Here is a 54,612-nt window from a genome sequence, read left to right as displayed (position 1 = left end):
GCTTCGCGCTCGGGATCGTCGTCATCCTGACGATCCTGTTCCTGCCGATCCCGCCGGTCCTCATCGACATGGGGCTGGCGCTCTCCATCGCGATCTCCGTGCTGATCCTGATGGTCGCGCTGTGGATCCAGAAGCCGCTCGACTTCTCCGCCTTCCCGACCGTGCTGCTGATCGCGACCATGCTGCGCCTGTCGCTCAACATCGCGACGACGCGGACCATCCTGTCGGAGGGCTCCCATGGCGTCACCGCCGCCGGCTACATCATCGGCGGCTTCTCGAGCTTCGTGATGAGCGGCGACTTCGTCATCGGCCTCATCGTCTTCATCATCCTCGTGACGGTGAACTTCGTCGTCATCACCAAGGGCGCGACCCGCATCGCCGAGGTCGGCGCGCGCTTCACGCTCGACGCGATCCCCGGCAAGCAGATGGCGATCGACGCCGACCTTTCCGCCGGTCTCATCGACGAAAAGCAGGCGCAGAACCGGCGGCGCGAGCTGGAGGAGGAGAGCGCGTTCTTCGGCGCCATGGACGGCGCGTCGAAATTCGTCCGCGGCGACGCCATCGCCGGCCTCATCATCACGGCGGTGAACATCTTCGGCGGCATCCTGATCGGCGTCACGCGCCACGGCATGCCGCTCGGCCAGGCCGCCGACGTCTTCACGAAGCTGTCGGTGGGCGACGGGCTCGTCACGCAGATCCCGGCGCTCATCGTCTCGCTGGCCGCCGGCCTCCTCGTCTCCAAGGGCGGCACGCGCGGCTCGGCCGAGCAGGCGGTGCTCGGCCAGCTCGGCTCCTATCCGCGCGCGCTCTTCGTCGCGGCGCTCCTCATGATCATCCTCGCCGTGCTGCCGGGCCTGCCGTTCCTGCCGTTCGCGTTCCTCGGCTGCCTGATGGCGTCGATCGGCTACATGATCCCGGTCCGGCTGGCGCGGGTGCGGGCCGCCGAGCAGGCGCGGGTGGACGAGGCCGCGGAGGCGGAGCGCCGCGAGGCCGCCGATTCGGTGAAGGAATCCCTGAAGACGCCGGAAATCGAGCTCTGCCTCGGGAAGCAGCTCGCGGTGGCGCTCCTTTCCTCCCACGGCGAGCTTGCCCACCGCGTCGGCCGCATGCGGCGGAAGTTCGCCCAGCAATACGGCTTCGTCGTTCCCGACATAAAGCTCACGGACAGCCTGACGATCGGGCCGAAATCCTACCAGGTCCGAATCCACGGCACGCTGACCGCGAGCCAGGAGGTGCGGCTCGGCGACCTCATGGTCATCATGGGCGAGGGCCGGGCACCTGACCTTCCCGGCGACGAGGTCCGGGAGCCGGCGTTCGGCATGAAGGCGATGTGGATCCCGGAGGCGTTCTCCGGGGAACTCAAGCGCCAGGGCTTCAGCCCGGTCGACAACGTCTCCATCATTCTCACCCATCTCAGCGAGATCATTCGCAACAATCTCCCGCAGCTCCTCTCCTACAAGGACATGCGGATGCTGCTCGACCGGCTGGAGCCCGAGTACAAGCGCCTGCTCGAGGACATCTGCCCGGCCCATCTCTCCTATTCCGGGCTGCAGGCTGTGCTGAAGCTCCTGCTCGCCGAGCGCGTCTCGATCCGCAACATTCACCTGATCCTCGAGGCGATCGCCGAGATCGCGCCGCACGTCCGCCGGTCCGAGCAGGTCGCCGAGCACGTGCGGATGCGGATCGCCCAGCAGATCTGCGGCGACCTCGCCGAGAACGGCGTCCTGAAGGTGCTCCGCCTCGGCAACCGCTGGGACCTCGCCTTCCATCAGAGCGTGAAGCGCGACGCCAAGGGCGAGGTGATCGAGTTCGACATCGACCCGCGCCAGGTCGAGCAGTTCGGGGCGGAGGCGACGAAGGCCATCCGCGAGCGCATGGACGAGGGCGAGAGCTTCGTCCTCGTGACCGCGCCGGAGGCCCGGCCCTACGTTCGCCTCATCATCGAGCGGCTGTTCGCGACGCTCCCCGTCCTCTCGCACCTCGAAATCGCCCGAGGGGTAGAGATCAAGTCGCTCGGGACGATCTCGTGACGTCCTTCGGCTCGGAGGTTGTGCTCGCCACCTTCGTCCTGTTCTGCCGGATCGGCGCCTGCCTGCTGCTGATGCCGGGCCTGTCCAGCCCACGCATCCCCGTCCAGGCGCGGCTCTTCCTGGCGATCGCGATCACGCTCGCGCTCACGCCGGTCCTGCTGCCGGGCGTGGATCCGGACATCGCGGCCGACGCGCCCGTGGCGCTCACGCGGCTGATCGTCTCGGAGCTCCTGACCGGTGCGCTCATCGGGCTCATGGGGCGGATATTCTTCATCGCCCTGGAAACGCTCGCCACCGGCGTCACGATGGCGATCGGCCTCGGCAACATGCCGGGCGCCCCGGTCGAGGAATCCGAGCCGCTGCCGCCGCTCGTCTCGCTGATCATGCTCTCGGCGACGATCCTGATCTTCGCCACCGAGCAGCACTGGGAGATCCTCCGGGCGCTCGTCGCCTCCTACGCAGCGCTCCCGGCGGGCGAGTTCTTCGCGGCGCGGTTCGGCCTCAGCGAGGTTGCGGACCGGCTCGCGGAAACCTTCGTGCTCGCGCTCCGCGTCAGCAGCCCCTTCATCGTCTATGCCGTGATCGTGAACCTCGCCGTCGGGCTCGCCAACCGCCTGACGCCCCAGATCCCCGTCTACTTCATCTCGCTGCCCTTCGTGCTCGCGGGCGGCCTGTTCCTGCTCTACGACCTGATCCGGGATTACCTGCATCTCTTCGTGTCCGGCTTCGCGGCCTGGCTTGCGACCGGTTGAGCCATGGCCGATCGCCTCGAATCGCTGGAACGGATCGTCGGCCTGCAGCGCCAGCTGCACCGGATGGCCGAGTGGCGGCTGGCGGAGCTGGAGCGCCGGCGTGCCGAGAACGACGAGGCGCAGCGCGTCCTGGTCGAAGCGCTCGGCGGCGATGCCGCGCTGCATGGCCTGTTCGTCGCCCCGATGGCCAGTCGCCTGCGCAGTCTTGCGGTGGAGGGGGAGCGGATCGGGCGAGACGTCGACCGCTGCCGGGCCGAGCTTCTCGACGTTTCGCGACGCCTGAAGCAGGCGGAGCGCGTGGCGGCGGCGCTCGCCGTCGAATCGCTCAGGAAGAGCGAGGCCGAGCAGCTTCGGGAGGTCATCGAGCAGTGCCTGTCCGCCGGCCCCGCAAGCCTCCCGTAAGCTTGTGCGGCCAAGCTGGCGCGCAGAGTTCGTGAGCACGCTGCCGTGGCCGTCAACCTGCCGTCCGACCTGATCCTCGACGTGGCACGCGCCGCCGATCCGTCGCGCCTTCGGGCTGCGGCGGAGAGGCTGCACGCGCTGCCGCTGGTCCCGCTCGAGGAGCAGGGCTCGTTCACCGAGGCGCTGGAGGCCCGAAGCGCATCGCTGCGGCCTGGCCCGAGCGATCCGATGGCGACCCTCACAGCGCTCCGGAACGGCTCTGCGCTCCGGGCCGCCGGTGCAGGCGACGAGCGCAGCGTCTACAGGCGCTTCGAAGCCTTCGTCCTGCAGACCTTCGTGGAATCGATTCTGCCCAAGGAGGCGAGCAGCGTGTTCGGCAAAGGCACGAGCGGATCGATCTGGCGCTCCATGCTCGCCGAGCAGATTGCCGGGCAGGTCGCCGAAGCGGGCGGCGTCGGCATCGCCGACAGGCTGGTTGCGGCCCGTTCCGGCCCGGACGCGGCCTTTGCCGCCCGGACGGCGTCCGCCGTTCCGGACTTCGAGCGGGCCGTGCCCCGTGCGCCCGCCGCGCTCCGGCCGGCCGCGGCAGGGGTCTGATCGCGATGGCTTACGATGTCCCGACCGGCCATGCTCCGGCCACCGCTCCCGGCATGGCCGCCTTCTTCAGGGCCGTCGCAAGGGTGGAGGAGGTCGTCGACCAGGAAACCGAGTGCCTGCGCCTGCGGCGCGGCGCCGATCTCGACGACTTCAACCAGCGCAAGAGCCTCGGGATGCTTGAGCTCAGCCGCGCGATGCGGGCGCTCGACCGCTCCGGCCAGGACGAGGTGATTGCCGCGCGCCTGCGGGCGCTGCGGGCCCGGCTGGAGGAGAACCGGGCGGCGCTCGGGGTCCACCTGCGGGCGGCTCAGGAGATCTCGGAGATCATTGCCGGTGCGATCCAGGACGCGCAGTCCGACGGCACCTATTCGGTCGCTATCGGATCGACGGGCCGCGCGCGGTGATCCGGTTCCTTCTCACCGGCGCCTGGGTCTGTGCGGTCACGGTCGCGTCGAGCTATTTCGCGCTCCAGTGGAAGCTCGGGTCCGGGCCGGAGGCGGGGGGCAGCCCGCTCGCCGGCGTCAGCCTCGAGAAGACGCGGGCGATCAGCGTACCGATGATCGCGGATGGCCGGATCCAGGGCTATGTCGTCGCCCAGTTCGCGGTGACCGTGGATTCGGAGAAAGGGGGGCGCCTGCCGGTTCCGACCCAGGCCTTCGTGATCGACGAGGCGTTCCGGGCGATCTATTCCGACCCGACCTTCGATTTCCGGAACCTTGCCCGCTACGATCTCGCCGCCCTCACGCGGTCAATCGCGGCCAAGGTGAATGCGCGCCTGGCCGACGAGGTGGTCCGCGAGATCCTCGTGGAGGAGTTCAACTTCGTGCCGAAGAGCGAGGTCCCGTCGTGAGCGAGCGGACCGGGCGCAGGATCCCCATCATCACCGCGACGTGGATGCCATGCGAATCGGCCGCCTGACCTGGTGCGGCCTGGCCGTCGCCGGGCTCGGCTGGCTGCTTCTGGCCGCCGCCGCGGCGCCGGGCCTCGTCGGGCTCGACCCGGGGGCCGGAACGGGCGCAGTCGCGCCGACCGCACCTTCTCCGGCGATCGCGCAGACCACGGTTCTGAGCGGCTTCGCGCTCGCTTTGCTCGGCGCCCTCTACGACGGCTTCGGTGCGCTCAACGCCTTTTTCGAGGCCGTGCTGAGGCGTTCGGCCGAGCGCGTCCATGCGCCAGCCCCTCCGGCGGAAATCGCCAGCGACGCGGTCGTGGAGCGCGGCTGGGTCAAGGATCGCGGCTATGCGCTCTTCGCCGACGGCAGCGTCGAGGTGGAGACGCTCCTCGGCACCCGCCGCTTCGCCTCCTTCGAGGAGGTCCACGAGTTCATCGGCGCGTGACGGGGCCGCGGCCGACGGCGTAGAAGCGGCCGGCGAGAGAGGCACGTTCCGGGCCGCTGATCCTCGGGCGCTCCCGGCCGAGCTCGAAGCGCACGCCGATTTCCTGTCCGCGCCGCCAGACCACCGTCGCCCCGATGACTTCGGCGCTGTCGTCCTCGAAGAGGTGGATCAAGTCGGGGACGGGCGCGGGCTCGACGAGCCGCAGGCGGGCGCCCAAATCCGAGCGGTCGTGAATCAGGCATTCGATGAGGAAGGCGTTCCGCGTGTCGAGGACCTTGCCCGACCTCAGCCGGGTGCGCCGCCTCGCCTCGGACCGCTTCTCGCCGCCCGATGCGGGCCCGGTCACGGCAAGGGCGCCCGGCGGAGAGAGCCTTCCCGGGGCGACCGGATCAGCCCCTCGGACGTCACCACGACCCAGCGCCCCGACCGCTGCTCGATCGCTTCGACACGGCCGGCGCCCGGCAGGACCGCGCCGGGCTTCACCTGGCGAAGGCCTTCGTCGCTCTCGATCAGCGCCGAGCCGTCCCAGACGCCGAGGAGCCTGTAGCTGTCGGCGCCCAGGGCCGCGGCGGCGCCGGAACGGCTGGAGCCCGCGGGTGCGTCCGGGCCGCCGCCTGCGCTGCGCGAATCGCTCTTCGCCTCCACGCTGCGGGCGAGCGAACCGGTGACGGCCGGGCCGTCGCTCCAGCTCTCGTGCCGCTCGAAGTCGACAACGATCCTGGATCCGCCGGAGGAGGGGGCGGATGCGCTCTCCGTCTGACGGTCCCGGGTGATCATCGTCCCCGCGAAAGTGCCCGAAGCGACGGCGAGGAGGATGCCGGCCAAAGCGAGGCCGTGCTCCAGCGTGAAGCCTCTCCGCTCCCGCAGGGGCGTCGGAGGCGTGGCGGCGAGCGTGGGAAGCGGCCGCGACCAGGCCGCGCGCCGGGTGTGCCCGATATCCGCTTCGAATTTGGCCGATCTCGCCATTCCGGACCGATGCGCGCCTGATGGTGTCGCCAACCATCCTGCCCGGTCATGGTTACCCGAGGCTTAACTCGAAGGCGAAAGGCCGCGGGGACACATGTCCCGTCGATCCCGCCCGGCAGCGATCCCGGTCAGTCGAAATAGGCCATGAGGGGATCGATCGCCTTGGCGCCCCCCGCCGAAGCAGGTCGCTCGGGCGGAATCACGACCTGACCTGCCTTCCGCGCCTTCACGAGGTCCTCGAGCGTATGCTGGTCGAGCACTTCGAGGAATGCGCTGAACGCGTTGTTGAAGATGCGGTTGATCGGCGCGGCCGGGCGGATCAGGCACTTGTCCTGGACCTGGCCGAAGCAATCGGCCTGGAGGTCGGCGTCCTCGGTCAGGCGAACGACGTCGCTGATCCGGATCTCGCCGGGCGGCCGGCCGAGGCGGAGCCCGCCCTTGCGCCCGCGGGTCGTCTTCACGAGCCCGCCATGGACGAGAATCGGGATGATCTTCAGGACGTTGAACTCGGTGATCTGATACGCCCTGGCGATTTCCGCCGCCTTCACCTGCTGATCGGGATGGAGCGCGCAGTGCAGGAGAATGCGCAGCGCATAGCTGGTCTGCTTGGTCAGTCTCATCTGTCCAATCGTCGGTAATCCGCGCCCACTCCGCCGATACACTTAGCACGTCCGGCCCAATCGGGCCAACGCCAGCAGTCCGGCGGATGCAGGGCTCTCCCGATCCCGGCGGGGTGCCGGCCGAGCGAAGAAGCCGGTCGTTCGGCTGTGCGCAGAGGTCGTGCGGAACGCTGTGCGATCGCGCCGGCGGGGCCTGGTTAACGATTTCTAACCGCATCGCGCGCCAGATTGTCCGAATCAGGAACAGGGAGTCCGATGGATGGCAGCGAAGCACGTCGCCGTGCTGATGGGAGGCTGGTCCTCCGAACGGCCGGTGAGCCTCGCCTCTGGCAAGGAATGCGCCGACGGCCTCGAACAGGCCGGGTACCGCGTCACCCGCGTCGACGTAACCCGCGACATCGCGCGCGTACTCTCGGACCTGCGGCCCGACGTGGCCTTCAACGCGCTGCATGGACCCTACGGCGAGGACGGCACGATCCAGGGCGTGCTCGAGATCCTCGCCATTCCGTACACCCATTCGGGCGTGCTGGCGTCGGCGCTGGCCATGAACAAGCACAAGGCGAAATCGGTGGCGCAGGCGGCCGGCATCCCCGTCGTGGAGCATCGGATCGTATCGCGCCTGGAGGCCGCGCGCGCGCACGTCCTGCCGCCGCCCTACGTGGTGAAGCCCGTGGCCGAAGGCTCCTCGTTCGGGGTGATCATCGTGCCGGAAGGGCAGGCGCATCCGCCGCAATCGGTGCTCGGCGCCGAATGGTCGTACGGCGAGGAGGTCATGGTCGAGCGCTACGTGCCGGGGCGCGAGCTCACCTGCGCCGTCATCGGCGGGGAGGCGCTCGGCGTGACGGAGATCGTGCCGGTCGGCCACGGCTTCTACGATTACGATGCGAAGTACGCCGAAGGCGGCTCCAGGCACATCGTTCCGGCGCCGCTTAAACCATTTGTTTACCAAAATCTCCGCAGGCTCTCCCTCGAAGCGCATCAAGCTCTTGGCTGCCGCGGCGTGACCCGATCCGACTTCCGATACGACGAGAATGGAAGCGGCGAGGTGATCTGGCTGGAGGTCAACACGCAGCCCGGAATGACGCGCACGTCGCTGGTCCCGGAACTCGCAGCGCATGCCGGGATGAGCTTCGCGGAACTCGTGAGCTGGATGGTGGAGGACGCTTCGTGCCGGCGTTAGGCGGGGTGACGACAGGGGCCGGTACAGCGGTCGCGCGGCTCGACGCCGCGCTCGGCCGTCTCGGCACGCCGGTTGCCGCCCTGATGCCGCGCCGCCTGCGCCGGATCATGGAGAAGATCGAGACGCAGCGGACGCGGCCGGTCGGGCAGAAGGCGGCCGCCGCCTTCCTCGGCCTCACCGTCGCCTACGGCGTCACGGCAGGCGGCCATGTTCCCGCCCTCGTCAACGCGGCGCTGCTTCTCACCGGTTTCGGGGTGGAGGAGATCCGGATCGCCGGCGCGACCGAGACGCCGGAGCGCGCCGTCCTCGAGGCCCTCGATCTCCGCCGCACCGCGCTGCCGCTGTTCGACGCGGGCGAGGCGCGCGAGCGCCTGGCCGGCCTGCCCTGGGTCTCGCAGGTCACGGTCCGCAAGCTCTACCCGAATGGGGTCGCCGTCGATCTCGTCGAGCGCATCCCCTATGCGCTCTGGCAGGACGAGGGCGAGATCAACATCGTCGACCGCGAGGGCGACGCGATCATGCGCTTCCGCGACCGGCGCTACGCGCGGCTGCCTTTCGTGGTCGGCCCCGGCGCCAATCTCAAGGTGGCGGCGTTCTGGCCGGCCGTGGAAAGCCAGCCGATGATCGCGGAGCGCACGCGCGCGGCCGTGCTGGTCGCGAACCGCCGCTGGGATCTGCACCTGGAGCACGGCCTGGTGCTCAAGCTTCCGGAGCGTGACCCGGCCGCCGCCCTGGCAGGCCTCGTCGCGCTGGAAGAGGCGCACCGGCTGCTCGACCGGGATCTCGTGGAGATCGATCTCCGCGTCCCCGAGCGGATGACGGTCCGCCTTCCCCAGGGCCAGCCGATGCCGGGCGAGAAGAAGGACCCCAAGGGCGGCCGCAAGGTCGCGGGTGCGCGGACATGAGCGGCGGCAACCATCGCACCGTCGCCGGGGTCTCCCGGATCAAGCCGCTCGGCGCCCGCCGCTCCGCGATCGTCAGCGTGCTCGACGTCGGCTCGACGAAGATCAGCTGCCTGATCGCCCGCCTCAAGCCGCGCGACGGCGAGGCGCTGAAGCACCGCACCCACACGATCGAGGTGCTCGGCTTCGGCACGACCCGCTCCCGCGGCGTCAAGTCGGGTTTCGTCATCGACCTCGACGAGGCCGAGGCGGCGATGCGGATTGCCGTCGACCAGGCCGAGCGCATGGCCGAGATGACCGTCGGCAGCGTCATCGTGAATCTCTCCTGCGGCCGGATCAGGAGCGAGGCGTTCTCCGCGAGCGTCGCCGTCCCCGGTTCGACCGTCACCCAATCCGACATCCAGCGCGTGCTCGCCGCCGGCGGCGCGCACTCGGTGAGCGAAGGCCGGATGGTGGTTCACTCGGTGCCGATCGGCTATTCGCTCGAAGGCCAGCACGGGATCGCGGATCCGGCCGGAATGGTCGCCGAGACGCTCGGCATCGACATGCACGTCGTGACCGCGGACGAGAGCCCGCTGCGGAACCTGGAGCTGGCGGTGAACCGCTGCCACCTCGAGGTCGAGACGGTCGTCGCGACGCCCTATGCATCCGGCCTCTCCACGCTCGTCGACGACGAAGCCGAACTCGGCGTGGCCTGCCTCGACCTCGGCGGCGGCACGACCACGCTCGGCGTCTTCCATGCCGGCCAGTTCGTCTATGCCGACGCAGTGCCGATCGGCGGCAACCACATCACGCTCGACATCGCGCGCGGGCTTTCCACCGGCCTCGCCGACGCGGAGCGGCTGAAGGCAAAGTTCGGATCGGCGCTTCCGTCGAGTTCCGACGACAAGGACATCCTGACGATCCCGCCGGTCGGAGAAGACGAGCGCGACCATCCGAACACCGTGCCGCGCTCGGCGCTGACGCGGATCGTGCGGCCGCGCATCGAGGAGACGCTGGAGATGGCCCGGGACATGCTCGTGCGCTCGGGTTTCGCGGAGCAGGTCGGCCGGCGGGTGGTGCTGACCGGCGGGGCCAGCCAGCTGACCGGCCTGACCGAAACCGCGCGCCGCATCCTCGGCCGCAATGTGCGGCTCGGGCGGCCGCTCGGCATTGCCGGGATGCCGGACGCGGCCAAGGGGCCGGCCTTCGCGGCGGCGGTGGGCCTGGTGATCTACCCCCAGGTCGCGAAGATCGAACAGTTCGACGCGCGCAAGCCGAACTGGATGGCGATGACAGGTACCGACGGCTACCTCGCCCGCATGGGCAGGTGGCTGAGGGACAGTTTCTGACGGAACACCGGAAACGGGATGGCGGCCAAGCCGCTGGTGAACAGGCGGAAGAGGACCAAGCGATGACGATCAATCTGAGAATGCCCGACCTGCAGGAATTGAAGCCGCACATCACGGTGTTCGGCGTCGGCGGAGCCGGCTGCAATGCCGTCAACAACATGATCGAGGCCGGGCTGGAGGGTGTCGAGTTCGTCGTCGCCAACACCGACGCCCAGGCGCTCGCCATGACCAAGGCCGAGCGGCTGATCCAGATGGGCGTCGCCGTCACCGAGGGTCTCGGCGCCGGCTCGCAGCCGGAAATCGGCCGCGCGGCCGCCGAGGAGGCGATCGACGAGATCAACGACCACCTGTCCGGCGCGCACATGGTGTTCATCACGGCCGGCATGGGCGGCGGCACCGGCACCGGCGCGGCGCCCGTGGTGGCCCGCGCCGCGCGGGAGGCGGGCATCCTGACCGTCGGCGTGGTGACGAAGCCGTTCCAGTTCGAAGGCCACCGCCGGATGCGCCTCGCCGAGGCCGGTATCGAGGAACTGACGAAGCACGTCGACACGCTGATCGTCATCCCGAACCAGAACCTCTTCCGCATCGCAAACGAGAAGACCACCTTCGCCGACGCCTTCGCGATGGCCGACGAGGTGCTCTATTCGGGCGTCGCCTGCATCACCGACCTGATGGTCAAGGAAGGCCTCATCAACCTCGACTTCGCGGACGTCCGCTCCGTGATGCGGGAGATGGGCAAGGCCATGATGGGCACCGGCCAGGCCTCGGGCGACAAGCGCGCCGTCGAGGCGGCCGAGAAGGCGATTTCCAATCCGCTCCTCGACGACGTCTGCATGAAGGGCGCGCAGGGCCTGCTGATCTCCATCACCGGCGGCCGCGACATGACTCTCTTCGAAGTGGACGAGGCGGCGAGCCGGGTTCGCGAGGAAGTCGACGGCGATGCGAACATCATCTTCGGTGCGACCTTCGACGAGAGCCTCGAGGGCATGATCCGGGTTTCGGTCGTCGCCACCGGCATCGACCAGGCGCAGCGCGCACAGCAGCAGCAGCCCCCGGCGGAAGCCGGCATCGCCGAACTGCAGCGGCGGCTTCGCTCCGTCGCGCAGCCGGCTGCGGCGGCCCAGCCGCGCGAGGCCGCCACCGGCTACGCGCTCGACAGCCTGGAGGAGGAACTCGCCTCCGCCAATCTCCGGGCGCTTCCCACGGCCCCGCAGCCGGCTCGCGCCGCGGTCCCGCAGCGCCAGGCGGATTCCGGCGTGCGGATCGGGCCGTTCCGTCCCGACCCGTCGCTTGCCGGCGCCAGGGCCGCCGAAGTGGAGCACGAGGCGAGCATGGCCGCGGAAACGAGCCAGCACGTCGCCGCGCCGTTCATCCCGCCGGCCGCCGAGCGGCCCGAAGAGGTTCAGCCGCGCATGCCGCGCGTGGAGGACTTCCCGGCGGTCGCCCAGCGTCCGCAGCGTCCGCAGCCCGTCCATGCCGACGAAGAGCGTCGGCCGCGCGGCCTGCTCGCCCGCATCACGCACGGTCTCGCCAAGCGTGACGACGACGGCGATTACGGCCAGCCGGCGGCGCCTGCGCGCCCGAGCCTGGAGATCGACCCGCGTGCGGCCCAGCCGGCTCCGCAGCCGGCTCCCCGTACCGCGCCGTCGGAGTTCGCCAAGCAGGCGCAGCCCCGCCGGATGGGCGATCCGGCGCCTGCCGCCGGCCATCTCGATCCGCGCGGGCGGGTCGCCCAGCCGGAGCCCCGGCGCGAGGACGATCACCTCGACATCCCGGCCTTCCTGCGCCGCCAGTCGAGCTGATCCGGCTCGACCGAATCGCTCGCACGACAATCCCACCGGCCCGCCAAGGCGGGCCGGCATCGTTTGTGACCGGCTGTATGCGAAGCAATGAAAAACTAGGTTTTACAACAGCTTAGTCGGTAACAAAGCGTAAGAAACCTTGATTGGCAGAGGCCGCTCTCGACTTGTAGTTTCCCGGCAACGAATCGGCGAAACGAGGCCGCAGCGGTCACCCCGCAGCGGCAGCCGCAAAGCGGGGATTAACCGGGAATGGGTGCAACCAGCGCCACCATGCAGAAGACGCTCCGCGCCAGGATAGACATCGCCGGGATCGGCGTGCACAGCGGCGAGCCCGTTCGCATGTCCATGCTGCCGGCGGATGCCGACACGGGCGTTGTGTTCGTGCGGAACGGCGCTGACGGGGAGGTCGAGATTCCCGCCCTGAGCAGTTCGGTCGGCGCAACGGAACTGTCCACCGTGCTCGGCTCGCCGAACGGGACGAGCGTGGCGACGGTCGAACATTTGATGGCCGCGCTTTCCGCCCTCGGCGTGGACAACGTCGTCGTCGAGATCGACGCGCCGGAAGTGCCCGTCATGGACGGCAGCGCGCGCGCCTTCGTGGATGCGATCGAGCAGGTCGGGCTCAGGGCGCAGCGCGTCCCGCGCCGCTTTATCCGCGTCCTGAAGCCGGTGCGGGTCCAGATCGGCAGCGGCTGGGCCGAATTCCTGCCCGATGACGGCCGGCGTTTCGAGACGGTGATCGAATACGACACGCCCCTGATCGGGCGGCAGGCCCTGTCCCTGACGCTCACGCCGGCGACATTCCGGTCCCAGATCGCGCCGGCGCGCACCTTCGGCTTCATGCGTGACGTGGAGCGGCTTTGGTCCGCCGGTTTTGCCCTCGGGTCCACGCTCGAGAATTCCGTCGTGATCGGCGAGGATGGCATCGTCAATCCGGAGGGGCTCCGGTTCAGGGACGAGTTCGTCCGGCACAAGATGCTCGACGCGATCGGCGATCTGGCCCTCGCGGGCATGCCCATCCTCGGTCTCTACCGCTCGTATCGGGGCGGGCACCGGATGAACGCCGCGGCCGTTGGGGCGCTTCTCGGCGATCCGGATGCGTGGACGGTGGTCGGCGCCCAGGTCCGGGAAGAGCAGGCCGAGAACCGCGGCCGGGCGTTCCACGGGCTCGCGGGCGCCTACACGCCAGAGGCGGCCTGACCTTCGCGGCCACAGCGCGGCCATCATTGCATGGAACCGCTTGGACAGGCCGGCACAGTCGGCTAACAGGGGCACGCCCGTGCGCCTGCGGGGCAGACCTGATGGACAGACCGTGACCGAGCATTCTTGCCGCCGTTTCTCCCTCCTTCTGAGCGCACTCCTCGTCGCCGGAATTGTTTCGGGCTGCTCCAGCACCGACAAGTTCGCCGATGACCTGATCGAGCCGGAACCGGCCGACCTCACCTACAATCAGGGTCTCGCCCTGATGAATGCCGGCGACGTCAGCGAGGCGCGCAAGAAGTTCGCTTCGGTGAACGAGCAGCATCCCTATTCGGAGTATGCGCGGCGGTCGCTGATCATGTCGGCCTACCTGAACTTCAAGCGCGGCGAGTACCAGGACGCGATCAACGACGGGAGGCGGTACGTCACGCTGTTCCCGGCGAGCAAGGACGCGGCTTACGCGCAGTACATCGTCGGCGAGTCCTATTTCCGCCAGATCCCCGACGTCACGCGCGACCAGGAGCTTTCGGAGAAGGCCATCCTCGCCATGAGCGAGGTGGTCCAGAAGTACCCGAACTCGGAATACGCCGACGACGCCCGGCAGAAGGTACAGATCGCGCGCGACCAGATCGCCGGCAAGGACATGCAGATCGGGCGCTATTACCTGGAGCGCAAGGAGTACCTGGCGGCGGTCAACCGCTTCAAGACGGTGGTGACCGCCTATCAGACGACGCGACACGTCGAGGAGGCGCTGCACCGGCTGACGGAGGCCTATCTCGCGCTCGGCATCGTGCCCGAGGCGCAGACCTCGGCCGCGGTGCTCGGGCACAATTTCCCCGACAGCCAGTGGTACCAGTACAGCTACCAGCTTCTTCAGAAGGGCGGCGTGGAGCCGCGCGAAAATCAGGGCTCCTGGATCTCGCGCGCCTTCCGCGGGATCGCCGGAGCCTGATAGTCTCCGCCGGCCATGCTGGCGAATCTCAGCATCAACGACATCGTCCTGATCGATCGGCTCGGCATCGATTTCGATCCGGGGCTGACCGTGCTCACCGGCGAGACCGGGGCGGGCAAGTCGATCCTGCTCGATGCGCTCGCCCTGGCGCTCGGGGCGCGCGGCGACGCGGCGCTGGTCAGGGCCGGGGCCGAGCGCGGCCAGGTCACCGCCGTCTTCGCGCCGGAGCCCCGCCATCCCGCCTACGGGATGCTTGCCGAGAACGGTATCGAGGCGGGCGACGCGATCATCCTTCGCCGCATGCAGACGTCCGACGGCAAGACGCGCGCCTTCATCAACGACCAGCCGGTGAGCGTGTCGCTGCTGAGGGCGGCCGGCGCGCTGCTCGTGGAGATCCACGGCCAGCACGACGACCGTGCGCTGATCGGCGCGGACGAGCATCGCCGCCTGCTCGATGCCTTCGGCGGCCTGGACGAGGACGTGGCCGAGGTCGGGAGGCTCCATCGCGCGCTGAAGGCGGCGGAAGCGGAGCGCGACGCGCTTCGGGCCGCGATCGCAGCGGCCGAGCGGGAGGCGGACTATCTCCGGGCGGCCGTCGCGGAGCTGGAGCAGCTTTCGCCGGAAGTCGGGGAGGAGGCAGCGCTCGCCGACCGCCGCCAGACGCTGATGCGCAGCGAGAAGGTGGTGGGGGACCTCAACGATGCCTTTGGCGTGCTCGCCGGCAATGCCTCGCCGGTGCCCGAACTCGTCAGCCTGGTTCGCCGGCTCGATCGGAAGGCCGCCGACACGGAGGGCATGGTGGAGTCCGTCGTGGCGGCGCTCGGCCGGGCGCTCGACGAGATCGAGGAGGCGCGGCGCGGGCTGGAGGAGGCGATCCGCGCCTGCGACCACGATCCCGGCGAGCTGGAGCGTGTCGAGGAGCGGCTCTTCGCCATCCGCGCCGCGGCCCGCAAGCACCAGGTTCCGGCCGACGACCTGCCGGCGCTCGCGGTCGATTTCGCGGACCGCCTGCGCGCCGTGGACAACGGGAACGAGCGGCTGGCCGCCCTCGACCGGTTCGCGGCGATGGCGGCGGAGCTCTACCGCAACGCCGCGCACCGCCTGTCCGAGCAGCGCCGGCTCGCGGCGGACGCTTTGTCGGAGGCGGTCGAGGCGGAACTGCCGGCCCTCAGGCTCGACCGCGCCCGCTTCATGGTCTCGGTGACCTCGGATGCCGGGCGCGGCGGGCCGGCCGGCATCGACGACGTGTCGTTCCTCGTCCAGACCAATCCAGGGACGCCTGCCGGGCCGATCATGAAGGTCGCCTCGGGCGGCGAGCTGTCGCGCTTCCTGCTCGCGCTCAAGGTCGCGCTCGCCGACCGCGGTTCCGCGCCGACGCTCGTGTTCGACGAGATCGACACCGGGGTGGGCGGGGCAGTCGCCGAGGCGATCGGCCGGCGGCTCGAGCGGCTGGCGGAGCGCGTCCAGGTCCTGTCGGTTACCCATGCGCCACAGGTGGCGGCACGCGCTGGCTCGCACCTCGTCATCTCCAAGAGCGTGCTGGCGGGCGGCGAGCGCGTCGCGACCGGCGTGGAACCCGTCGCCGGTGCGAAGCGGCGCGAGGAGATCGCGCGCATGCTCGCCGGCGCGACCATTTCGGACGAAGCGCGCGCCGCCGCGCAGCGGCTCATGGCCGGGGAGAGCGCATGACGGCGGGGCGCAAGGCGGCGGTCCCGGTCGACGCGCTTCCCGCCGACGAGGCGGAAGCCGAGCTCGAGCGGCTCGCCGCCGAGATCGCCGAGCACGACCGGCGCTACTACCAGGAGGATGCGCCGGTCGTCTCCGATGCCGAGTACGACCGGCTCAGACAGCGCAACGCCGCCATCGAGGCCCGCTTTCCGGAGCTCGTCCGCGCCGATTCGCCGAGCGGTCGGGTCGGTGCACAGCCGAGCCAGAAGTTCGGCAAGATCCGCCACGCGGTGCCGATGCTCTCGCTCGACAACGCCTTCTCCGACGAGGACGTGGTCGATTTCGTCGGCCGCATCCGGCGCTTCCTCGGCCTGAAGGCCGAGGCGGCCGTCGCGCTCACCGCCGAACCGAAGATCGACGGGCTCTCGGCATCGTTGCGCTACGAGGCGGGACGGCTCGTGGTGGGGGCGACGCGCGGCGACGGCACCGAAGGCGAGGACGTCACCGCGAATATCCGCACCATCGCGGAGATCCCGCAGAGCCTGCCCGCCGGGGCCCCGGAGGTCGTCGAGATCCGCGGCGAGGTCTACATGAGCCATGCGGACTTCCGGGCGCTGAACGAGCGCATGGCGGCGGCCGGCGGCGGCCGCGTCTTCGCCAATCCGCGCAATGCGGCGGCCGGCTCGCTCCGCCAGCTCGACCCGAAGATCACGGCGTCGCGGCCCCTGCGCTTCTTCGCCTATTCCTGGGGAGCGTGGAGCGGCGACCTGCCGTGCGCGACACAGACCGGGATGGTCGCGCTGTTCCGGGAATGGGGCTTTCCCACCAATGACCTGATGGTCCGCTGCGAGACGGTCGAGGCGGCTCTCGCGCATTACCACATGGTCGAGGAGCGCCGCGCCCGGCTTGGCTACGACATAGACGGCGTCGTCTACAAGGTCGATGACCTGGCGCTCCAGCGTCGGCTCGGCTTCGTGTCGCGGGCGCCGCGCTGGGCGATCGCCCACAAGTTCGCCCCCGAGCGGGCGACGACCGTGCTCGAGGCGATCGAGATCCAGGTCGGGCGCACCGGGGCGCTGACGCCGGTGGCCAAGCTGACGCCGGTGACGGTCGGCGGCGTTGTCGTCTCCAACGCCAGCCTCCACAACGAGGACTACATCAAAGGCATCGGCAATGACGGCCAGCCGATCCGCGAGGGCAGGGACATCCGGGTCGGCGACACGGTGGTGGTGCAGCGCGCCGGCGACGTGATCCCGCAGATCGTCGACGTGAACCTCGCCGAGCGCCCCGCTGATTCGGAGCCATACGTCTTCCCGACGACCTGTCCCGTCTGCGGCTCGGACGCCGTGCGGGAACACAACGCCAAGACGGGGCGCGAGGATTCCGTCCGCCGCTGCACCGGCGGGCTCGTCTGCCCGGCGCAGGCGATCGAGCGCCTCCGCCATTTCGTCGCCCGCGACGCCCTCGACATCGAAGGGCTCGGCGAGAAGCAGGTCGAGGCGTTCTACCGCGACGGGCTGATCGCCCACCCGTCGGACATCTTCCGCCTCGACGAGGCGCGCCTGAAGGGCAGGGAGGGCTATGGTCCGACCAGCATCCGCAATCTTCTCGGCGCCATCGCGGCGCGCCGCGAGATCGACCTCAACCGATTCATCCTGGCGCTCGGCATCCGCCATGTCGGCGAGACCAACGCCCGCCTGCTCGCCCGCCATTTCGGCACATTCGCCCGCTTTCGCGAGGTGGCTTCGGCAGCCGGCCGGCAGGACGAGCAGGCCTGGGCCGAACTCGACGGGATCGACGGCATCGGCCCCGTCGTGGGCGAGGCGATCGTCCAGTTCTTTCGCGAGGCGCACAATCAGGAAGAGCTCGACCGTCTCCTCTCCTTCGTCTCGCCGCGGCCGATGGAAGAGCAGGCCACCGGCTCCCCGGTCGCCGGCAAGACCGTCGTCTTCACCGGTTCGCTCGAACGGATGACCCGCGACGAGGCGAAGGCGATGGCGGAGCGCTTCGGCGCGAGGGTGTCGGGATCCGTCTCGGCGAAGACCGACCTCGTCGTGGCCGGCCCGGGCGCCGGGTCGAAGCTGAAGAAGGCGGCCGAGCTCGGCGTGGAAGTCATCGACGAGGACGCCTGGTTCCACCTCGTGGGGGCGTGAAAGGTCCCGCCCCGGCGCGGGCACCGGAGCGGGTTCGATCTAGACGATGTTCGAGAAGTCCATGCCGGCGTCCGACCCCGCGCCCTCGATCACGAGGCCGGTCTCGAAGATGCCGTCGCCGTCGAGGTCGGACACGAGGTAGCCCGTATTCGTCCACCAGTTCCAGGTGAAGAAATGGGCGAATCCCCAGACATGGTCGTTGGCGAAATTGGCGGCCTCCTCGATGGAAAAGGCCCAACTCGGATAGTACCACCAATAGCCTGAGGTCCAGTACGACCAGCCCGGGTGCCACCAGCTTCCGGTCCAGCCCCACCAGGGCGACCACCAGCCTGTCGTCCACCAGCCGGGCGTCCAGGTCCAGAAGCCGTAGATGTAAGTCTCGGTGTAGGTCCAGCTTTCGTAATAGTTCCAGAACGTCGCTGCGATCGGCAGGTCGATCCAGTCGAGCGCCGCGTCCCAATCGAGGATCACGTCGGCGGACGACCAGGTGACACCGCTGTCGCCGAACGCGAAGGCGAAGGTGTCGGCCGCCAGCGCTCCGCCTTCGGCGTCGCCCCGGAGGACATCCTGCCCCGCGCCGCCGACGAGCAGATCGCTCCCGTCCCCGCCGGACAGGTGGTCGTCGCCCGTGCCGCCCTCGAGGATGTCGTCGCCGGCGCCGCCAATCAGCGTGTCGTTGCCCGTGCCGCCAACGAGAACGTCGTCTCCGCCGCGCCCGTCCAGCGTGTCGTCTCCTTGACCGCCGACGAGCATGTTCTCGAGGCCGTTTCCGATCAGGGTGTCGTCGAAGTCAGAGCCGAGAACGTTTTCGATGCTCACGAGGGAGTCGGTGCCGCCGAAGCCGTCCAGGGCGATTCCCGATGCGAGATTGACTGTGACCGCCGCGGGCGAGGCGCGATAATCCGCCGTGTCGGACCCAGCGCCGCCCTTCAGCGTATCGTCGCCTGCCAGCCCGGCGAGGATATCGTCGCCAGCGCCGCCGAGGAGGCTGTTGCTCAGGCTGTTTCCCGTCAGCCTGTCGCCGAAGGCGGAGCCGACCAGGTTCTCGATGGAGGCGAGCGTGTCGATGCCGGCGCCGCCGGTGTCCTGTGCGCCGTTCTTCGCCAGACTCACGGTCACGCCCGCCGTCGATCCGGCGTAGCTCGCCGTGTCCACCCCCGCCCCGCCGTGGATCAGGTCGTCCCCGGAGCCACCCGCGAGCACGTCGTCGCCGGCACCACCGTAGAGGGCATCATCGCCGCCGCCGCCGCGGATCACGTCGTCGCCGGCAGCGCCCCAGATCGCGTTGGCCTGCCCATTGCCGGCGAGGGTGTCGCCGAAGGCGGAGCCGACCAGGTTCTCGATGGAGGCGAGCGTGTCGATGCCGGCGCTGCCGGTGTCCTGCGGGCCGGTCGTCGCCAGAGTCACGGTCACGCCCGCCATTGTTCCGGCGTAGCTCGCCGTGTCGACCCCCGCCCCGCCGTGGATCAGGTCGTTCCCGGCACCACCCGCGAGCACGTCGTCGCCGGCACCGCCGTAGAGAGCATCGTCGCCGCCGCCGCCGCGGATCGTGTCGTCGCCGGCAGCGCCCCAGATCACGTTGGCCTGCCCGTTGCCCGTGAGGGTGTCGCCGAAGGCGGAGCCGAGCAGGTTCTCGATGGAGGCGAGCGTGTCGATGCCGGCGCCGCCGGTATCCTGTGCGCCGGTCGTCGCCAGACTTACGGTCACGCCCGCCGTCGCTCCGGCGTAGCTCGCAGTGTCGAGCCCCGTCCCGCCGTGGAGCAGGTCGTCCCCGGAACCACCGGCGAGAACGTCGTCGCCGGCACCGCCGTAGAGGGCGTCGTCGCCGCCGCCGCCGCGGATCGTGTCGTCGCCGGCACCGCCCCAGATCGCGTTGGCCTGCCCGTTGCCGGCGAGGGTGTCGCCGAAGGCGGAGCCGACCAAGTTCTCGATGGAGGCGAGCGTGTCGATGCCGGCGCCGCCGGTGTCCTGCGGGCCGGTCGTCGCCAGACTCACGGTCACGCCCGCCGTCGATCCTGCGTAGCTCGCAGTGTCGAGCCCCGCCCCGCCGCGGATCACGTCGTCCCCGGAACCACCCGCGAGAACATCGTCGCCGGCACCGCCTTCGAGCGTGTCGTTGCCTGCTCCGCCGCGGATCACGTCGTCGCCGGCGTCTCCGAACAGGATGTCGTCCCCGCCCTTGCCGTCGATGACGTCGGCGCCGGTCGTCGCGCCGGACACGTCGTTATACCCGGCCGGCGGCACGCGGCCGTCGCCTGACCGGTGGATGAAGTCCCGTCCGGCTCCGCCGCTTACGATCGCCATGCTTTCCCCCCGTCGGTTTGTTTCTTGATCCCGCAATCGCGATTCACGCGCTTCTCCGGCGGCGGACCGGGCTCATTCCCGACGCACCTCACGGTCGACCTGGCTCGCGAATTCTTGCAGAGAATTGAACGAAACCGGGTTTCTTAGCAATAGGCGGGACAAACAATTTTACTCGACAAGTAGGCGTATGTTTCTCAGCTCCAAAATGTCGCGCAACTCACGAACGAACCACGAGTTTTTCTTGCTTGAGTATTTCGGCGGAGGACTCGCCGCCACCGGCGCGGCAAGCTTCAATCGCATTGATCGGTCCTTCATTCTTGTGAACGGGACGCGGTCGCCGACCCGGCGTATATGCACGGACGAACAAGCCGATCCGCGGCTCGCCACGATTGAAATCCATGACCCACCAGGCCTTGTCCTTCCGCGCCGGGATGCGCGCCATGGCGCCCATTGCCGTCGCCGCCTCGCCGTTCGGCATGGTGTTCGGCGCGCTCGCCGCCCAGCGCGGCATGCCGTTCGAGGAGATCATGCTCATGAGCATGATCGTCTATGCCGGCGCATCCCAGTTCGTCGCCCTCGAGCTCTGGCGGTTCCCGCTGCCCGTGTGGACGATCATCCTTTCGGTGCTGGCGGTGAACTTCCGGATGGTGCTCTACAGCGCTGCGCTCGGCCGGAAGCTCCGGGAATGGCCGCTTGCCGGCCGGCTCGGCGCATTCGCGTTCCTGACGGACCCGCTCTACGCGCTCGCCGAAATGGCCGGGCCGCGGCTCGGAGCCGCCTACTATTTCGGCATGGCCCTGCTCCTCTATGCGAGCTGGCAGGCGGCCACCGCGCTCGGTGCGCTGTTCGGGTCGCTCATCGAGGACCCTCATGCCGTCGGCCTCGACTTCGTCCTCACCGCCTATTTCACGGCGCTCCTGGTCGGGTTCCGGCACCGGCGCAACGCCGTTCCGGTAGTCGTCGCGAGCGCAGCCGCCGCCGTCGCCGTCCATGCGCTCGTCGGCTCGCCCTGGCACATGGGGGCGGGCGCGCTTGCCGGCATAGCGGTCGCGGCAATCCTCGCAGACCGGCCCCGGAGGGCGGCATGAGCGATCCATGGCAGAGCACGCTGCTCATCCTTCTCCTCGGGGTGGTCACCTACGGCACGCGCGTCGCCGGCGATCTCGTCCTCTCCCGGTTCGAGCGCATCCACCCGCGGGTCGAGGCGGCGCTCGACGCCGTTCCGACCGCCGTGATGACGGCGCTGGTTGCGCCGATGGCACTCTCCACCGGCCCCGCCGAGACGGTCGCCGCGCTGGCCACGGTCCTTGCGGCGTTGAAGCTGCCGGCGAACGCTGCTCTGGCGGTCGGGGTCGCGGCCGTGGCGGGGCTTCGCTACCTCGGCATCTGAGCCACAGATGGGGCGCCGTACGGTCGGGCCGGAGGCCCGGGCCGCCAGGTGGTCGGAGGGCATGCAGCGCGGCGCTTTACCGTCTCTTAACCTCGGCAGGGCACGAGTCGTTCACCTTGAGCAACGCTGGAGTTTTGTCATGGCGTCCTCCGCGCTCGCCCGCTTCTGCACCTTTGCCTCCATTCTTGTCGCCGGCTCGGCGCCCGCCTTCGCCGCCGACGTTGCCGGCTACGGATACGATGCCGGTCCGGCCTCCTATCCGGCGACCTGGTCCGGACCTTACCTCGGCGTCAGCCTCGGCGGCGGCGTCGGCAATCACGACTCGACCTATTCCGTGGGCGGCGCGCCGGTCGCGGGCGTGAGCGGCGTCGGCGGCGAGGGCTTCGTGATCGAGGGCTCCATCGGCTACGACGCCCAGGTCGGCGGCAATCTCGTCGTCGGCGTGCTCGCCGACATCTACTGGTCGAACGTCGGCAGCAGCGCGTTCGCGGTCATGGGCGGCACCCGAGTCGATGCCGATCTCGACGCGCAATGGGGCTTCGATCTGCTGGCCCGCGCCGGCATCACGGTGAATCCGACCACGCTGCTCTATGCGCTCGGCGGCTACAGCTGGGAGAAGCTCGAGGCGAGCTTCGTCGCGACCCCGGGCGGCTTCGCCGGACGGGACACGGAGAGCTTCCACGGCTGGACGGCCGGCGGCGGCATCGAGACCAAGCTGACGGACGCCGTCTCGCTGAAGGCCGAGTACCGGTACACGCGGCTCGGAGATGCGACCTATGCGGTGCCCGGCGGCGGCGCGCTCCGCGTGGAGCCGACGACGCACACCGCCCGCGTCGGCATCAACTACCGCTTCGGCCAATCCGCCGGCTTCTAGCCTCGGCGGCCGCGCCCAGGAGCAGGGCCGCCGAATACCAGAGCGTCAGGTACTCGACCGACAGGCTCGCCAGTTCGACCTTGCGGTCCACCATCCCGCAGACGAGTCCGAACACGAGCAGCGGCAGTGCGATCCGGTCCGGCCCGGATCGCGCCCGCCATGCCGCGAGCAGAAGGGCGGCACAGAGCGCCGCGAGGAGCCCCGCCGCGACCGCGCCGCCTTGAAGGAGCGCGGAGAGAAAGACGTTGTGCGGCATGTGCAGCTGGAGGTCGCCCGGCAGCGAAAACGACAGGCGCGTTCCGGCGCCGTAGCCGAAGAGCGGATGGCTTTCGGCATAGGCGAGCGCCTGCTTCCAGAGTTCCGGCCGGTGGGAAAGGCCTCTTGCGGGGAGATCGTCCAGCCCGACGAAGGCGAGCATCCCCACGCCGACCGCGGCCGCGACGGCGAGCGCCGGCAACCGTGCCCGACGCAGCGAACCGAGCATGATGATCGCCAGGGCCAGCGCGAGGCCGACCAACGGGCCGCGGCTTCCGCTGAGCACGACGGCGGCGATCAGGACGGCGCAGGCCGCCGCGGAGAGGAGAGTTGTGGCGATGCCGGTCCGTTCGCCGATCGCGCGGGCCGCCACGATGACGACGGCCGCACCGAACGAAATGCCGGCGAGGACGCTGTTCCATGCCGCGCCGAAGCCGTGCAGCCGGAACGTGTCGTCGGGGACGAGAAGGAAGCGCACGATGGCGGCGGCGCCGAGTGCTGCGGCGATGGCGGCGAATACCCGCTCGGCCCGGGCCACGAGGCCCGGTCGCTCTGCCCGGAGGAGGGCATAGGCAGCGATGAAGGCGACGATGTTGACGCCCTTCCCGAACTGCTCCAGCACTGCCCCCGGCCGGAGCGGATCCGACCAGAAGTGGCTTGCCCACAACCAGAGCAGGTAGGCCAGGATCAGTCCGGCGGCCGGCCATCGGATCGCCAGAACCGACATGCGCCGGAGGCCGATCAGGGCGAGCAGAACGGTGGGCCCGAGCGCGCCGACCGCCCCGAGCGCCGGACCGGAAAGGAAGAGCGGCGCCGAAAGGGTCACGCCGGCGGCTACCGCGACCATCCAGCCGAGGCGCCGGGCGGCCGCTTCGACCTCCGGCAGCGGCGTGCCGCGTTCCCTCAATAGGTCTCGGTCGGCCACTCGTACGCTTCCGACAGCGGGACCCGCATGGTCTGCTCCACGAGATACTTGGCGACGCGCGCGCCGTCGCACATGGCGTGCGCGCGACGCCAGCCCCGTTCGGCCGTGTCCCGCAACTCCTGGTCGTGCTCGAGGAAGTAGCGGATGCGCTCGACGAGCTCTCCCGCAGAGGAATAGAACAGCGCCTCGTCCTCCCGGAACATACGGTCGAAGCCGCTGCCTCGGTCGATCGTCGTGAGCACGCCGTTGCCGAGCATGTGGCCCATCCGGTCGGACGCGTAGAGGTAGCCGTCGTTGCGGATGTTGAGATTGAGGCCGATGCGGCTGCCGCCGAGGGCTTCGATGTAGTCCATGCCGTAGAGATGCGGGTTCCCCGGAAGGCCGGGCAGGGCGAACCGGCGGCCGGGAAGCGCGGCCTCCAGCTGGCGCGCGATCGCCTCGTTCTCGGTGGGGACGCCGTCCCACATGCGGCGAGCGTGGGGATTCCGGCTGGAGAAGAAGAGGTCGTAGCGCGGCGCCTGCTCGGCGAAGGCGCGGCCGCTCTCGATGCTGGAATCGACCGGATTCGGCATGTAGGCGGCAATCTTGCCGGGTCGCGCGAACTGCCGCAGCTCGTCGCCTGCGGTGGTGACGAAGGTGGCGTCGACGACGTCGAGCTTCCGGCCGATCTTCACGCAATTGGACGGCACGAACAGCGCGTCGTGGTTCCACTGGGCGATCCGCACCTCCGGCAGGATCGCCCGGATTTCAGCGAGGGTGTCGGGGCGGATCACATCGGCATGGCCGAGCAGGACGAGATGCGGACGGATGTTCCGGCAGGCGTTGACGAGCTTGCGGTTGGTCGGACCCACGCCAAACTTGCGGTGCTTCAGGATCCCTTCGGCCCGCGCGATGTCGCGGTCGCTGAAGTCGAACACGGCGTATCCGAGCCGGACGAGGCCGAAGCTCAGCTTCCGCGCCGTATGGTAGGCGAAGGCGAGGTCGTTCTTCGTCTCGAAGTTGGAAACGTGGATGATCCGCATGATTCCGCGTTCGAGACCGGGACTGCCGGGTGGTGCGATGGAGCGCCGGGGATGCCATTGCAGCCGCCCCCGTTCACAGCCCGGCTTACGGCAAATGGCGGTAGCTGTGAAGGCTCGTCGGCCAGCTCGGCGGACCTTCGCGGATCCGATGCGCCGGCTGACCTCTTGCATCTGCGGTGGCGCAACGGCTTCTCTCAATCAGCATTCCTGTGGCTGCGGAGTTCGGATGCGGGTCCTCGTCGCCGTCAACCAGGGAAGCCGGAACGGAAGGGAGCCGCTCGATGCGGCGCTCGCGGTCTTTGCGCGTGCGGGCTGGGCCGTCGCGCTGGAACAGGTCGCCAAGTCCCGTCAGGTCGACGGCCTGGTCCGCGCCCATGACGGCAAAGTGGATCTCGTCGTGCTCGCGGGCGGCGACGGGACGATTCATCACGCCGCCCGGGCGCTGATCGAAACGGCGCTGCCGTTCGGGCTGCTGCCGACCGGGAGCGCGAACGATCTCGCCCGGAACCTCGGGATTCCGCTCGCCCTCGGACCCGCCGCCGAGGTCGTCGTCGACGGCGGACGGCGCGGGATCGACGTCGCCGAGGTCAACGGGGAACTCTACCTCAACGTGGCGCATCTCGGGATCGGTGCGGCGCTGGATTCGAGCGGCTCGAAGGCGCTGAAACGGCGGTTCGGCCGCTTCGGCTACCTGATGGCGGCGCTCGGCTCGGTGGCGCGCATGGCGCCGTTCGATGCGGAGGTCACCATCGACGGCGAAGCGACAAGTGTCAGGGCCGTCCAGATCACGGTCGGGAACGGTCGCTTCTTCGGCGGGATGGGGACCGTGTCCGAGGCGGCGCGCATCGACGACGGGCTGCTTCACGTCTTTTCGGTCGAGCAGAGCAGCCGGCTCCGCCTCCTCCTCATGGTGCCGTCCTTCCTGACCGGGCACCAGGACCGCTGGAACGGCGTCGAGGTCCGTTCCGGGCGGGCGGTCACGATCGCGACCGGGCGGCCTATGCCGGTGCGGGCGGACGGCAAGACCGTCGCGCAGACGCCGGCGCGGTTCGCGATCCACCCGGGCGCCCTCCAGGTGTGCGCGCCGCGCGCCCCCGGCAGGTGATCCGGCCGGGATCAATGGATAGCCGGCGCATTGCCGGCTTTTCCGTATTCTGGTAACGTTTCTCATGTGGGAGGCCCTCGCATCGGGCGCCGGCCAATCCACGACAGGAGCCGGCAGCGCCGGCGTCGGACGTTCCGCCGGCTCGGGAAGGGGGAAACGTCATGCCACTGATAACCGCTCTCGCCATAAGCATCGGCGGGCTGGGCGCCGTCGCGACCTGGCTCTTTCTGGGCCCTCTCGCCGGGGCCCTGCAGATCTGGGCCGCGTTCATCGCCTGGGGCTGCTTCTTCCATTCCGGCGGCAAGGAGCCTGCGCTGAAATCGACCATCATCTGCACGGTGGCCGGTGCCGTCATGGCCTGGATCACGCTGCTCGTCGTGACCCGCACCGGCCTGGCAGATGCGCTCGGCCTGCCGCTGTGGGCGGGGATCGCCGTCGGCCTCGGCGTCGCCGCAATGGTGCTCCTGGCCAATGTGCCGATCTTCTCGACCATTCCGGCGATGGTCTACGGCTTCGCCTCTGTCGCAGCCTACACGCTGGCGGGAGGCAAGATCGCGGAGCTGACTGCCGCAAGCCTCGCAAACCCGCTCGTCACGATCGCGCTGTCGCTGGTGGTGGGCGCGCTCTTCGGCTACGCGTCGGAAAAGGTTGCCGGCGCCCTCGTGGGTTCCCCGAAGTCGGCCGGAGCGGCACCCGCCCGGCCGTAAGCGCAGATCGCCGACCTGACAGAGATCCGCGCCGAATCGACGGTGGGCGCGCGCCGCCCACCGTCTGCGGATTGCTCCGGCGCGGGTTCCGGCACCGGCGAGCGGGTGATATGTCCTGCCAGTCTCGCCGGATCAGGAGTGTGCCTCATGCAGCGATGGCCGTGCCATGATCTGTTCGGCGCATGACGAGCCCGAAGATCTTCCTCGCGGGTGATCCCCGCATAAGCGCCCTCTCCCGGAGCGCCGACAAGCCGCCCGGTGGGCCGCTCGTCATCGGCTGGCGGGAATGGGCGAGCTTGCCCGGCCTCGGCATCGGCCTCATCCATGCGAAGATCGACACCGGCGCGAAGACGTCATCGCTTCACGCCGGCTCCATCGAGCCTTTCGATAAGGACGGCGCGCCCTATGTTCGCTTCGACGTGACAGGCGAGGGCGCGGACACGCCCTGGCACGAGGCGAAGATCGTGGACCGCCGGCAGGTGCGCAGTTCCAATGGCGGGGTCGAGACCCGGTACGTGATCCGGTGCGACCTCGGCCTGGCCGATCGGGTGTGGCCGATCGAGCTCAGCCTCACCAACCGCGAGCGGATGGATCTCCCGATGCTGATCGGTCGCGAGGCGCTGGCAGGGCGCGCGCTCGTCGATGCGGCACGATCATGGCTTTGCGGCCGGCCGGACTTCCGTCGCCGCGCGACACGGGCGCGGCGATCGGCTAAAGCCACCGCCGGCTAGATTCTGGAGTACGCCCGATTGAAGATCTGCATGCTCGCCCGCAATCCGGATCTCTATTCCCACAAGCGGATCTGCGAGGCGGCGAAGGCCCGCGGCCACGACATCGACGTCGTGAACACGCTGCGCTGCTACATGAACATCACGTCGCACCGGCCGGATCTCCATTACAACGGCGAGAGGCTGGAGGGCTACGACGCCGTCATTCCCCGGATCGGCGCTTCCGTGACCTATTACGGCCTCGCGGTTCTTCGGCAGTTCGAGATGATGGGCGTATGGCCGCTCAACGAATCGGTCGCGATCGGCCGCTCGCGCGACAAGCTGCGCGCGCTGCAATTGCTGGCGCGCGCCGGCATCGGCCTGCCCGTGACGGCGTTCGCGCACGATCCGAAGCAGACGGCCGAAGTGCTGAAGCTCGTCGGCGGGCCGCCCGTCATCATCAAGCTGATAGAGGGCACTCAGGGCATCGGGGTCGTGCTCGGTGAAACGGAGAGTTCCGCGAAGTCGGTGATCGAGGCGTTCCGCGGGGCGAACGTGAACATCCTCGTTCAGGAATTCATCCGCGAGGCCGGCGGCGCCGACATTCGCGCCTTCGTGATCGGCGGGAAGGTGATCGCCGCGATGAAACGGCAGGGCCCCGCCGACGAATTCCGTTCCAACCTCCATCGGGGCGGCGAGGCGAAGCCGGTGAAGCTGACGCCGGAGGAGCGGTCCACCGCCATCCGGGCGGCGAAGACGCTCGGGCTGAACGTCTGCGGCGTCGACATGCTGCGGTCGAATCACGGGCCGGTCGTGATGGAGGTGAACTCCTCGCCCGGGCTGGAGGGCATCGAGCGGGCCTCCGGCGTCGACGTCGCCGGAACGATGATCGCCTTCCTCGAGCGGCACGCGGAACCCAACAAGACCAGGACGCGCGGCCGGGGCTGACCCCGAGTCAGCCGCCCAAGCAGCCCGCAGATCAGCCCGGGGGCAGCGCGTCGATGCTCTCGAGGTAGGGCTTGATGTCGAGGAGCGGCGTGCCGTCGACGCAGTCGAGCGCGTCGACATCGATCACGCCCCGATCCGGATCGCAGGCGAGGACGCGCACCACCGACAGCGCGATCGGGTTCGGACGGACGGGCGAGCGCAGCGAGAACACCCCGACGGGAGCGTTCCTGTGGCGCGGCGTCTGGACGATCAGGTCGCGGCGGGCCTGGTCCATCCAGTAGAGCGCGATCAGCCGGTCGCCGGCCGCGATGTCCTTGAGACCGGTGCGCCAGGGCGGGTCGATTTCGAGCTGCGCGGGGAGGGCGCGCTCGCGAGCCTCGCGCGGATTGTGCGGGCAGGCTTTTCGCTCGTGCCAAGGCGTGCGCGCGCGGCCGATATAGACCAGGCCGGCGTCCGGGGGTTGGGATCCCGGATCGAAGGGGAGGGCGATCTCGCCCGTTCGCTGGTCCTGCACGCCGGCCTCCTCGCTGCATCCGCCCTTGCATATCGCGCCGCCACGGCAAAGGCACCCGCCTGCACTTGTCCTCCGCCTAGTAACGATATAAAGATATCCGCATATGCGTGTTGAGGACGATCTGGTGGGTTCGACAGTCGTCAGGTTGGTGGACCAGTTGAAGGCGGCGGGCGAGCCCAGCCGGCTGCGTCTGCTCGCGCTGCTTGCCGAAGGCGAGCGGACCGTGAAGGATCTCACCGACATTCTGGGCCAGTCGCAGCCGCGCGTCTCGCGCCACCTGAAGATTCTGGCGGATGCGGGGCTGGTGGCGCGGAACCCGGAAGGATCCTGGGTCTATTACCGCCTGGCCGAGGACGAGGCGGAGGTCGCGCGCGCCCTTCTCGGCGGCCTCGACCGGAGCGACCCGACGCTCCGGCGCGACCGCGACCGCCTGGAGGTGCTGCGGCGCCAGGCGCAGGAGGACGCAGAGCAATATTTCGGCCGGCATGCCGAGGAATGGGATCGCATCCGGTCCCTGCACGTGCCAGAGCGCGAGGTGGAGACCGCGATCCTCGCCGCCGCCGGCCCCGGGCCGTTCCGCTCCATGCTCGACATCGGCACCGGCACCGGGCGGATGCTGGAGCTCTTCGCCGACCGGTACGACAGGGCGCTCGGCATCGACCTCTCCCCGGCGATGCTCGCCGTGGCGCGCTCAAAGCTGGAGCGCGCCGGCATCACCAATGCCCGGGTGCGGATCGGCGACGGAACCAACCTACCGGTCGTCCGCGAGAGCTTCGACCTGGTGGTCATCCACCAGGTGCTGCATTTTCTCGAGGATCCGCAGCGGGCGCTCGCCGAAGCGGCGGACGTCCTTGCGCCGGGCGGACGCCTGCTGGTCGTCGATTTCGCACCGCACGCGCTCGAATTCCTGCGCGCGGAGCACGCGCACCGCCGACTGGGCTTCGGCCAGGGCCAGGTCGCGCAATGGATTTCCGGCGCAGGGCTGCACCTGAGGGCCGTCGAGGATCTCGCGCCCACGGCCGGGTCCGACGCGCGCCTCACCGTGACGATCTGGTCGGCCGAAAGCATTGCCGCCGGTCGATCCGCAACGACAGAAGCAGGGGAATACGCCTGATGACGAGCCATGCCCAGGGCCATCCGGCCCCCCGCACCGACCGGTACGCGATCTCCTTCGAGTTCTTTCCGCCGAAGAGCGACGTGCAGCTTCAGAACCTGAACGCCTGCGTGGACCGGCTGAAGGCCTATCGGCCGGCCTTCGTGTCGATGACCTACGGCGCCGGCGGCACGACGCGGGAGCGTTCCCTCGTCGCCGTCCGGGACATGATCCAGGCGAGCAACCTCGCAACGGCCGCTCACCTCACCTGCGTCGGCGCGAGCCGCGACGAACTCGATGCCGTGATCGACACGTTCGAGGAAGTGGGGGTGCGGCGCTACGTGGCGCTGCGCGGCGATTCGGAAGGGGGCATGGCGCAGCCCTATGAGCCGCATCCGGAAGGCTTCACGCACACGGCCGACCTCGTCCGGCGCCTGAAGGACAGGGGGGCGGACGACATCTCCGTCTCGGCCTATCCCGAGAAGCATCCGCACAGCCCCGACTGGGATGCCGAACTGGACACCTTGAAGCGCAAGATCGATGCCGGCGCCGACCGCGCGATCACCCAGTTCTTCTTCGAGAACGATGTGTTCGAGGCCTATCTGGAGCGCGCCAGCGCTGCCGGGATCGCCATCCCGATCGTGCCCGGCATCATGCCGATCAACGATTTCCGCGGCGTCTGCAATTTCGCGGGGCGCTGCGGCGCGACCATACCCGACCGGCTGAAGGACCGGTTCGCCGGCCTGGAAGCCGGCACCGACGGGCACCGGCTGATGGCCGCCGCCGTCGTTGCGGAACAGATCGCCGACCTGGTTTCCCGGGGCGTGACGACGTTCCACATCTATACGCTGAACAAGGCGGATCTTCCGGAGGCGATCTGCCGGTTCCTCGGCGTTCCCGCCTGTGGAGAACAGCGAGCGGCCGCCTGACGCTCGCTGCCGATTCAGGTCACGGGGTGGCTCCGCCGACGATTACAGCACCCCGACGACGATCGCACCGATGAACGCGAACGCGGCACATATCGCGATCAAATTCAGAGGCTTCGCTAAGATCATCGTAGTGGCCTCGCTCTGATCTGCAGGCCGAGTGTAATTCATCCCGTCGCAGATCAAAAACAGAGATTGTGCTGCGGCGCACCATAGACCGTTCGAAGCAGCTTCGCTGCACCTGCCCGGAACCTTTGCGTTCGCGATGTTGTTGTCAGTCGCAACAGTGCCGCGGCCCGGGCGAACGAGCTTAGTCTCGAGTGGGATGCCCGATCTTGCTCGCACATGGGGTGGAGGCTCGCATGCCGCAGCTGGTTCGCTTCATGCTCGTGAATTACGGCCTCGGCTGTCTGGCCGGCCTCGCCCTCGCGTCCTGCCTGCTGGCGCTCGATACCGGAGGGCTCGGGCAGCGCGTGATGCGTTCGGACCTTCCCATCCTTCCGGTCGTGCTCCTGGCGGTGGGCCTCGCCACCACCTTCGGCGCGTGCGCGGTTTCCACCGCAATCCTGCTGATGGGCAATGCGCGGGGCACGCCGCGCCGCGGCGATCCCGCGCCGATTCCGCTTTTCGCCCGCGCCGTGCGGCGCAGGCGCTGAGCCCTGGGACGGCTGCGGCGGAAACCGCCGCAGCCTCTCTCGTCACTGCTCGTAGGAGATGCGGTAGACCGCGCCCGCGAGGTCGTCGGAGACCAGGAGCGATCCGTCCGGCAGTTGCGCGACGTCGACCGGCCGCCCCAGATACTCGCCGGTCTCGGAGAGCCACCCCTCCGCGAAGGGCTTCGACTCGTTGGCGCTGCCGTCCTCGTTGAGCGAGGTGAACATGACGCGCGCCCCGACCGGCGTCGTCCTGTTCCACGAGCCGTGCTGCGCCGAGAAGATCCCGCCCCGGTACTCGGCCGGGAACATGCGGCCGGTATAGAACATCATGCCGAGGTCCGCGGCGTGGGCTGCCATCTCGACCTCCGGGAACACGATGTCTTCCGGCGGCTCGGAATCCTTGTACTCGTTCGTCCGCACGCTGCCGCCGCCATACCAGGGGAAGCCGAAATGCTGGCCCGGGCCGGTGGCGCGGTTCAGCTCGCCGGGCGGGATGTCGTCGCCCATGCCGTCGACCTGGTTGTCGGTGAACCAGAGCTCGCCGTTCGCCGGGTTGAAGTCCTGCCCGACCGAATTGCGGATGCCCCGGGCGTAGACCTGCCGGCCCGAGCCGTCGCGCTCCATGCGGATGATGCCGCCGATGCCCCGCTCGTTGTATTTGTCGAGCTTCTCCTGGGCCGGCACGTTGAAGGGCTGCCCGAGCGAGATGTAGAGCTTGTTGTCAGGCCCGACGTCGCAGACGCGCGCCGTGTGGTTGAAGCTCTCCTCGTCCTCCGGGATCAGCTCGCCCTTCTTCACGACCTCACCGACGGCGACGTCCGGGCTCTCGTAGAAGAACTCTGCCGCGGGGAAGACCAGGACCCGGTTCTGCTCGGCGATGAACAGAAAGCCGTCCTTGGAGAAGCACACGCCGTTCGGAATGACGAAATCGATCGAGGGCGCGAAGCGCTTCACCTCGTCGGCCCTGCGGTCCTTGTTGCGGTCGGTGATCGCCCACACGGCATCCTTGCGCGTGCCCACGATGGTCACGATCCCCTGCGGCCCGACGGCGATGTGGCGCGCATCGGGAACGACCGCGAAGAGCTCGATCTTGAAGCCGGACGGCATCTTGATCTTCTTGAGGTTCTCCCGGATCTGGTCCGCGAATTCCCCGGACTGGTTCACCATCTCGAACTGCATGGAGGTTCCGGTCGTCCGGAACTGGCCGAGCCTCTCCATGTTGTCGCGGGACTGCGCCATCGCGGCGCCTGCGAGCAGCGCCAGCGCGGCAGCCGAGGCCAACAACGCTTTGTACATCTGGTTTCCTCCCTCATCGCTCGACCGTAGCGAGCAAGGCAGAGTACCACTGCCGCCGAGGGGACAGGAAGCCGGTGAAGGAAAGAAGGCCCGTCCGCGCCCGTCCGGGGCGGAGCGGGGTTTTCGCCGGCCGGCACACGCCTAGTTGCGTCACCAAGAGGAGGATGCCGCCATCGACCGCTTCACCACGGCCCGCGAGGCCGCGCTCGCGATGCGGCCGGACGTTCCGGTCTACTGCTTCCGCCCTGCGGTGCTGAAGGAGGATGCGCGCGCCTTCATGTCCGCCTTCCCGGGCAAGACCGCCTACGCGGTCAAGACGAACGGGGAGCCGATGGTGCTCCGTTCGCTGGCCGAGGTCGGCATCACCGCCTTCGACGTCGCGAGCCCGGCCGAGTTCCGTGCGGTGCGCGAGGTCTCGCCCGATGCCGAGCTCCTCTACATGCATCCGGTGAAGGCGCAGTCGGACATCAGGCTCGCGCTGGAAACGTACGCGATCCGGGTGATGGCGCTCGACCACGAGGACGAGATCGCGAAGATCCTGAGGATCGTCCGCGCGCTCGACCTCGACCCGGCCGACATCACGCTCTACGTGCGGCTCCAGACCAAGGGTCTCGCCGCCTACGAGCTCTCCAAGAAGTTCGGGGCCGCGCCCGCGCATGCCGTGGAGCTGCTCCAGAGGCTCGACCGGATCGGGTTCAGGACAGGGCTCTGCTTCCATGTCGGGAGCCAGATCGAGGACCCGGACGTCTACGAGCGCGCGCTGGCCTCGGCCGACTGGGTCCGTGCGCGCGCCGGCGTGGCGCTCGCGGGGCTCGACGTCGGCGGCGGGTTCCCGGCCTCCTACGGCCACGACCCGAAGCGCGCCAAGCCGAAGATGCCCTCCATCGACGCGCTCATGGCGCGGCTTCGCTCCGACCTCGCGGAATGGGGCTTCTCCGACCTGCCGCTCATCGCCGAGCCCGGGCGCGTCATCGTCGCCCGCGCCTTCTCGGTCCTCGTCCGGGTGCTCCTGAAGAAGGGGAAGCGCCTCTACATCAATGACGGGATCTGGGCCTCGCTGTCGGATTCCTGGACCGGCAAGATCACGCTCCCGGCGCGCTTCATTCCCGATCCCGCGCGCAAGAGGCGGAGCGGCAATCCGGACGGCCTCGTGCCGTTCAAGGTCTGCGGCGCCACCTGCGATTCCGTCGACATCCTGTCGCGCCCGTTCTGGCTGCCGGAGACGGTGGACACCGGCGACTGGATCGAGATCGGCCATATCGGGGCCTATTCGCTCGCGCTCCGCACCCATTTCAACGGCTTCTACCCGGACACCTTCGTGGAGGTGACGACGCCGTTCCACGAGGGCGACGGAGCCGAGGGTTTCGCTGCGATCGAGACGATGGCGGATTAGCCCGGGCTTCGCTCAACGGCCGCGGGAGCCGCTGTCCTCGCGCTCGAGGCGCCGGCCGAACGTCGCGACGCGCCACAGATACCAGAGCGCGATGCCGGCGAAGATCACGTTCGAGACCGGGTTGATCCAGGTCTCGACCGTCTCGTACCGGTCGCCGAGCGCATAGCCGAGCAGCGCGAGGGCGCTGGTCCAGAGCAGCGTTCCGATCCCCGAATAGACGAGGAAGCGCGTCCAGGACATCTCCGAGATCCCGGCCGGGACCGAAATCAGGGTGCGGACGGTCGGGACCAGGCGCCCGATCAGCACCGCCTTGTGGCCGTGGCGGTCGAACCAGTCGTCGACGTCGCCGACGTCCTTCGGCGTGAGCGTCAGCCAGCGCCCGTGCCGCGCGGCGAAGCGCTTGAGGCCGTCCTCGCCGATCTTGCGTCCGACGACGAACCAGAACGTGGCGCCGGCAAGCGAGCCGATGGAGCCGGCGAGGATGACGAGCACGATGTTCGCGTCGCCCGAGGCCGCCGCATAGCCGGCGAGCGGCATGATGAGCTCGGACGGGATCGGCGGGAACACGTTCTCCAGCAGCATCAGGAAGGCGATGCCCAGCACGCCGGTGCTTTCGACGACGCTCTCGATCCAGGACGCCACGACCTTCTCCCCGGCTGTGCCGCTCCTGAAACCGCCGCAGGCGAGGGGCGTTCCGATGCTTGTCCCGCCGCCCGTGCTCCGCCACGATCCGTGCCGTGATTGCGGAGCGACCATGCCACGACCTGGCAGGAGGGGCACAGCCTGGATCGGTGCGGCGATTGCCGCCGTCGCACTGGCGTCGGCGGAGGGGCGCGGCGCGGCGGCGGAGTTCTCGGCCGGCGGCCTGACCTTCTCCGACGAACTCGGCGGGTTCCGGCTCCTCTCGGCGGCGGGGCGCGGCACGGCGGAGCACCCCGTGATCGTGGAGGAGGAGATCCTCGGCGCGGCGCCGGTCGTGCTCGTCATCAGGCGGACGGGCGCGGACGGTCCGGCGGTCTCCCCGAGTTCGGGGGTCACGCTGGTGAAGCGCGTGCGAAACGCGTCGGGCCATGTCTGGGCCGGCTTCGAGCTCGAGCTCCAGGAACGGCTCGACCGGCCGAGCAGCTACGAGGACGGCCTCTCCTTCGACCAGATCGGGCGCCGCATGCCCGACGTTTTCTCGGACCGCTTCGCGGTGCATGAGCGCCTCTTCGAGCCAGCCGACCGCATCCTCTTCGAGAAGGGGCATGTCGACCCGGGCGGGAGCGTCACGTTCCGGATGCGCATCACCGACCCGACGCCCACGTTCCGCTTCTTCCTCGTTCAGGACCCGAAGATCCTCTATTCGCGCAAGGGCGGCTGGACCGATCTCGCGGCCGAACGTCCCCGATCACCCGACCAGCAGGCGGTCCTCGGCGAGTTCCTGCCCGCGCGCCTGCCGGAAACGCTCGATCAGGTCTTCCACCGACAGGGACGTCCGCTCCGCGCCGCTCATGTCGAAGATGATCTGGCCTTCGTGCAGCATGAGCGTTCGCGAGCCGAGGTCGAGCGCCTGGCGCATGGAATGGGTGACCATGAGGACGGTGAGCGCGAAGCGTTCCGCCAGGCGGGTCGTGAGCTCCAGGACGAACTCGGCATTGGCGGGGTCGAGGGCCGCGGTGTGCTCGTCGAGGAGCACGATGCTCGACGGCGCGAGCGTCGCCATGATGAGCGAAAGCGCCTGGCGCTGGCCGCCGGAGAGCGAGCCCATCGGCACGCCGAGCCGGTCCTCGAGGCCGATGCCGAGCTCGGCGACGCGCGCGCGGATGGCCTCCGAGCGGATGCGGCCGAGCGCCGGCGACAAACCCCTCCGGCCGCCGCGCGCGGCGGCGAGGGCGAGGTTCTCCGCAATGGAGAGCGCGCCGCAGCTGCCGGCGAGCGGATCCTGGAACACCCGGGCGACGAGCCCCGCCCGCCGCTCGGCCGGGAGACGCGTGACGTCGCGGCCGGCGAGCACGATGCGCCCGGATGCCGGCATCACGTCGCCGGCGATTGCGCCGAGCAGGGTCGATTTTCCCGCGCCGTTCGAACCGATGACGCAGCAGAACTCGCCGGTGTCGACGCGGAGCGAGATGCCGCGCAGCGCGCGCCGCTCGAGCGGGGTGCCCTTGTTGAAGACGACGGAAAGCGAATCGACCTCGATCATGCGGCGGCCGCACCCTTTCTGAAACGCGGCAGGACGAGCGTCAGGAGGACGAGGAGCGCGGTCGCGAGATTGAGGTCGGAGGCCTGCAGGCCGAGCACGTCGAGATTGAGGGCGAGCTGCACGGCGAGCCGATAGAGGACCGAGCCGATCACGCAGGCGGCGATCGCCAAGGCGATGCTGCGGCGGGGGACCAGCGTCTCGCCGACGATCACCGCGGCGAGGCCGACGACGATGGTGCCGAGGCCGGAGGTCACGTCGGCGAAGCCGTTGGTCTGCGCGAAAAGCGATCCCGAGAGCGCCACCAGCGCGTTGGAGAGGGCGACGCCGGCCATGACCTGGAGGCCGATGCTCACGCCTTGCGCCCGCGCCATGCGGGGATTGGCTCCGGTCGCGCGCATGGCGAGACCGAGGTCGCTCTTGAGGAACGCTGCCACGAGCATCGCGACGACGGCAACGACACAGGCCAGGAACAACGGCCGGACGAGATGATCGGCGAGACCCAGGCCGTAGAAAGGGCTGAGGACCGTCTCCTGGTTCAGGAGCGCGATGTTCGGCCGGCCCATGATGCGCAGGTTGATAGAGAAGAGCGCGATCATGGTGAGGATCGAGGCCAGCAGGTGCAGGATCCGGAACCGGACGCTGACGAAGGCGGTGGCGAAGCCCGCGAGCGCGCCGGCGATCATGGCCGCCGCGCAGGCGAGCCAGGGGTTCCAGCCGGCGACGAGCGCCACGGCCGTGACCGCGGCGCCGAGGGGAAACGAGCCGTCGACGGTGAGGTCGGGAAAGTCGAGCACGCGGAAGGAGAGATAGACCCCGATCGCAACGAAGGCGTAGACGAGCCCGAGCTCGACCGCGCCGAAAAATGCAATCGTCGACATCCGCTCCGCCGCCTGCTCGTGGCGCTCGCGCCTGCGCGCCGGGCGGGCGCTACTCGAACACCTTGGAGGCGCGCTCGAGGACCGCGTCCGGCAGCGTCAGGCCGATCGCGTCGGCCGTCTTCCTGTTCACCTGGAGATCGGTGCCGGTCGCGAAGGCAACCGGCACGTCACCCGGGCTGTCGCCCTTGAGGACGCGATCGACGAGCGCCGAGGTCTGCACGCCGACGTCGAAATAGTTGAAGCCGACGGCGGCGAGCGCGCCGCGGGCGACGCTGTCCGTATCCGCGGCATAGAGGGGAAGCCTGGCTGCGTTCGCGACGCCGACAGCGGATTCGAAGGCCGAGACGATGGTGTTGTCCGTCGGCACGTACAGCGCGTCGACCTTGCCGACGAGGGAGCGGGCCGCGCTCTGCACGTCGGCCGACTTCGTCGCAGGCGCCTCCACGACGGTCAGCCCTTCCGGCTCGGCGGCATCCTTCAGCGCCGCGACGGAGGATACCGAATTCGCTTCGCCGGGATTGTAGATGACGCCGATCCGCTTCGCCTCCGGCGTGATCTCGCGGATCAGGGAGATGTGGTCGGCGACCGGCAGCATGTCGGAGATGCCGGTGACGTTCCCGCCCGGCCTTTCCAGCGCGCTGACGAGCTGTGCGCCGACCGGATCGGTGACGGCGGAGAAGACGAGGGGGATCTCGCGCGTGGCGGCCGCGACGGCCTGGGCGGAAGGCGTCGAGATGGCGACGATGACGGCGGGATTCTCGCCGATGAACTGGCGGGCGATCTGTGCCGCGGTGGCCGGGTTGCCCTGGGCGCTCTCGTAGCGGTAGGCGACGTCCTCGCCTTCCTTGTGGCCCGCATCGGCGAGGCCCTTCTTGATGCCGTCCCGGACCGCGTCGAGCGCCGGGTGCTCGACGATGGCCGTGATGGCGACGACCTTCGGCTCGGCGACCGCGACCGCCGTCGACAGCCAGACGCCCGCCGCCGCGAGCAGGATCGTGCGCAACCTCGTCATGAAACCCCCCATCGTGCCGGATCAGCGGTCCTACATCGTCCGCGGCGCCCGGTCGAGGTCGCGTTCCCCGGCGGCTACAGTTCGAGGATGTGGTAGGGCCGGCCGCCCGGTTTCTCGATCATGCTGGCGACGTTGTAGACCGGGATGCCGCTCCCGGTCCTGCCCTCGAACGCGCCGCGATGGGCGTGGCCGTGGATAATGGCGGAGACCTGGAACCGCTCGATGGTCTCGGCCAGCCGCGACGAGCCGAGGAAGGGGTAGATCTCGAGCGGCTCGCCCTCGACGGTCTGCGCGATCGGCGCGTAGTGGAGGACCACGAGCACCCGGCCCGGACGCACCGAACGGAGGGCATTCTCGAGCCGCAGCGCCTCGTTCAGCGTTTCGGAGACGAAGGTCTTGATGGCGGGCTCGCCGAAGGAGCCGAGCATGAAACGGCCGAAGCCGCCGGCGAACCCCTTCACGCCGACGAAGGCGACGCCGGCGATCTCGGTCGAATTGCCGTCGAGCACGCATACGCCGGCCTGGCGGAGCACGTCGGTCACCTGCTCGGCGCAGCCGCATTCGTGGTCGTGATTGCCGAGGACGGCCACGACCGGGATCGAGCAGGCGCTCAGATCTTCGGCCAGGATCTCGGCCTGCCGCACCGTACCGAGATTGGTGAGGTCTCCGGCGAGCGCCATGACGTCGGCCTCACGCGAGATTTCCGCGAAGAGATCGCGATAGGGGTACTTGTCGTTGTCGCCGACATGGAGATCCGCCAGGGCCGCGATGCGCGTGGTCGGCGCCGCTTCCTCACCCTCCATCGCCGGTCCCCGTCTCGCCGACGGGGTCGAAGAAACCCCATTCCTTCACGTCGATGAGGTAGTCGGCGCGGGACAGCATGCGCCCGCGGCAGATCTTCGTTTGCGGCACCGGCAGCTCCTCCTGCAGACGGACCCGGTCGAGCAGTTCCCGCATCAGCCAGGCGGGCACCCGGTGGCGCTCGGTCGGGTAGACGAAGCGGAAGTTCAGGACATGGACGAGCAGGATCTCCCAGTACTGCTCCATGTAGCTGAGCAGCCTGTGCCAATCGATGCTCTCGTGCTCCTTCAGCATGACGTGGGCGATGTCGGCCCCGTCGTAGCGGTTGCGGTTCTGGACGAACGCCTTCGACCAGATCAGCTCGGTCGGCGGCAGCACGCGCACCTTCGATCCGAAGATCTCGGCCTCGCGCACCTCCTCGAACCAGTGGTCGTTGACGGGCGTCACGCCGGCCGTCGAATTGAAGATGATGTCGAAGAAGTGGACGCCCTTGCGGACCTTGGCGAGCCAGCGCTCGTCCTCGATCTCGGTCTCGTAGCCGCGTTCGGCGAAGCAATGCAGGATGCGCGGGTAATCGCCCGGCTTGCAGAAGATGTCGATGTCCTTGGTCGGGCGGCTGATGCCGGTATAGGCACCCACGGCGAACGTCCCGGCCACCAGGAATGCCGGCCCGCAACGCTGGAGCGTCGTCAGCGCTTCGGTGTAGAACTCGACGGCATCGGGCGAATGGATGCTCGGCCCCGGCGCCGGAACGGTGTCTTCGTGCGGCGCCTTTTCGACGCCTGGCGCCATTGTATCCGGGACCAGCATGGCCTTATCCCTAGTAGAGAGGAGCAAACGGCCGCTGGCTCGCGCCGGTTCCGCAGCTCTTGAGCGGGATCTTGCGCGGCCCGTCCGCGGCGCGTGCCGGTGCGGCCTGGGAGAGGGCAATGAGCCTGTCGGATGAGGATCGCGGCGCGGCCGGGGCAAAGGCCGACGGAGCTGGCGCGCCGACGGCCGCCGGGCGGGAGCGGGTCGTGCCCGACATCCTGCTCGGCCTCGTCCTGCTCGGGCTCCTGATCCTCGGTTTCGAGGCGTTCCATCAGGAGATCCTGCCTTCGGTGCCGCTGCCAGCCTGGATCGCCTATGCGGGCGGCGCCGTGCTGGCCCTCCTCGTCGGGTTCGGCGCCTATTGGGTGCGGGAGGAGATCCGGCCCAAGCCCATGCTCTATCCGGTCTGCGAGATCACCGTCGGCGCGTTCCTCGCGACGCAGGCGCTCCATCCGGACAACGAGGTCCTGTTCGTCCGCATCCTCTCGTTCGCCGCCGGCGTGCTCGTCATCGTGGACGGGGTGAAGCGCTACCGGCTGTTCTACCGCGCCCGGCGCAACCCCGACGCCGAGGTGCCGCCGGTGGAATAGGCAGGGCGGGAGAGGGATGCGTATCGGCCGGGCGGCGGCGACGGGACGCACCCGCTCCGGCGCCACCTTAAAGCTTTCTTCGTGTGTGCTCTGTCTGATGAACAAGAGCGAATCGGGATCGCGGCAATGGGCGAAGGTCAGCAGAACGTGGCGCTGCGCGGGCTGATCTCAGGCACGTCGGCAGAGGCGGGGCCGGGCGCGACCACGGTGGAACGCGCGCTGCAGGCCGTGCGCGCGCATCTCGGCATGGAGGTCGCCTACGTCTCGCGCTTCGCCGGCGAGCGGACGGTGTTCCGCGCCGTGGACGCGCCGGGCAACGAGGGCATCCTCAAGCCGGGCGATTCCAACCCGATCGACGACGTCTATTGCCGGCACATCCTGGAGGGGCGGCTGCCGGCGTTCATGCCGGACACCGCGGCGGTCCCGTTCGCGATGGCGATGCCGGTGACGAAGGCGATCCCGATCGGCGCGCATCTCAGCGTGCCGCTGCGCATGCCGGACGGCAGCGTCTACGGGATGTTTTGCTGCCTCGGGTTCAATGCGGACAAGTCGCTGAACGAGCGCGACCTCCGGATGATGGGCGCGTTCGCCGATCTTGCCGCCTACGAGATCGCCCGGGAGCTCGAGGCGACCACGCTCGCCGAGGAGAGGCGGGCGCGCATCCGCGGCGCCATCGACGATGCGGCCTTCTTTCCCGTCTATCAGCCGATCTGGCACACCGGCGCGGGGCGCCCGGTGGGCGTGGAATGCCTCACCCGCTTCACGTCCGCCCCTGAGCGGCCGCCGAACGTCTGGTTCGGCGAGGCGGCGGAAGCCGGCATGGGGGTGGAGCTCGAGCTCGCCGCGATCCGCCGTGCGCTCGCCGAGGGAACGCGCTTTCCCGCTCACCTCTACTTCACCGTGAACGCTTCGCCCGACACGATCCTCGCCGGCGATCTGGCGGGCGCGCTTTCGGGCATGCCGCTCCATCGCATCGTGCTGGAGATCACCGAGCACGCCCCGGTGGAGGACTACGCTGCGCTGGCTGGCGCACTCGATCCGCTGCGTGCAGCCGGGATGCGGGTGGCGGTCGACGATGCGGGCGCGGGCTATTCCAGCCTGCAGCACATCCTCCACCTCCGCCCGGACATCATCAAGCTCGACATGGCCCTGACGCGGGACATCGACCGCGATCCGGCGCGCAGGGCGCTGGCCTCGGCCCTCATCGCCTTCGGATCGGAAACCGGATGCGAGGTCATCGCGGAGGGCGTGGAGACGGCGGCCGAGCTCGCGGCGCTGCGAAGCCTCGGCGTGGAGAAGGCGCAGGGCTATCATCTCGGCCGCCCGATGACGGCCGACGATGCCCTGCGGCTGTTCGATCCTCAGACGTTCGCGTCGCAAGGCGCGGCCTGAGGCCCGCGGTCAGCCGCCGAGCCGCCGAAGGAGCTCGGTGGTCGGCCAGGCGTCGGCCGGGAGGCCGAGCCGCAGCTGGACGGCCTTGACCGCGCCGCGCGTGCCGCTGCCGATGACGCCGTCGATCTTGCCGACGTCGTAGCCCTGCCTGGCGAGGAGCTGCTGGAGCTGCTTGACCTGTGCCGTGCTCAGCGCCTCGGCGCCGCGGCCGCGGCCGACGGCGGGCGCGCCGGCGAGGCGGGTGGCGTAATAGGCGGCGGTCGTCGCATAGACGAGCGACTGGTTCCACTGCAGGAAGACGCGGAAGTTCGGATAGGCGAGGAAGGCCGGGCCGTTCCGTCCCATCGGCAGGATCAGCGAGGCCGGCAGCCCGTCCTGCGGCAGCGCGCCCTGCGCCGCGGCGACGCCCCAGGCCGCCCATTGCGCGCGCGGGTGCTGGATCGAAAGGTCGGCTTCCTGCCAGGGGAGCTCCGCCGGCACGCGCACCTCCTGGAGCCAGGGCTCCCCGGCGCGCCAGCCTTCGCTGCGCAGAAGGTTCGCCGTGGAGGCGAGGACGTCGGGAACGCTGCGCCGGAGATCCCGTCGGCCGTCGCCGTCGGCGTCAACCGCATAGCGGACATAGTTCGACGGCGTGAACTGCATCTGGCCGATCTCGCCCGCCCAGGCCCCGATCATCTCCTTCGCAGAGAGGTCGCCGCGATCGACGATCCGCAGCGCGTCGATGAGCTCCGGACGGAACACCTCGGGCCGCCGGCAATCATAGGCGAGCGTGGCCAGAGAATTGAGCGTCGAGACGTCGCCCTGCACGGCGCCGAAATCGGTTTCGAGGCCCCAGAAGGCGGTGATGACGGCGGCGGGGACGCCGTACTGCCGCTCGACGGCCGCGAACAGGGACGCGTGCTGCTTCATCAGCTTCGCGCCCTGCTGCAGGCGGTATTGGGCGACCATGCGGTCGGAGAATTCGAGGAAGCTCTGGGCGAACACGCCCTGGCCGCGGTCGCGCTTCACGATCGCCGGGTCGAAGCGGACGGTGTCGAGCGCGGCGAGCGCCCGCTCGGAAATGCCGGCAGCCGCCGCTTCCTGGCGGACGCCGCGCAGCCAGCCCGGGAAGTCGCCCGTCCCGCAGCCTTGCGCATGCGCGCTCCCGGCCGCTGCAAGTGTCAAAGCCGCCGCCAACCCGGCGAGACGCACCCGCTTGCACTTCATCCCGGTCGATCTCCGCTTCACTGATTCGATCCTGGCTACCGGCGGAAGATGGCAGGAACACATCCTTTCGCCCTCCCGTTCGAACCATCGCGGACCCGGGCGAAGCCCCGCCGCTCTTCCAAAGGAGACTTCAATGACCAGCACGAAGCACCAGTTCAAGGATCCCAAGGACCGGCCGCGCGACGATCTCACGGACAATCCGGGCATCGGCGCTTCGAAGGGCAGCTACGCGGCCGGCGAGGATCCGGAGCAGATCGAGGGCGAGAACACGTTCGAAGGCGACGTCGAGAACGACGCCACGCCGCAGGGCGGCGCCGATCCGAAGAAGCTCGGCCGCACGAACAAGTGAGCCGTCCTGCAGCGGGCCCCGCCGCCGTCACATTCTCGTGATCCGTTGGGCAATGCGCCCGCTCCCGAACCGGTGCTCGTGAGGGGCCGGCTCCTGGGGGCCGTCGATCCATTGCAGGAGGCTCGCGTGCTTCTCCGCGCAATCCAGTTCCTGGCCCTCGTTCTCGCTGCGCTCGCCCTCGTGCCGGCCGGCGCGCATCTCTTCGCTCTGCCCAACAAGATCGGTCTTCCCGAAGCCGAGTACTTCCTCGTCCAGGGCATCTATCGGGGCTGGGCGCTGTTCGGCATCATCCTCTTCGGCGCGCTCGCCGCGAACATCGCGCTCGCCATCCTGCTGCGCGGCCGCGGGGCGGCCTTCGCGCTCGCCCTCTTCGCCGCATTCGCGGAGCTCGTGTCGCTCGGCATCTTCTTCGCCTGGACCTTCCCCGCGAACCGCGCGACCGCGAACTGGACGAGCGTGCCGGAGAACTGGGAAGCGCTGCGGAGGCAGTGGGAATTCTCCCATGCCGCGGCGGCGGTCGTCACCTTCCTCGGCTTCTGCGCGCTCGTCGGCGTCGCTCTCGCCGAGCAGGGGAGGGAGCGACGGCTTGCCTCATCGTGACCGGCGCTCCGTGCGCCTAACTGACGGTCGAATGGCGGCCCCGGGGGACCGCTCCGGGGATGTTCTCACCATGCAGGCAGATTTCGGAAGCGAGGCGCGCGACACCGCGTCGGCGCTCGGTCGGGGCGGCCTTTGCCGCTGCCCGAATTGCGGACAAGGCGCGCTCTTCACGGGTTTTCTCACGGTGCGGGACCGCTGCGAGGCCTGCGGCGAGGAGCTTCACCATCACCGCGCCGACGACGCGCCGCCCTATTTCACCATCTCGATCGTCGGCCATGTGGTGCTCACGGCCGCGCTCGGCGTGGAGACCTTCTACGGTCCGCCGCTCTGGCTCCATGCGGTCTTGTGGGGCCCGCTGACGCTCGGCATGTCGCTCGGCCTCCTCAGGCCGATCAAGGGTGCCATCGTCGGCCTGCAATGGGCCTGGCGCATGCACGGCTTCGGCGGCGCCGAGGCGACCGCGGACGCGTGAGGCGCCGCGGCCGCGGTCACGGTTTCAGGCTGCGCGGTTGAGCTGGAAGGCGCCGCCGCCGGTCTGCTGGCAGCTGACGGTGTTCGGGCCGGTGAAGCTGCAGGTAGCCGAGCGCTGCTGCTTGGTCGCGACGCTCAGCCAGTTCATGGCGATCCGATTGCCGGCGTCTCCCGCATAGGTGCCCTGCGCCAGCACCTCGTTCGTCTTCGTGAAGCGCGACGTGAACTTGCCGCTGTCGAAGGTCGCCACGAAGACGCCGTCCGCGGAGGCCCAGCGCCCGTCCATCGCCGAGCGGGGCTGTACCGATTGGCAGGCGGCGAGCAGGCCGGCGGCGAGCGCGACGGCGGCGGCTGTTCGAATCATCGAGGTTCCCCTTTGTCTGCGGAGGGCCGAAGGATCGGGCGGCCTTCGCCGGATGTCCAGCAGGGCGCCGCGCCTGCGTGCCGTGCGCGACCCGCTGTTGCCGTTGTGCCGCGCCTTCGGCCGATTGGGCGTGACAAGCAGGCGCCTGCGCCCCACATAGGCCATCAGGTTCTTGGTCTTACGGGATGACGATGCTCGATCTGCCACGTTCGAAGTCGCGCTTTGCGCTCATTGCCTTCGCCACCTCGCTCATCTTCGTCACGAGCGTCGCCGATGCCCGGATCGGGCGGGGCGGGAGCTTCGGGAGCCGGGGCGCGAAGACCTGGAGCGCGCCGCCGGCGACGCAGACGGCGCCGCGCACGGCCCAGCCCATGCAGCGCTCCACGACCGATCCCGCCACGACGTCGCGGCAGGCCGCGCCCGGCACGTCCACCACGGCGCCGTCGACCGGCATGTTCGGCCGCGGCCTCGCGGGCGGGCTCCTCGGCGGCCTGCTCGGCGCCGGGCTGATCGGCATGCTGCTCGGCAACGGCTTCCTCGGCGGGCTCGGCGGCTTCGCCTCCATGCTCGGGCTCCTGCTCCAGCTGGCCCTCGTCTTCTTCATCGCGCGCTGGGCCTTCCGCTGGTGGCAGCGGCGCAACCAGCCGGCCTATGCCGGGGCGGGCGGGGCGAGTTATCGGGATGCGGCGGCGGATCCGGGCAAAGCGCCGCTTCGCCGGTTCGACATCGGGGGCGCCGCCGGAGCGAGCGCCGGCGCCGCATCGCCCGCGGGCGAGGCGCCGCTCGAGATCGGCCAGGAGGACCTCGAGGCTTTCGAGCGCCTGCTCGGCGAAATCCAGACCGCCTATTCCAACGAGGACCGCGAGGCGCTCCGCCGCCGCACCACGCCGGAGATGTTCGTCTATTTCGGCGAGGAACTCGACGACAACGAGACCCGCGGCGTCGTGAACCGGGTTTCGGACGTCCGCCTCCTGCAGGGCGATCCCGCCGAGGCGTGGCGCGAGGGGGAGGCGGAATACGCCACCGTCGCGATGCGCTTCGGTCTGCGCGACGTGGTCGAGGACCGAGCGACGGGCGCAGTGGTCGAAACCGGGCCCAGCGAGGCCACCGAGGTCTGGACCTTCCGCCGCAAGCCGGGCGCCGACTGGAAGCTCTCGGCGATCCAGCAGGCGTGATGCCGGGGGCGAACTCGGCCGTAGCGGCCGGCGCCGGATGAGACTAAGAGGACGGGCGACCTGCCCGTCCTCTTTCGTTTCGGGCGCTTCTCCCGCCCGAGCCGAACCACCGACCCGCCCCGTGGAATCCTCGCTCCTCACCTCGCCGGCCTTCTTCGCCGTCGCCTTCCCCGCGGTGTTCTTCCTGGGGCTCGCCAAGGGCGGTTTTTCGGGGATCGGGCTCCTGTCGCTGCCCCTCCTCGTGCTCGTGATGCCGCCGCTGCAGGCGGCCACCATCATGCTGCCCATCCTCCTCGTGCAGGACGTGGTGAGCGTCTGGGCGTACCGGCGCACCTGGTCGGGCCGGAACCTGGCGGTGCTCCTGCCGGGCGCGATCGTCGGCATCCTGCTCGCCTACCTGCTCGCCGCCAAGGTTTCGGAGGCGGCGGTCGAGCTCGCGCTCGGGGCGATCTCCATCCTCTTCGCCATCCGGCAGCTCGTCCTGCTCGCCGGCGGGAACGTCGCGCCGGCGCAGCGGCCGCCGACCTGGTTCGGCTTCCTGTGCGGCGTCGGCTCCGGCTTCACGAGCATGATCGCCCATGCCGGCGCGCCGCCCTTCCAGATGTACGTGATCCCTCAGCGCCTGGCGCGCGACGTCTTCGTCGGCACCAGCGTCGTCTTCTTTGCGACGGTGAACCTCATCAAGGTGCCGCCCTTCATCGCGCTCGGCCAGTTCACGCAGGAGAACATGCTCGCCGCCGCAGCGCTCGTCCCCTTCGCGATCCTCTCGACCTGGATCGGGATCTGGCTGGTGCGGCGGGTCTCGGGGAAGCGCTTCTACGCGATCATCTACGTGCTGCTGCTCCTCGTCGGCGTGCAGCTCGTCTGGAACGGCTGGGGCGCCCTCTAGCGGCCGGGAGAGGGCGGCCCCGCGACGCTCAGTGCTTCTCTTCGGCCGGGCCGTGCTTCTGCGGCCCGTGCCCGCCCTGGGTCTGGTGATTGTGCTTGTTGTGGTCGCGGCTCTCCTGGTTCATGCCGCCGCGGCTGACGCGGAACCCGCTGTCGCGCACATCGTCCCGTTCGGGGCCGTGCTCGCGGTCCCGGCCCTCGATGCGCGGCTCCCCCGGCTTCGGGACGTCGTCCTTCCGCTCGAGATTGCGCTGGAACTGCTCGTGCGTCTTGTTGCCCTGCATCGTCTCGCTCCAATGTTGCGATTCGCAGGAGAAACGCCGATCCGCCCCATTCGTTCGGGGGCAAGGATCGGGTTTCCCACTTCGGCGTTTTCTCTCGTAGCGACAGAGGTTTGGAGCTTGCGAGCATGACCATCGGTTCTTTCCGCGCCGGCGCGATCGGCATCGCTCTCACTCTCGCCGTTCCGGCCGCCCCGGCCTTCGCCGCGCCCTTCGACGGCACCTGGTCGGTGACGATGTCGACCGACAGCGGCAGCTGCCCGGTGCGTCGGCGCGCGGTCGTGACCGTCCGGGACGGCAAGGTCACCTATGCCGGCGCCGAGCGCGTCACGGCCGATGGCAGCGTGGGCGCCAGCGGCCGGGTCGACGTGCGGTTCGTCTACGAGGGCGACCGGCTCGACGCCCGCGGCTCGGTCAAGGGGAGCATCGGCTCCGGCAGCTGGACCTCGCCGACGGAGAACTGCCAGGGCTCCTGGATGGCGCGCAAGGAAGGCTGACGGTCGGTCCCCGGCATCGGGTGGTTCGAGGCGCGTGCTGTGCACGCGCACCTCACCATGAGGGCGGGGAGCGTGGTTCGAGGCGCGCTAAGCGCGCACCTCACCATGAGGGTGGAGAAGCAAGGCGGAGCGAAGCGGATTGGCAGGCCACCTCATGCCGACCATCGAAGTGGAGCGTCAATCCGCCCTCATGGTGAGGTGCGGAGCGAAGCGGAGCCTCGAACCACGAGGGCGGCCCCGGAGGCTCATGGATCAGGCGTCGGGCTTCGGCTCGGAGCCATGGGGATAGAATTCCAGCGCGGCCGAGTTCATGCAGTAGCGCAGGCCGGTTGGCGGCGGGCCGTCCGGGAAGACGTGGCCGAGATGGCTGTCGCAGCGGGCGCAGCGCGTCTCGATGCGGACCATGCCGTAGGACCGGTCCTCGATCTCGCGCACATGGGCGGGGTCGAAGGGCTGGAAGAAGCTCGGCCAGCCGGTGCCGGACTCGAACTTCTCGCCCGAGCGGAAGAGCGGCAGGCCGCACAGCCGGCAGGCGTAGACACCGTCCTCCTTGTTGGCGAGGAGCCCGCCGCAGAACGGGCGCTCCGTGCCGTGGTCGAGCAGGATGTGCCGCTCCTCGGGCGAGAGCTTCGCGGCGAGGCGGTCGATCTCGGCGGCGGAGAGGGGGCCGAGGTCGTAGCCCGATGCGGAGGTCGCGCGGCGGGCGGAGGCGTCGTGCGCGTGGGTCATGGCGAAGCTCCTCTGTGGTGCCGCCGCAATATAGGGCACCGAGGGGGCGGCGGCACCCGGCTCGCGCCGCGTGCGGGCCGGATGCGAGACCGGGGCCACCCTCGTGGTTCGAGGCGCGCTGCGCGCGCACCTCACCATGAGGGTGGGGGGAGCTGTGTGGTTCGAGGTGCGTGCTGGGCACGCGCACCTCACCATGAGGGTGGAGCGAGTTGCGTGGTTCGAGGCGGGTGCTGCGCACGCGCACCTCGCCATGAGGGTGGGGGAAGGAGGCAGAGGGGTGCGGGGTGCCGTCACCCGCCCTCATGGTGAGGTGCGGAGCGAAGCGGGGCCTCGAACCACGAGGGCGGCCCCCGCCTGATCCCGCAGCCCCGCCCGATCCTGCACCCTATTCCGAGCGATCCCCCGCACCGGCTTCCGCCACCGCGTCCCGCACGTAATCCGGCACGTCTCTGCCCTCCGAGGCGAGCCAGGCGCCCATGCGGCCGATGACCGTGCGCACCGCCGGGCGGGCGAGCACGCGGGCGCGCCAGGCGAGGAGCCGCGGGGTGGCTTCGGTCAGGATCGCGCCCTTCCGCTCGCCGTAGAAGAGCGCCATGAAGAGGGCGATGTCGGCGTAGGAATAGGGGCCGGCGAGATGGTCGCGGCCCTCGAGCCGGGCTTCCAGCGCCGCATAATGGCGCGCGGCGGTCGCGCGGGCGTCGATCGCGACCGGGTCGTCCGGCGTTTCCTCGAGCCCGAACAGCCGGGCGATGTTCATGAACACGATCTCGTCGGCCTCGAGCTCGAGGCGCCGGGCCTCGGCACGTGCGGCCGCGCCCGCGGGCCAGAGCGCCGGCTCGGGAAAGGCGTCCTCCAGATATTCCATGATCAGCGTGGAATCGAAGAGCTCGACCGCGCCGTCGACGAGCACCGGCACCTGGCCCTTCGGGTTGATGCGCATGACCTCCGGGTGCCGCGGCTCGTATCGGTCGCCCTTCACGAAAGGCACCATGACGAGCTCGAACGGCCCGCCCTTCTCCCGCAGCGCGATCTCCGCCTTCGCGCCGAACATGGAGAGCGGGCCGGAATAGAGCCGGAGCGGGGGCATCGAAGCGACCTCGGTTTCGTCTCCCCGATCAGTGCGACGAAACGTGCAAGCGGGCAAGGGCGGCCGGCCGGGACTCAGCCGGCGCGGGCGAAGGGGCCGCGGGCAAGGAAATGCACGACGGCGAGGGCGCACAGATAGAGGAACAGGAACGGCGCGGCGAGGATCACGAAGATCGGCCAAAGGTTCGACCCCATGAGGAAGGCGAACGCGGCGTGCAGGATCATGGGCACCATGATCGCGAGCGGCGCGAGCGCGCCGGCGAGCCAGAGGCCGGAATAGCGGCGCACGAGCAGCACCTGCAGGACGAAATAGCCGGGCAGGCCGATCATGAGCCCCGGGCCGAGCAGCATCTCCAGCGACCAGGGCAGCTCCTCGTCGCCGCCAACGCCGAACGCCTGCTGCGGCGCATTGAGGCGCGCCACCCATTCCGGCTCGGCCGCCCGCGGGGCGAGCGTGGCGCTCCAGCTTGCCCCAACCGGCAGCCTCATGACCGCAAGCGGGCGCCAATTCGCATCGGAAACCTCGATATCGAGCCGGTCGAGGCGGGCCGGCGCGCCATAGGCGATCCAGACCATCGCCTCGCCGTCGCCCGCCGGATAGGCCGGCGACGGGTTCCAGCGGACGTCCCGCCGGACCTCCGCGCCTTCGAAATAGCCCTTCGCCTGGACCCTGATCGGGACCTCGCTGCGGTAGGCGAGGCGGAGATGGAGCGGCGCGTCCCGGCCGAGCGTCGCCGAAGTCCCCGGGTGGCTCGCCGTCACGCTGAGGACGGGCGCGGCGGCCGCACACGGCATGCCGGCCGCCGCCCAGACGGCAAAGGCGAGGAGAACGAGGCGCGCGAGGAGCGGCACGGGCGGTCCCGGGACAAGTCCTTTCCAGGCTAAGCGAAAGGCGGAAAGAAACCGTTGCCGCCGGCCGCTAGGCTCCGGGCGGGCCGTATCCGCCGCCGGTCGGGGTGCGCACGATCACCGCCTCGCCGGGCTCCAGCACCGTCTGGTCGGCGCCCCGGAGCGTCTCCAGCCGGCCGTCGCGGCGCCGGACGAAGGTGGCGCCGCGTTCGCCCGGCTCGCCGCCGTGGAGGCCGTGCGGTCGGACGGTGCGGTGCGAGGACAGGATGGCGCAGTCCATCCGCTCCAGGAACCGGATCGCTCGCACAGTGCCGGCGCCGGCCGACCAGCGCCCGCGCCCGCCCGAGCCGGGGCGGATGTGGAAGTCCTCGAGCAGCACGGGGAACCGCATCTCCAGCACCTCCGGGTCGGTGAGGCGCGAATTCGTCATGTGCGTGTGGACGCCGTCGGTGCCGTCGAAGCCGGTGCCGTCGTTGAGGACGCCCGCCGGCGAGCCGGAGCAGATCGTCTCGTAATATTGATAGCGGTCGTTGCCGAAGGTGAGGTTGTTCATGGAGCCCTGGGCGGCGGCGAGGCTGCCGAGCGCGCCGAAGAGCGCGTTCGTGACGTGCTGGCTCGTCTCCACGTTGCCGGCCACGACGGCGCGCGGATAGGCCGGCGCGAGCATAGAGCCTTCGGGGATGACGATCTCGATCGGCTCCAGGCAGCCGGCATTCATCGGGATGTTCTTCTCCACCATCACGCGGAACACGTAGAGGACGGCGGCGCGGGTGACCGGCGCCGGCGCGTTGAAATTGTTCTCCTTCGCCGCGCTCGTGCCGGTGAAGTCGACCCGCGCGCGCCGGCCTTGCCCATCGACACCGATCTTCACCCGGATGACCGAGCCCTGGTCGGTCGGGTACTCGAACGCGGAATCCGACAGCGTCTCGATCACGCGGCGGACGCTCTCGGCGGCGTTGTCGCGGACGTGGCGCATGTACGCCTCGACCGTCTCGAGCCCGAACTGGCGCACCATCTTGCGGATCTCGGCGGCGCCCTTCTCGTTCGCCGCGATCTGCGCCTTGAGGTCGGCGACGTTCTGCGCCGGGTTGCGGCAGGGATAGGGGTGGTCGGTGAGGAGGCGGACGAGCTCCGCCTCGCGGAAGCGGCCGCCGACGGCGCCGTCGACGAGCTTGAAGTTGTCGATCAGCACGCCCTCCTCGTCGACGGTCGTCGCGCGCGGCGTCATCGAGCCCGGCGCCGCGCCGCCGACATCGGCATGGTGGCCGCGCGAGGCGACCCAGAAGAGGATCGACCGCGGCTTCTCCTCGCGTTGCGAGGCAGCCTCGTCGTCGAAGACCGGCGTCACGACCGTGATGTCGGGCAGGTGCGTGCCGCCATTGTAGGGGGCGTTGAGCGCGTAGACGTCGCCCGGCCGGATGTCGGGGTTGAGGCGGCGTACGATGTCGACCGAGCGGTCCATGGAGCCGAGATGGACCGGCATGTGCGGCGCGTTGGCGACGAGCGCGCCGGACGCGTCGAAGAGCGCGCAGGAGAAGTCGAGCCGCTCCTTGATGTTCACCGAATAGGCGGTGTTCTGCAGCGTGACGCCCATCTGCTCGGCGATCGACATGAAGAGGTTGTTGAAGACTTCGAGCATGACCGGGTCGGCCTCGGTGCCGATCGCGCTCGCGCGGGCGCGCGGCGACGTGCGCCTGAGCACGACGTGGTCCTTTGCCGTCACCTCCGCCGACCAGCCGGGCTCGACCACGATCGTCTGGTGCGGCTCCATCACGAGCGCCGGGCCGGCGATCCGGTTTCCGGGGGAGAGCCGCTCGCGCGGATAGATGCCGGCCTCGCGCCATTCGCCTTCGGAAAAGAAGCGCGTGGTCGCCGCCGGCATAGCCTCGCCGTCGGCGAGCGGGCGGTCGGGCTCGTCGATATCCGCGCCGCCGCCGACGCCCTCCACCTCGACGGCTTCCGCGACGAGCGGCTTGTCCTCGTAGACGAAGCCGAAGCGGGCGCGGTGCTCCGCCTCGAAGGCGTCGCGGACGGCTCGCGTATCGTCGAATGGAACGGGCAGCGCCATGTCCGTGCCGGCGTAGCGGACATGGATGCGGGCGAGGATCGCGACCTCCTGCGGGCCGAGTCCCTGGCCCTCGAGCTCGGCGCGGACTTCCGCCTCGAGCTCCGCCTCGAGCGCCTCGAGCGCCTGCTCCGAACCCGCCTCGAGCGGGAGCATGGCTGCGCGGCTGCGGTTGGCCCGGATGTCGGCGAGGCCCATGCCGTAGGCCGAGAGCACGCCGGAGAGCGGGTGGAGGTGGACGGTCTCCATGCCGAGCCGGTCGGCGATCATGGCTGCGTGCTGGCCGCCGGCGCCGCCGAAGCAGGCGAGCGCGTAGCGCGTGACGTCGTAGCCGCGGGCGACCGAGATCTTCTTGATGGCGTTCGCCATGTTCTCGACCGCAACCTCCAGGAACCCGGCGGCGACCGCCTCGGCGGGCATGCCGGTTTCCGCGGAAAGCGCGGCGAACTTCGCGCGCACGATCGCATCGTCGAGCCGCTCGTCCTGGTTCGGCCCGAAGATCGCGGGGAAATGCGCCGGCAGGAGCTTGCCGACCATGACGTTCGCGTCGGTGACGGTGAGCGGGCCGCCGCGTCGGTAGCAGGCCGGGCCGGGATCGGCGCCGGCCGAATCCGGGCCGACGCCGAAGCGGCCCGAATCGTAATGCAGGATCGAGCCGCCGCCGGCGGCGACCGTGTGGATCCTCATCATCGGCGCGCGCATCCGCACGCCCGCGACCTCGGTCTCGAAGGCGCGCTCGAGCTCGCCGTCGAAATGCGAAACGTCGGTCGAGGTGCCGCCCATGTCGAAGCCGATCACGCGCGAGAAGCCGGCCATCCTCGCCGTCTCGGTCGCGCCGACCACGCCGCCGGCCGGCCCGGACAGGATCGCGTCCTTACCCTTGAAGAGATGGGCGGCCGTGAGCCCGCCGGACGACATCATGAACATCAGGCGGGGCGACGAGCCTTCGCTCTGGCCTCCCGGGGACGCTGTAGCGCCGCCCGCTTCCGGGTCGCCCGTGGAGATGCCGAGGTCGGAGGCGACCTCCTCGACGTAGCGGGCGAGGATCGGGGTGAGATAGGCGTCGACGACCGTCGTGTCGCCGCGCCCGACGAGCTTCACGAGCGGGGAGACCTCGTGGCTGACGGAAACCTGCTCGAAGCCCATGCCGCGGGCGAGCGCGGCCGCTTCCGCCTCGTGCGCCGGATACGCCCAGGCATGCATGAAGACGATCGCGAGCGAGCGGAAGCCGTCCGCCTTGAGCGCCTCGAGCGTGCTGCGAACCTCCCCGGGATCGAGCGCCAGTTCCACCGTCCCGTCGGCGCGGACCCGCTCGGCCACCTCGTCGACGCGCGCATAGAGGAGTTCCGGCAGCACGATCTTCTTGGCGAAGATGTCGGGCCGCGCCTGGTAGCCGATGCGCAGCGCATCGCGGAAGCCGCGCGTGACGAGGAGGGCGGTGCGCTCGCCCTTGCGCTCGAGCAGCGCGTTGGTGGCGACGGTCGTCCCCATCTTCACCGCCCCGATGCGCCCCGCCGGGACCGGTGCCCCAGGGGCGATCCGGAGGAAGCGGCGGATCGCCTCGACCGCCGCGTCGCGGTAGGCTTCGGGGTTCTCCGAGAGGAGCTTCATGGCGGAAATCCGGCCGTCGGGATCGCGCGCCACCACGTCGGTGAAGGTGCCGCCCCGGTCGATCCAGAAATCCCAACGCCCGTCCGTCATCGCAGTCTCCTTGCCTGCAGGAAGGGATAGTCGCGGCCGTTGCCCTTGTCTCCTCCCGTGCCCGCGCGGCAGGTGCTTTGCCGGAACAACAGGAGCCGCCCGGAATTGTCCGGTGAGACCCACGGACACGGGAACGGGACATGAAGGCATTCCTCATTGCGGCCGGAACGGCAGCGCTGCTGCTCGCCGGCTGCGACGACGCCAATCAGCAGAGCGGGGCGGCGAATGCCCCGGCAGCGCAGGACGGCCCCGCCTCGACGACGACCACCGACGCCGCCCCGAGCAGGACGGAGCCGGCCGGATCCGACGCCACGGATCGCGCCGGGCAGGCGCTGCGGGAGGCGGGGGAGGCCGCGCGGCAGGCCGCGATCAAGGCCGGCGAGGCCGGGAACGCGGCCTTCGAAGCCCTGCAGGAGCAGGCGCCGGGGATCAAGCAGCGGGCGAACGAGGCGGTGGAGCAGGCCAAGGACGCGGCCTCGCGGGCGGCGGCGCAGCTCCGTGGCGCTGCCGATTCGATCACCGGGGACCGCTCGGACGCCCCCCCGCTCGACGCCGAAGGCGACAGCGAGCGCGACCTCAACGAGACGCCGGAGAGCCAGGAGGCGCCAAGCCCGCAGTAGTGCCGCGCCTGCCGACACGAGACGGCGTCCGGCTGCCGGCCGGACGCCTGTCGGCG

57 protein-coding genes (1 of these 57 only partly in view) are annotated in these 54,612 nt (G+C 69.7%); 35 read left to right on the top strand and 22 right to left on the bottom strand.

Going from position 1 to position 54,612, the window contains the following annotated elements; all coding sequences use genetic code 11:
* The 7 genes in view from flhA to ACUN0C_RS09105 are tightly spaced (at most 49 nt apart) and all read left to right on the top strand, a layout consistent with a single transcriptional unit that may run on beyond the window.
* Positions 1–2,030 carry the 3' portion of a flagellar biosynthesis protein FlhA gene (gene flhA / locus ACUN0C_RS09135; protein ID WP_445466043.1) on the top strand. It extends 58 nt beyond the left edge of the window, so 2,030 of the gene's 2,088 nt are visible here — the last part of the coding sequence; its start codon lies beyond the left edge, outside the window; it ends in the stop codon at positions 2,028–2,030.
* A complete protein-coding gene (fliR, locus tag ACUN0C_RS09130) occupies positions 2,027–2,782 on the top strand; it encodes a flagellar biosynthesis protein FliR (protein ID WP_445466042.1) in 756 nt (251 codons plus the stop codon). Before flhA ends, fliR begins: the two co-directional genes overlap by 4 nt.
* A gap of 3 nt (positions 2,783–2,785) precedes the next feature.
* Complete coding sequence (locus tag ACUN0C_RS09125; RefSeq protein ID WP_445466041.1) at positions 2,786–3,184, top strand: hypothetical protein; 399 nt, start codon at positions 2,786–2,788, stop codon at positions 3,182–3,184.
* Between the two features lie 45 nt (positions 3,185–3,229).
* Entirely contained in the window at positions 3,230–3,781 is a 552-nt protein-coding gene (locus ACUN0C_RS09120) for a rod-binding protein (RefSeq protein WP_445466040.1), read from the top strand.
* 5 nt (positions 3,782–3,786) lie between these two features.
* Positions 3,787–4,185 (top strand): flagellar protein FlgN, encoded by a 399-nt coding sequence (locus tag ACUN0C_RS09115; RefSeq protein ID WP_445466039.1) that lies wholly within the window; start codon positions 3,787–3,789, stop codon positions 4,183–4,185.
* Positions 4,182–4,631: a hypothetical protein gene (locus tag ACUN0C_RS09110; RefSeq protein WP_445466038.1), complete on the top strand. Its 450-nt coding sequence runs from the start codon at positions 4,182–4,184 to the stop codon at positions 4,629–4,631. Before ACUN0C_RS09115 ends, ACUN0C_RS09110 begins: the two co-directional genes overlap by 4 nt.
* A 49-nt stretch (positions 4,632–4,680) precedes the next feature.
* Entirely contained in the window at positions 4,681–5,118 is a 438-nt protein-coding gene (locus ACUN0C_RS09105; RefSeq protein ID WP_445466037.1) for a hypothetical protein, read from the top strand.
* On the opposite strand, the gene ACUN0C_RS09100 is transcribed toward ACUN0C_RS09105, so the two are convergent.
* The 3 genes from ACUN0C_RS09100 to ACUN0C_RS09090 form a co-directional block, all read right to left on the bottom strand.
* The gene (locus ACUN0C_RS09100) at positions 5,105–5,464 is read right to left on the bottom strand and encodes a PilZ domain-containing protein (RefSeq protein ID WP_445466036.1); all 360 of its coding nucleotides are present in this window, start codon (positions 5,462–5,464) and stop codon (positions 5,105–5,107) included. The two genes, ACUN0C_RS09105 and ACUN0C_RS09100, sit on opposite strands and share 14 nt — an antisense overlap.
* Positions 5,461–6,084 (bottom strand): hypothetical protein, encoded by a 624-nt coding sequence (locus ACUN0C_RS09095; RefSeq protein ID WP_445466035.1) that lies wholly within the window; start codon positions 6,082–6,084, stop codon positions 5,461–5,463. The genes ACUN0C_RS09100 and ACUN0C_RS09095 overlap by 4 nt, the downstream gene beginning before the upstream one ends.
* Before the next feature lie 128 nt (positions 6,085–6,212).
* Entirely contained in the window at positions 6,213–6,704 is a 492-nt protein-coding gene (locus ACUN0C_RS09090; protein ID WP_445466034.1) for an Rrf2 family transcriptional regulator, read from the bottom strand.
* 259 nt (positions 6,705–6,963) lie between these two features.
* Between ACUN0C_RS09090 and ACUN0C_RS09085 the strand changes: the two genes are divergently transcribed.
* The 8 genes from ACUN0C_RS09085 to ligA all read left to right on the top strand — a co-directional run bounded on the left by ACUN0C_RS09085 (position 6,964) and on the right by ligA (position 17,892).
* A complete protein-coding gene (locus ACUN0C_RS09085; protein WP_445466033.1) occupies positions 6,964–7,884 on the top strand; it encodes a D-alanine--D-alanine ligase in 921 nt (306 codons plus the stop codon).
* Positions 7,872–8,789, top strand: a complete 918-nt coding sequence (locus tag ACUN0C_RS09080; protein ID WP_445466032.1) for a cell division protein FtsQ/DivIB — start codon at positions 7,872–7,874, stop codon at positions 8,787–8,789. Before ACUN0C_RS09085 ends, ACUN0C_RS09080 begins: the two co-directional genes overlap by 13 nt.
* Positions 8,786–10,117 (top strand): cell division protein FtsA, encoded by a 1,332-nt coding sequence (ftsA, locus tag ACUN0C_RS09075; protein WP_445466031.1) that lies wholly within the window; start codon positions 8,786–8,788, stop codon positions 10,115–10,117. Before ACUN0C_RS09080 ends, ftsA begins: the two co-directional genes overlap by 4 nt.
* A gap of 62 nt (positions 10,118–10,179) precedes the next feature.
* On the top strand, positions 10,180–11,919 hold the full coding sequence (gene ftsZ / locus ACUN0C_RS09070) for a cell division protein FtsZ (protein WP_445466030.1): 1,740 nt from the start codon (positions 10,180–10,182) through the stop codon (positions 11,917–11,919).
* A gap of 249 nt (positions 11,920–12,168) precedes the next feature.
* Complete coding sequence (gene lpxC, locus ACUN0C_RS09065) at positions 12,169–13,119, top strand: UDP-3-O-acyl-N-acetylglucosamine deacetylase (RefSeq protein ID WP_445466029.1); 951 nt, start codon at positions 12,169–12,171, stop codon at positions 13,117–13,119.
* Between the two features lie 112 nt (positions 13,120–13,231).
* Positions 13,232–14,071: an outer membrane protein assembly factor BamD gene (locus ACUN0C_RS09060; protein WP_445466028.1), complete on the top strand. Its 840-nt coding sequence runs from the start codon at positions 13,232–13,234 to the stop codon at positions 14,069–14,071.
* A gap of 15 nt (positions 14,072–14,086) precedes the next feature.
* Positions 14,087–15,760, top strand: coding sequence for a DNA repair protein RecN (gene recN, locus ACUN0C_RS09055; RefSeq protein ID WP_445466027.1), 1,674 nt, complete (start codon positions 14,087–14,089; stop codon positions 15,758–15,760).
* Entirely contained in the window at positions 15,757–17,892 is a 2,136-nt protein-coding gene (gene ligA, locus ACUN0C_RS09050; protein ID WP_445466026.1) for an NAD-dependent DNA ligase LigA, read from the top strand. The genes recN and ligA overlap by 4 nt, the downstream gene beginning before the upstream one ends.
* Positions 17,893–17,931: 39 nt before the next feature.
* Here the strand turns inward: ligA and ACUN0C_RS09045 are convergent, their stop codons facing one another.
* Both ACUN0C_RS09045 and ACUN0C_RS09040 read right to left on the bottom strand, forming a co-directional pair.
* On the bottom strand, positions 17,932–20,196 hold the full coding sequence (locus tag ACUN0C_RS09045; protein ID WP_445466025.1) for a calcium-binding protein: 2,265 nt from the start codon (positions 20,194–20,196) through the stop codon (positions 17,932–17,934).
* 217 nt (positions 20,197–20,413) lie between these two features.
* Positions 20,414–20,647, bottom strand: a complete 234-nt coding sequence (locus tag ACUN0C_RS09040) for a hypothetical protein (RefSeq protein WP_445466024.1) — start codon at positions 20,645–20,647, stop codon at positions 20,414–20,416.
* Here ACUN0C_RS09040 and ACUN0C_RS09035 point away from each other — a divergent pair.
* The 3 genes from ACUN0C_RS09035 to ACUN0C_RS09025 all read left to right on the top strand — a co-directional run bounded on the left by ACUN0C_RS09035 (position 20,637) and on the right by ACUN0C_RS09025 (position 22,460).
* A complete protein-coding gene (locus tag ACUN0C_RS09035; protein WP_445466023.1) occupies positions 20,637–21,284 on the top strand; it encodes an AzlC family ABC transporter permease in 648 nt (215 codons plus the stop codon). The genes ACUN0C_RS09040 and ACUN0C_RS09035 overlap by 11 nt on opposite strands.
* The gene (locus ACUN0C_RS09030) at positions 21,281–21,586 is read left to right on the top strand and encodes an AzlD family protein (protein WP_445466022.1); all 306 of its coding nucleotides are present in this window, start codon (positions 21,281–21,283) and stop codon (positions 21,584–21,586) included. Before ACUN0C_RS09035 ends, ACUN0C_RS09030 begins: the two co-directional genes overlap by 4 nt.
* A 139-nt stretch (positions 21,587–21,725) precedes the next feature.
* Positions 21,726–22,460, top strand: a complete 735-nt coding sequence (locus tag ACUN0C_RS09025; protein WP_445466021.1) for an outer membrane protein — start codon at positions 21,726–21,728, stop codon at positions 22,458–22,460.
* Here the strand turns inward: ACUN0C_RS09025 and ACUN0C_RS09020 are convergent.
* Entirely contained in the window at positions 22,426–23,640 is a 1,215-nt protein-coding gene (locus ACUN0C_RS09020) for an O-antigen ligase family protein (RefSeq protein WP_445466020.1), read from the bottom strand. The two genes, ACUN0C_RS09025 and ACUN0C_RS09020, sit on opposite strands and share 35 nt — an antisense overlap.
* A complete protein-coding gene (locus ACUN0C_RS09015; RefSeq protein WP_445466019.1) occupies positions 23,619–24,662 on the bottom strand; it encodes a glycosyltransferase family protein in 1,044 nt (347 codons plus the stop codon). The genes ACUN0C_RS09020 and ACUN0C_RS09015 overlap by 22 nt, the downstream gene beginning before the upstream one ends.
* Positions 24,663–24,888: 226 nt before the next feature.
* On the opposite strand from ACUN0C_RS09015, the gene ACUN0C_RS09010 reads away from it, so the two are divergent.
* The 4 genes from ACUN0C_RS09010 (at position 24,889) to rimK (ending at position 28,129) form a co-directional block, all read left to right on the top strand.
* On the top strand, positions 24,889–25,767 hold the full coding sequence (locus tag ACUN0C_RS09010) for a lipid kinase (RefSeq protein ID WP_445466018.1): 879 nt from the start codon (positions 24,889–24,891) through the stop codon (positions 25,765–25,767).
* 161 nt (positions 25,768–25,928) lie between these two features.
* Complete coding sequence (locus tag ACUN0C_RS09005) at positions 25,929–26,474, top strand: DUF1097 domain-containing protein (protein WP_445466017.1); 546 nt, start codon at positions 25,929–25,931, stop codon at positions 26,472–26,474.
* 182 nt (positions 26,475–26,656) lie between these two features.
* Entirely contained in the window at positions 26,657–27,205 is a 549-nt protein-coding gene (locus ACUN0C_RS09000) for an ATP-dependent zinc protease family protein (RefSeq protein WP_445466016.1), read from the top strand.
* A gap of 18 nt (positions 27,206–27,223) precedes the next feature.
* Positions 27,224–28,129 carry a 30S ribosomal protein S6--L-glutamate ligase gene (gene rimK, locus ACUN0C_RS08995; protein WP_445466015.1) on the top strand — a complete coding sequence of 302 codons (906 nt, stop codon included), beginning with the start codon at positions 27,224–27,226 and terminating at the stop codon, positions 28,127–28,129.
* 31 nt (positions 28,130–28,160) lie between these two features.
* On the opposite strand, the gene tsaA is transcribed toward rimK, so the two are convergent.
* A complete protein-coding gene (gene tsaA / locus ACUN0C_RS08990; RefSeq protein ID WP_445466014.1) occupies positions 28,161–28,643 on the bottom strand; it encodes a tRNA (N6-threonylcarbamoyladenosine(37)-N6)-methyltransferase TrmO in 483 nt (160 codons plus the stop codon).
* 124 nt (positions 28,644–28,767) lie between these two features.
* On the opposite strand from tsaA, the gene ACUN0C_RS08985 reads away from it, so the two are divergent.
* The 3 genes from ACUN0C_RS08985 (at position 28,768) to ACUN0C_RS08975 (ending at position 31,318) form a co-directional block, all read left to right on the top strand.
* The gene (locus ACUN0C_RS08985; protein WP_445466013.1) at positions 28,768–29,757 is read left to right on the top strand and encodes an ArsR/SmtB family transcription factor; all 990 of its coding nucleotides are present in this window, start codon (positions 28,768–28,770) and stop codon (positions 29,755–29,757) included.
* Positions 29,757–30,665 (top strand): methylenetetrahydrofolate reductase [NAD(P)H], encoded by a 909-nt coding sequence (gene metF / locus ACUN0C_RS08980; protein WP_445466012.1) that lies wholly within the window; start codon positions 29,757–29,759, stop codon positions 30,663–30,665. The genes ACUN0C_RS08985 and metF overlap by 1 nt, the downstream gene beginning before the upstream one ends.
* A gap of 359 nt (positions 30,666–31,024) precedes the next feature.
* Entirely contained in the window at positions 31,025–31,318 is a 294-nt protein-coding gene (locus ACUN0C_RS08975) for a hypothetical protein (RefSeq protein WP_445466011.1), read from the top strand.
* Positions 31,319–31,360: 42 nt separating this feature from the next.
* Here ACUN0C_RS08975 and ACUN0C_RS08970 read toward each other — a convergent pair whose 3' ends face one another.
* Positions 31,361–32,614, bottom strand: coding sequence for a PQQ-dependent sugar dehydrogenase (locus ACUN0C_RS08970; protein WP_445466010.1), 1,254 nt, complete (start codon positions 32,612–32,614; stop codon positions 31,361–31,363).
* Positions 32,615–32,786: 172 nt separating this feature from the next.
* Between ACUN0C_RS08970 and ACUN0C_RS08965 the strand changes: the two genes are divergently transcribed.
* Positions 32,787–34,007 (top strand): alanine racemase, encoded by a 1,221-nt coding sequence (locus tag ACUN0C_RS08965; protein ID WP_445466518.1) that lies wholly within the window; start codon positions 32,787–32,789, stop codon positions 34,005–34,007.
* A gap of 12 nt (positions 34,008–34,019) precedes the next feature.
* Here the strand turns inward: ACUN0C_RS08965 and ACUN0C_RS08960 are convergent, their stop codons facing one another.
* From ACUN0C_RS08960 to ACUN0C_RS08935, 6 genes are all read right to left on the bottom strand, one after another.
* A complete protein-coding gene (locus ACUN0C_RS08960) occupies positions 34,020–34,649 on the bottom strand; it encodes a DedA family protein (RefSeq protein ID WP_445466009.1) in 630 nt (209 codons plus the stop codon).
* Positions 34,650–35,397: 748 nt separating this feature from the next.
* A complete protein-coding gene (locus ACUN0C_RS08955; protein ID WP_445466008.1) occupies positions 35,398–36,192 on the bottom strand; it encodes an ABC transporter ATP-binding protein in 795 nt (264 codons plus the stop codon).
* Entirely contained in the window at positions 36,189–37,070 is an 882-nt protein-coding gene (locus ACUN0C_RS08950) for an ABC transporter permease (RefSeq protein WP_445466007.1), read from the bottom strand. The genes ACUN0C_RS08955 and ACUN0C_RS08950 overlap by 4 nt, the downstream gene beginning before the upstream one ends.
* Positions 37,071–37,119: 49 nt before the next feature.
* Positions 37,120–38,082 carry an ABC transporter substrate-binding protein gene (locus ACUN0C_RS08945; RefSeq protein ID WP_445466006.1) on the bottom strand — a complete coding sequence of 321 codons (963 nt, stop codon included), beginning with the start codon at positions 38,080–38,082 and terminating at the stop codon, positions 37,120–37,122.
* Between the two features lie 74 nt (positions 38,083–38,156).
* Positions 38,157–38,885 carry a metallophosphoesterase family protein gene (locus ACUN0C_RS08940; protein ID WP_445466005.1) on the bottom strand — a complete coding sequence of 243 codons (729 nt, stop codon included), beginning with the start codon at positions 38,883–38,885 and terminating at the stop codon, positions 38,157–38,159.
* Positions 38,875–39,693, bottom strand: a complete 819-nt coding sequence (locus tag ACUN0C_RS08935) for a nucleotidyltransferase (protein WP_445466004.1) — start codon at positions 39,691–39,693, stop codon at positions 38,875–38,877. Before ACUN0C_RS08935 ends, ACUN0C_RS08940 begins: the two co-directional genes overlap by 11 nt.
* Positions 39,694–39,812: 119 nt before the next feature.
* On the opposite strand from ACUN0C_RS08935, the gene ACUN0C_RS08930 reads away from it, so the two are divergent.
* Together ACUN0C_RS08930 and ACUN0C_RS08925 are read left to right on the top strand one after the other, a co-directional pair.
* The gene (locus ACUN0C_RS08930; protein WP_445466003.1) at positions 39,813–40,283 is read left to right on the top strand and encodes a hypothetical protein; all 471 of its coding nucleotides are present in this window, start codon (positions 39,813–39,815) and stop codon (positions 40,281–40,283) included.
* A 126-nt stretch (positions 40,284–40,409) separates the two neighbouring features.
* Positions 40,410–41,675, top strand: a complete 1,266-nt coding sequence (locus tag ACUN0C_RS08925; protein ID WP_445466002.1) for a sensor domain-containing phosphodiesterase — start codon at positions 40,410–40,412, stop codon at positions 41,673–41,675.
* Between the two features lie 9 nt (positions 41,676–41,684).
* Here the strand turns inward: ACUN0C_RS08925 and ACUN0C_RS08920 are convergent, their stop codons facing one another.
* The gene (locus ACUN0C_RS08920; RefSeq protein ID WP_445466001.1) at positions 41,685–42,902 is read right to left on the bottom strand and encodes a lytic murein transglycosylase; all 1,218 of its coding nucleotides are present in this window, start codon (positions 42,900–42,902) and stop codon (positions 41,685–41,687) included.
* Positions 42,903–43,014: 112 nt separating this feature from the next.
* On the opposite strand from ACUN0C_RS08920, the gene ACUN0C_RS08915 reads away from it, so the two are divergent.
* From ACUN0C_RS08915 to ACUN0C_RS08905, 3 genes are all read left to right on the top strand, one after another.
* Entirely contained in the window at positions 43,015–43,230 is a 216-nt protein-coding gene (locus tag ACUN0C_RS08915; RefSeq protein WP_445466000.1) for a hypothetical protein, read from the top strand.
* A 126-nt stretch (positions 43,231–43,356) separates the two neighbouring features.
* Entirely contained in the window at positions 43,357–43,830 is a 474-nt protein-coding gene (locus tag ACUN0C_RS08910; RefSeq protein ID WP_445465999.1) for a DUF1772 domain-containing protein, read from the top strand.
* 70 nt (positions 43,831–43,900) lie between these two features.
* Positions 43,901–44,302, top strand: a complete 402-nt coding sequence (locus tag ACUN0C_RS08905; RefSeq protein ID WP_445465998.1) for a DUF983 domain-containing protein — start codon at positions 43,901–43,903, stop codon at positions 44,300–44,302.
* A gap of 24 nt (positions 44,303–44,326) precedes the next feature.
* Here the strand turns inward: ACUN0C_RS08905 and ACUN0C_RS08900 are convergent, their stop codons facing one another.
* Complete coding sequence (locus tag ACUN0C_RS08900; protein WP_445465997.1) at positions 44,327–44,665, bottom strand: hypothetical protein; 339 nt, start codon at positions 44,663–44,665, stop codon at positions 44,327–44,329.
* A 191-nt stretch (positions 44,666–44,856) separates the two neighbouring features.
* On the opposite strand from ACUN0C_RS08900, the gene ACUN0C_RS08895 reads away from it, so the two are divergent.
* Together ACUN0C_RS08895 and ACUN0C_RS08890 are read left to right on the top strand one after the other, a co-directional pair.
* On the top strand, positions 44,857–45,840 hold the full coding sequence (locus ACUN0C_RS08895) for a TIM44-like domain-containing protein (protein WP_445465996.1): 984 nt from the start codon (positions 44,857–44,859) through the stop codon (positions 45,838–45,840).
* A 121-nt stretch (positions 45,841–45,961) separates the two neighbouring features.
* Entirely contained in the window at positions 45,962–46,729 is a 768-nt protein-coding gene (locus tag ACUN0C_RS08890) for a sulfite exporter TauE/SafE family protein (RefSeq protein ID WP_445465995.1), read from the top strand.
* A gap of 28 nt (positions 46,730–46,757) precedes the next feature.
* On the opposite strand, the gene ACUN0C_RS08885 is transcribed toward ACUN0C_RS08890, so the two are convergent.
* Positions 46,758–47,012, bottom strand: a complete 255-nt coding sequence (locus ACUN0C_RS08885) for a hypothetical protein (RefSeq protein ID WP_445465994.1) — start codon at positions 47,010–47,012, stop codon at positions 46,758–46,760.
* 125 nt (positions 47,013–47,137) lie between these two features.
* Here ACUN0C_RS08885 and ACUN0C_RS08880 point away from each other — a divergent pair, with 125 nt between their 5' ends.
* Entirely contained in the window at positions 47,138–47,506 is a 369-nt protein-coding gene (locus ACUN0C_RS08880) for a hypothetical protein (RefSeq protein WP_445465993.1), read from the top strand.
* A gap of 252 nt (positions 47,507–47,758) precedes the next feature.
* Here ACUN0C_RS08880 and msrB read toward each other — a convergent pair whose 3' ends face one another.
* From msrB to ACUN0C_RS08860, 4 genes are all read right to left on the bottom strand, one after another.
* The gene (gene msrB, locus ACUN0C_RS08875) at positions 47,759–48,235 is read right to left on the bottom strand and encodes a peptide-methionine (R)-S-oxide reductase MsrB (protein WP_445465992.1); all 477 of its coding nucleotides are present in this window, start codon (positions 48,233–48,235) and stop codon (positions 47,759–47,761) included.
* Positions 48,236–48,620: 385 nt separating this feature from the next.
* A complete protein-coding gene (locus ACUN0C_RS08870; RefSeq protein ID WP_445465991.1) occupies positions 48,621–49,322 on the bottom strand; it encodes a glutathione S-transferase family protein in 702 nt (233 codons plus the stop codon).
* A 74-nt stretch (positions 49,323–49,396) separates the two neighbouring features.
* Positions 49,397–50,173 (bottom strand): hypothetical protein, encoded by a 777-nt coding sequence (locus ACUN0C_RS08865; RefSeq protein ID WP_445465990.1) that lies wholly within the window; start codon positions 50,171–50,173, stop codon positions 49,397–49,399.
* Positions 50,174–50,240: 67 nt separating this feature from the next.
* Positions 50,241–53,936, bottom strand: a complete 3,696-nt coding sequence (locus ACUN0C_RS08860; protein ID WP_445465989.1) for a hydantoinase B/oxoprolinase family protein — start codon at positions 53,934–53,936, stop codon at positions 50,241–50,243.
* Between the two features lie 140 nt (positions 53,937–54,076).
* Between ACUN0C_RS08860 and ACUN0C_RS08855 the strand changes: the two genes are divergently transcribed.
* Positions 54,077–54,556 carry a hypothetical protein gene (locus ACUN0C_RS08855; RefSeq protein ID WP_445465988.1) on the top strand — a complete coding sequence of 160 codons (480 nt, stop codon included), beginning with the start codon at positions 54,077–54,079 and terminating at the stop codon, positions 54,554–54,556.
* Positions 54,557–54,612: the final 56 nt, after the last annotated feature.

The organism is Faunimonas sp. B44 (assembly GCF_052655945.1).
The sequence above is the reverse complement of the archived record's forward strand: the minus strand, read 5'-3'. Positions and strand labels throughout refer to the sequence as shown.

Excerpts from the sequence above, each read along its gene's own strand:
- ACUN0C_RS09125 (WP_445466041.1), top strand. The coding sequence starts at position 2,786 with ATGGCCGATCGCCTCGAATCGCTGGAACGGATCGTCGGCCTGCAGCGC.
- ACUN0C_RS09115 (WP_445466039.1), top strand. The coding sequence starts at position 3,787 with ATGGCTTACGATGTCCCGACCGGCCATGCTCCGGCCACCGCTCCCGGC.
- ACUN0C_RS09105 (WP_445466037.1), top strand. The coding sequence starts at position 4,681 with ATGCGAATCGGCCGCCTGACCTGGTGCGGCCTGGCCGTCGCCGGGCTC.
- ACUN0C_RS09095 (WP_445466035.1), bottom strand. The coding sequence starts at position 6,084 with ATGGCGAGATCGGCCAAATTCGAAGCGGATATCGGGCACACCCGGCGC.
- ACUN0C_RS09090 (WP_445466034.1), bottom strand. The coding sequence starts at position 6,704 with ATGAGACTGACCAAGCAGACCAGCTATGCGCTGCGCATTCTCCTGCAC.
- ACUN0C_RS09085 (WP_445466033.1), top strand. The coding sequence starts at position 6,964 with ATGGCAGCGAAGCACGTCGCCGTGCTGATGGGAGGCTGGTCCTCCGAA.
- ftsA (WP_445466031.1), top strand. The coding sequence starts at position 8,786 with ATGAGCGGCGGCAACCATCGCACCGTCGCCGGGGTCTCCCGGATCAAG.
- ftsZ (WP_445466030.1), top strand. The coding sequence starts at position 10,180 with ATGACGATCAATCTGAGAATGCCCGACCTGCAGGAATTGAAGCCGCAC.
- lpxC (WP_445466029.1), top strand. The coding sequence starts at position 12,169 with ATGGGTGCAACCAGCGCCACCATGCAGAAGACGCTCCGCGCCAGGATA.
- recN (WP_445466027.1), top strand. The coding sequence starts at position 14,087 with ATGCTGGCGAATCTCAGCATCAACGACATCGTCCTGATCGATCGGCTC.
- ligA (WP_445466026.1), top strand. The coding sequence starts at position 15,757 with ATGACGGCGGGGCGCAAGGCGGCGGTCCCGGTCGACGCGCTTCCCGCC.
- ACUN0C_RS09045 (WP_445466025.1), bottom strand. The coding sequence starts at position 20,196 with ATGGCGATCGTAAGCGGCGGAGCCGGACGGGACTTCATCCACCGGTCA.
- ACUN0C_RS09035 (WP_445466023.1), top strand. The coding sequence starts at position 20,637 with ATGGCGCCCATTGCCGTCGCCGCCTCGCCGTTCGGCATGGTGTTCGGC.
- ACUN0C_RS09040 (WP_445466024.1), bottom strand. The coding sequence starts at position 20,647 with ATGGGCGCCATGGCGCGCATCCCGGCGCGGAAGGACAAGGCCTGGTGG.
- ACUN0C_RS09030 (WP_445466022.1), top strand. The coding sequence starts at position 21,281 with ATGAGCGATCCATGGCAGAGCACGCTGCTCATCCTTCTCCTCGGGGTG.
- ACUN0C_RS09025 (WP_445466021.1), top strand. The coding sequence starts at position 21,726 with ATGGCGTCCTCCGCGCTCGCCCGCTTCTGCACCTTTGCCTCCATTCTT.
- ACUN0C_RS09015 (WP_445466019.1), bottom strand. The coding sequence starts at position 24,662 with ATGCGGATCATCCACGTTTCCAACTTCGAGACGAAGAACGACCTCGCC.
- ACUN0C_RS09010 (WP_445466018.1), top strand. The coding sequence starts at position 24,889 with ATGCGGGTCCTCGTCGCCGTCAACCAGGGAAGCCGGAACGGAAGGGAG.
- ACUN0C_RS09005 (WP_445466017.1), top strand. The coding sequence starts at position 25,929 with ATGCCACTGATAACCGCTCTCGCCATAAGCATCGGCGGGCTGGGCGCC.
- ACUN0C_RS09000 (WP_445466016.1), top strand. The coding sequence starts at position 26,657 with ATGACGAGCCCGAAGATCTTCCTCGCGGGTGATCCCCGCATAAGCGCC.
- metF (WP_445466012.1), top strand. The coding sequence starts at position 29,757 with ATGACGAGCCATGCCCAGGGCCATCCGGCCCCCCGCACCGACCGGTAC.
- ACUN0C_RS08975 (WP_445466011.1), top strand. The coding sequence starts at position 31,025 with ATGCCGCAGCTGGTTCGCTTCATGCTCGTGAATTACGGCCTCGGCTGT.
- ACUN0C_RS08970 (WP_445466010.1), bottom strand. The coding sequence starts at position 32,614 with ATGTACAAAGCGTTGTTGGCCTCGGCTGCCGCGCTGGCGCTGCTCGCA.
- ACUN0C_RS08955 (WP_445466008.1), bottom strand. The coding sequence starts at position 36,192 with ATGATCGAGGTCGATTCGCTTTCCGTCGTCTTCAACAAGGGCACCCCG.
- ACUN0C_RS08950 (WP_445466007.1), bottom strand. The coding sequence starts at position 37,070 with ATGTCGACGATTGCATTTTTCGGCGCGGTCGAGCTCGGGCTCGTCTAC.
- ACUN0C_RS08945 (WP_445466006.1), bottom strand. The coding sequence starts at position 38,082 with ATGACGAGGTTGCGCACGATCCTGCTCGCGGCGGCGGGCGTCTGGCTG.
- ACUN0C_RS08940 (WP_445466005.1), bottom strand. The coding sequence starts at position 38,885 with ATGGAGGGTGAGGAAGCGGCGCCGACCACGCGCATCGCGGCCCTGGCG.
- ACUN0C_RS08935 (WP_445466004.1), bottom strand. The coding sequence starts at position 39,693 with ATGCTGGTCCCGGATACAATGGCGCCAGGCGTCGAAAAGGCGCCGCAC.
- ACUN0C_RS08930 (WP_445466003.1), top strand. The coding sequence starts at position 39,813 with ATGAGCCTGTCGGATGAGGATCGCGGCGCGGCCGGGGCAAAGGCCGAC.
- ACUN0C_RS08925 (WP_445466002.1), top strand. The coding sequence starts at position 40,410 with ATGGGCGAAGGTCAGCAGAACGTGGCGCTGCGCGGGCTGATCTCAGGC.
- ACUN0C_RS08915 (WP_445466000.1), top strand. The coding sequence starts at position 43,015 with ATGACCAGCACGAAGCACCAGTTCAAGGATCCCAAGGACCGGCCGCGC.
- ACUN0C_RS08905 (WP_445465998.1), top strand. The coding sequence starts at position 43,901 with ATGCAGGCAGATTTCGGAAGCGAGGCGCGCGACACCGCGTCGGCGCTC.
- ACUN0C_RS08900 (WP_445465997.1), bottom strand. The coding sequence starts at position 44,665 with ATGATTCGAACAGCCGCCGCCGTCGCGCTCGCCGCCGGCCTGCTCGCC.
- ACUN0C_RS08895 (WP_445465996.1), top strand. The coding sequence starts at position 44,857 with ATGCTCGATCTGCCACGTTCGAAGTCGCGCTTTGCGCTCATTGCCTTC.
- ACUN0C_RS08885 (WP_445465994.1), bottom strand. The coding sequence starts at position 47,012 with ATGCAGGGCAACAAGACGCACGAGCAGTTCCAGCGCAATCTCGAGCGG.
- ACUN0C_RS08880 (WP_445465993.1), top strand. The coding sequence starts at position 47,138 with ATGACCATCGGTTCTTTCCGCGCCGGCGCGATCGGCATCGCTCTCACT.
- msrB (WP_445465992.1), bottom strand. The coding sequence starts at position 48,235 with ATGACCCACGCGCACGACGCCTCCGCCCGCCGCGCGACCTCCGCATCG.
- ACUN0C_RS08870 (WP_445465991.1), bottom strand. The coding sequence starts at position 49,322 with ATGCCCCCGCTCCGGCTCTATTCCGGCCCGCTCTCCATGTTCGGCGCG.
- ACUN0C_RS08860 (WP_445465989.1), bottom strand. The coding sequence starts at position 53,936 with ATGACGGACGGGCGTTGGGATTTCTGGATCGACCGGGGCGGCACCTTC.
- ACUN0C_RS08855 (WP_445465988.1), top strand. The coding sequence starts at position 54,077 with ATGAAGGCATTCCTCATTGCGGCCGGAACGGCAGCGCTGCTGCTCGCC.